This window comes from Nocardia sp. 348MFTsu5.1 (assembly GCF_000383535.1).
Lineage (GTDB): Bacteria > Actinomycetota > Actinomycetes > Mycobacteriales > Mycobacteriaceae > Williamsia > Williamsia faeni.
Genome location: NZ_KB911519.1, coordinates 114,722 through 172,392, shown reverse-complemented (window position 1 = coordinate 172,392; position 57,671 = coordinate 114,722). Strand labels below are relative to the sequence as shown.

At 62.6% G+C, this 57,671-nt stretch carries 52 protein-coding genes, 2 pseudogenes and 3 riboswitches (2 of these 57 running past the window's edge); of the genes and pseudogenes, 34 read left to right on the top strand and 20 right to left on the bottom strand.

Going from position 1 to position 57,671, the window contains the following annotated elements:
- The 3 genes in view from dpdJ to dpdD are tightly spaced (each overlapping or abutting the next) and all read left to right on the top strand, a layout consistent with a single transcriptional unit that may run on beyond the window.
- Positions 1-2,101, top strand: the final stretch of a protein-coding gene (gene dpdJ / locus H290_RS31990; protein WP_304412407.1) for a protein DpdJ. The gene continues 2,231 nt to the left of window position 1, outside the view; 2,101 of the gene's 4,332 nt are visible here — the last part of the coding sequence; the start codon falls outside the window, past its left edge; its stop codon occupies positions 2,099-2,101.
- On the top strand, positions 2,098-2,628 hold the full coding sequence (dpdK, locus tag H290_RS32075; protein ID WP_020108644.1) for a phospholipase D-like domain-containing protein DpdK: 531 nt from the start codon (positions 2,098-2,100) through the stop codon (positions 2,626-2,628). The genes dpdJ and dpdK overlap by 4 nt, the downstream gene beginning before the upstream one ends.
- Positions 2,613-4,757, top strand: coding sequence for a protein DpdD (gene dpdD / locus H290_RS31985; RefSeq protein ID WP_369758836.1), 2,145 nt, complete (start codon positions 2,613-2,615; stop codon positions 4,755-4,757). Before dpdK ends, dpdD begins: the two co-directional genes overlap by 16 nt.
- Positions 4,758-4,769: 12 nt before the next feature.
- Here the strand turns inward: dpdD and H290_RS31800 are convergent.
- From H290_RS31800 to H290_RS0120140, 4 genes and pseudogenes are all read right to left on the bottom strand, one after another.
- Positions 4,770-4,940 (bottom strand): annotated as a pseudogene (locus H290_RS31800) (IS256 family transposase); the annotation flags it as partial.
- 580 nt (positions 4,941-5,520) lie between these two features.
- Entirely contained in the window at positions 5,521-7,314 is a 1,794-nt protein-coding gene (locus tag H290_RS29325) for an alpha/beta hydrolase (RefSeq protein ID WP_155976951.1), read from the bottom strand.
- A 750-nt stretch (positions 7,315-8,064) separates the two neighbouring features.
- Positions 8,065-8,850: a hypothetical protein gene (locus H290_RS30340; RefSeq protein ID WP_020108640.1), complete on the bottom strand. Its 786-nt coding sequence runs from the start codon at positions 8,848-8,850 to the stop codon at positions 8,065-8,067.
- Positions 8,851-8,854: 4 nt separating this feature from the next.
- Positions 8,855-10,015 (bottom strand): hypothetical protein, encoded by a 1,161-nt coding sequence (locus tag H290_RS0120140; protein ID WP_020108639.1) that lies wholly within the window; start codon positions 10,013-10,015, stop codon positions 8,855-8,857.
- 139 nt (positions 10,016-10,154) lie between these two features.
- Here H290_RS0120140 and H290_RS0120135 point away from each other — a divergent pair, with 139 nt between their 5' ends.
- Together H290_RS0120135 and H290_RS0120130 are read left to right on the top strand one after the other, a co-directional pair.
- Complete coding sequence (locus H290_RS0120135; protein ID WP_020108638.1) at positions 10,155-10,496, top strand: response regulator transcription factor; 342 nt, start codon at positions 10,155-10,157, stop codon at positions 10,494-10,496.
- Between the two features lie 2 nt (positions 10,497-10,498).
- Positions 10,499-11,371, top strand: coding sequence for a hypothetical protein (locus H290_RS0120130; protein ID WP_020108637.1), 873 nt, complete (start codon positions 10,499-10,501; stop codon positions 11,369-11,371).
- Positions 11,372-11,389: 18 nt separating this feature from the next.
- Here H290_RS0120130 and H290_RS0120125 read toward each other — a convergent pair whose 3' ends face one another.
- Positions 11,390-11,893 (bottom strand): hypothetical protein, encoded by a 504-nt coding sequence (locus tag H290_RS0120125; RefSeq protein WP_020108636.1) that lies wholly within the window; start codon positions 11,891-11,893, stop codon positions 11,390-11,392.
- A gap of 129 nt (positions 11,894-12,022) precedes the next feature.
- Positions 12,023-12,868, bottom strand: coding sequence for a class I SAM-dependent methyltransferase (locus tag H290_RS0120120; protein ID WP_020108635.1), 846 nt, complete (start codon positions 12,866-12,868; stop codon positions 12,023-12,025).
- 270 nt (positions 12,869-13,138) lie between these two features.
- Here H290_RS0120120 and H290_RS0120115 point away from each other — a divergent pair, with 270 nt between their 5' ends.
- The 4 genes from H290_RS0120115 to H290_RS0120100 all read left to right on the top strand — a co-directional run bounded on the left by H290_RS0120115 (position 13,139) and on the right by H290_RS0120100 (position 16,453).
- A complete protein-coding gene (locus H290_RS0120115) occupies positions 13,139-13,819 on the top strand; it encodes a response regulator transcription factor (protein WP_231373779.1) in 681 nt (226 codons plus the stop codon).
- Complete coding sequence (locus H290_RS0120110; RefSeq protein WP_020108633.1) at positions 13,786-14,997, top strand: sensor histidine kinase; 1,212 nt, start codon at positions 13,786-13,788, stop codon at positions 14,995-14,997. Before H290_RS0120115 ends, H290_RS0120110 begins: the two co-directional genes overlap by 34 nt.
- Complete coding sequence (locus H290_RS0120105; RefSeq protein ID WP_028463437.1) at positions 14,997-16,034, top strand: hypothetical protein; 1,038 nt, start codon at positions 14,997-14,999, stop codon at positions 16,032-16,034. The genes H290_RS0120110 and H290_RS0120105 overlap by 1 nt, the downstream gene beginning before the upstream one ends.
- Positions 16,035-16,204: 170 nt before the next feature.
- Positions 16,205-16,453, top strand: a complete 249-nt coding sequence (locus H290_RS0120100) for a LuxR C-terminal-related transcriptional regulator (protein WP_020108631.1) — start codon at positions 16,205-16,207, stop codon at positions 16,451-16,453.
- Between the two features lie 6 nt (positions 16,454-16,459).
- Here the strand turns inward: H290_RS0120100 and H290_RS0120095 are convergent, their stop codons facing one another.
- From H290_RS0120095 to H290_RS0120085, 3 genes are all read right to left on the bottom strand, one after another.
- On the bottom strand, positions 16,460-18,469 hold the full coding sequence (locus H290_RS0120095) for an OPT family oligopeptide transporter (RefSeq protein ID WP_020108630.1): 2,010 nt from the start codon (positions 18,467-18,469) through the stop codon (positions 16,460-16,462).
- Between the two features lie 175 nt (positions 18,470-18,644).
- Positions 18,645-19,787 carry a DUF1524 domain-containing protein gene (locus H290_RS0120090; RefSeq protein ID WP_020108629.1) on the bottom strand — a complete coding sequence of 381 codons (1,143 nt, stop codon included), beginning with the start codon at positions 19,785-19,787 and terminating at the stop codon, positions 18,645-18,647.
- Positions 19,788-20,043: 256 nt separating this feature from the next.
- Positions 20,044-21,147, bottom strand: a complete 1,104-nt coding sequence (locus H290_RS0120085) for an HNH endonuclease (RefSeq protein WP_020108628.1) — start codon at positions 21,145-21,147, stop codon at positions 20,044-20,046.
- A 92-nt stretch (positions 21,148-21,239) separates the two neighbouring features.
- Here H290_RS0120085 and H290_RS0120080 point away from each other — a divergent pair, with 92 nt between their 5' ends.
- From H290_RS0120080 to H290_RS31960, 3 genes and pseudogenes are all read left to right on the top strand, one after another.
- Entirely contained in the window at positions 21,240-21,965 is a 726-nt protein-coding gene (locus H290_RS0120080; protein ID WP_036519656.1) for a hypothetical protein, read from the top strand.
- Positions 21,966-22,539: 574 nt separating this feature from the next.
- Positions 22,540-22,674 (top strand): annotated as a pseudogene (locus tag H290_RS31795) (LuxR family transcriptional regulator); the annotation flags it as partial.
- A 6-nt stretch (positions 22,675-22,680) separates the two neighbouring features.
- Positions 22,681-22,803: a hypothetical protein gene (locus H290_RS31960; RefSeq protein WP_255327770.1), complete on the top strand. Its 123-nt coding sequence runs from the start codon at positions 22,681-22,683 to the stop codon at positions 22,801-22,803.
- 110 nt (positions 22,804-22,913) lie between these two features.
- Here the strand turns inward: H290_RS31960 and H290_RS0120070 are convergent, their stop codons facing one another.
- The 4 genes from H290_RS0120070 to nhaA all read right to left on the bottom strand — a co-directional run bounded on the left by H290_RS0120070 (position 22,914) and on the right by nhaA (position 28,064).
- Positions 22,914-23,672 carry a hypothetical protein gene (locus H290_RS0120070; protein ID WP_020108625.1) on the bottom strand — a complete coding sequence of 253 codons (759 nt, stop codon included), beginning with the start codon at positions 23,670-23,672 and terminating at the stop codon, positions 22,914-22,916.
- 127 nt (positions 23,673-23,799) lie between these two features.
- On the bottom strand, positions 23,800-25,617 hold the full coding sequence (locus H290_RS0120065) for a hypothetical protein (RefSeq protein WP_155976949.1): 1,818 nt from the start codon (positions 25,615-25,617) through the stop codon (positions 23,800-23,802).
- A gap of 560 nt (positions 25,618-26,177) precedes the next feature.
- On the bottom strand, positions 26,178-26,495 hold the full coding sequence (locus H290_RS0120060) for a hypothetical protein (protein WP_020108623.1): 318 nt from the start codon (positions 26,493-26,495) through the stop codon (positions 26,178-26,180).
- Between the two features lie 219 nt (positions 26,496-26,714).
- Positions 26,715-28,064: a Na+/H+ antiporter NhaA gene (gene nhaA, locus H290_RS0120055; protein ID WP_020108622.1), complete on the bottom strand. Its 1,350-nt coding sequence runs from the start codon at positions 28,062-28,064 to the stop codon at positions 26,715-26,717.
- A gap of 169 nt (positions 28,065-28,233) precedes the next feature.
- Between nhaA and H290_RS0120050 the strand changes: the two genes are divergently transcribed.
- From H290_RS0120050 to H290_RS0120010, 9 genes are all read left to right on the top strand, one after another.
- Positions 28,234-29,523 carry a uracil-xanthine permease family protein gene (locus tag H290_RS0120050; protein ID WP_020108621.1) on the top strand — a complete coding sequence of 430 codons (1,290 nt, stop codon included), beginning with the start codon at positions 28,234-28,236 and terminating at the stop codon, positions 29,521-29,523.
- A gap of 144 nt (positions 29,524-29,667) precedes the next feature.
- Positions 29,668-29,760, top strand: a riboswitch (SAM riboswitch).
- 157 nt (positions 29,761-29,917) lie between these two features.
- On the top strand, positions 29,918-30,883 hold the full coding sequence (locus tag H290_RS0120045; RefSeq protein ID WP_081631659.1) for an amino acid ABC transporter permease: 966 nt from the start codon (positions 29,918-29,920) through the stop codon (positions 30,881-30,883).
- Entirely contained in the window at positions 30,880-31,662 is a 783-nt protein-coding gene (locus H290_RS0120040; RefSeq protein ID WP_020108619.1) for an amino acid ABC transporter ATP-binding protein, read from the top strand. The genes H290_RS0120045 and H290_RS0120040 overlap by 4 nt, the downstream gene beginning before the upstream one ends.
- 32 nt (positions 31,663-31,694) lie before the next feature.
- A complete protein-coding gene (locus H290_RS0120035; protein ID WP_020108618.1) occupies positions 31,695-32,669 on the top strand; it encodes an ABC transporter substrate-binding protein in 975 nt (324 codons plus the stop codon).
- A 107-nt stretch (positions 32,670-32,776) separates the two neighbouring features.
- Positions 32,777-33,307, top strand: coding sequence for a GNAT family N-acetyltransferase (locus H290_RS0120030; RefSeq protein ID WP_020108617.1), 531 nt, complete (start codon positions 32,777-32,779; stop codon positions 33,305-33,307).
- Between the two features lie 6 nt (positions 33,308-33,313).
- A complete protein-coding gene (locus tag H290_RS0120025; protein WP_020108616.1) occupies positions 33,314-34,768 on the top strand; it encodes an MFS transporter in 1,455 nt (484 codons plus the stop codon).
- Between the two features lie 8 nt (positions 34,769-34,776).
- The gene (locus H290_RS0120020; RefSeq protein WP_020108615.1) at positions 34,777-35,718 is read left to right on the top strand and encodes an NADP-dependent oxidoreductase; all 942 of its coding nucleotides are present in this window, start codon (positions 34,777-34,779) and stop codon (positions 35,716-35,718) included.
- Complete coding sequence (locus H290_RS29315; protein ID WP_020108614.1) at positions 35,715-36,152, top strand: nuclear transport factor 2 family protein; 438 nt, start codon at positions 35,715-35,717, stop codon at positions 36,150-36,152. Before H290_RS0120020 ends, H290_RS29315 begins: the two co-directional genes overlap by 4 nt.
- Positions 36,149-36,610 carry a nuclear transport factor 2 family protein gene (locus H290_RS0120010; RefSeq protein WP_028463431.1) on the top strand — a complete coding sequence of 154 codons (462 nt, stop codon included), beginning with the start codon at positions 36,149-36,151 and terminating at the stop codon, positions 36,608-36,610. The genes H290_RS29315 and H290_RS0120010 overlap by 4 nt, the downstream gene beginning before the upstream one ends.
- A 4-nt stretch (positions 36,611-36,614) precedes the next feature.
- Here H290_RS0120010 and H290_RS0120005 read toward each other — a convergent pair whose 3' ends face one another.
- Positions 36,615-38,480 carry an FAD/NAD(P)-binding domain-containing protein gene (locus tag H290_RS0120005; protein ID WP_020108612.1) on the bottom strand — a complete coding sequence of 622 codons (1,866 nt, stop codon included), beginning with the start codon at positions 38,478-38,480 and terminating at the stop codon, positions 36,615-36,617.
- Positions 38,481-38,654: 174 nt separating this feature from the next.
- On the opposite strand from H290_RS0120005, the gene H290_RS0120000 reads away from it, so the two are divergent.
- Positions 38,655-39,356, top strand: a complete 702-nt coding sequence (locus tag H290_RS0120000; RefSeq protein ID WP_020108611.1) for an alpha/beta fold hydrolase — start codon at positions 38,655-38,657, stop codon at positions 39,354-39,356.
- A gap of 44 nt (positions 39,357-39,400) precedes the next feature.
- Positions 39,401-40,213: a TauD/TfdA family dioxygenase gene (locus tag H290_RS0119995; RefSeq protein ID WP_028463430.1), complete on the top strand. Its 813-nt coding sequence runs from the start codon at positions 39,401-39,403 to the stop codon at positions 40,211-40,213.
- Here H290_RS0119995 and H290_RS0119990 read toward each other — a convergent pair.
- Positions 40,162-41,370, bottom strand: coding sequence for a hypothetical protein (locus tag H290_RS0119990; protein ID WP_020108609.1), 1,209 nt, complete (start codon positions 41,368-41,370; stop codon positions 40,162-40,164). The two genes, H290_RS0119995 and H290_RS0119990, sit on opposite strands and share 52 nt — an antisense overlap.
- A 107-nt stretch (positions 41,371-41,477) precedes the next feature.
- A complete protein-coding gene (locus tag H290_RS0119985; RefSeq protein WP_231373775.1) occupies positions 41,478-43,091 on the bottom strand; it encodes a SulP family inorganic anion transporter in 1,614 nt (537 codons plus the stop codon).
- A gap of 248 nt (positions 43,092-43,339) precedes the next feature.
- Between H290_RS0119985 and H290_RS29310 the strand changes: the two genes are divergently transcribed.
- From H290_RS29310 to H290_RS0119965, 4 genes are all read left to right on the top strand, one after another.
- Entirely contained in the window at positions 43,340-44,041 is a 702-nt protein-coding gene (locus H290_RS29310) for a GNAT family N-acetyltransferase (RefSeq protein ID WP_020108607.1), read from the top strand.
- A 90-nt stretch (positions 44,042-44,131) separates the two neighbouring features.
- The gene (locus H290_RS0119975) at positions 44,132-45,256 is read left to right on the top strand and encodes an FO synthase (protein ID WP_028463428.1); all 1,125 of its coding nucleotides are present in this window, start codon (positions 44,132-44,134) and stop codon (positions 45,254-45,256) included.
- Entirely contained in the window at positions 45,253-46,749 is a 1,497-nt protein-coding gene (locus tag H290_RS0119970; RefSeq protein ID WP_020108605.1) for an NAD(P)/FAD-dependent oxidoreductase, read from the top strand. The genes H290_RS0119975 and H290_RS0119970 overlap by 4 nt, the downstream gene beginning before the upstream one ends.
- A gap of 83 nt (positions 46,750-46,832) precedes the next feature.
- Positions 46,833-47,426, top strand: a complete 594-nt coding sequence (locus tag H290_RS0119965) for a carboxymuconolactone decarboxylase family protein (protein ID WP_020108604.1) — start codon at positions 46,833-46,835, stop codon at positions 47,424-47,426.
- On the opposite strand, the gene sigJ is transcribed toward H290_RS0119965, so the two are convergent.
- Genes sigJ through H290_RS0119945 form a run of 4 tightly spaced genes read right to left on the bottom strand, consistent with a single transcriptional unit; the run spans position 47,354 to position 50,773 of the window.
- Positions 47,354-48,328: an RNA polymerase sigma factor SigJ gene (sigJ, locus tag H290_RS0119960; RefSeq protein ID WP_020108603.1), complete on the bottom strand. Its 975-nt coding sequence runs from the start codon at positions 48,326-48,328 to the stop codon at positions 47,354-47,356. The genes H290_RS0119965 and sigJ overlap by 73 nt on opposite strands.
- A 23-nt stretch (positions 48,329-48,351) precedes the next feature.
- Entirely contained in the window at positions 48,352-49,419 is a 1,068-nt protein-coding gene (locus tag H290_RS0119955; protein WP_020108602.1) for a maleylacetate reductase, read from the bottom strand.
- Positions 49,420-49,446: 27 nt separating this feature from the next.
- On the bottom strand, positions 49,447-50,235 hold the full coding sequence (locus H290_RS0119950; RefSeq protein ID WP_020108601.1) for a pirin-like bicupin family protein: 789 nt from the start codon (positions 50,233-50,235) through the stop codon (positions 49,447-49,449).
- A gap of 28 nt (positions 50,236-50,263) precedes the next feature.
- Positions 50,264-50,773, bottom strand: a complete 510-nt coding sequence (locus H290_RS0119945) for a VOC family protein (protein WP_020108600.1) — start codon at positions 50,771-50,773, stop codon at positions 50,264-50,266.
- A gap of 136 nt (positions 50,774-50,909) precedes the next feature.
- Here H290_RS0119945 and H290_RS0119940 point away from each other — a divergent pair, with 136 nt between their 5' ends.
- The 7 genes from H290_RS0119940 to H290_RS0119910 form a co-directional block, all read left to right on the top strand.
- Complete coding sequence (locus H290_RS0119940; RefSeq protein ID WP_020108599.1) at positions 50,910-51,380, top strand: MarR family winged helix-turn-helix transcriptional regulator; 471 nt, start codon at positions 50,910-50,912, stop codon at positions 51,378-51,380.
- A 116-nt stretch (positions 51,381-51,496) separates the two neighbouring features.
- A riboswitch (SAM riboswitch) is annotated at positions 51,497-51,591 on the top strand.
- A gap of 32 nt (positions 51,592-51,623) precedes the next feature.
- Positions 51,624-52,691 (top strand): LLM class flavin-dependent oxidoreductase, encoded by a 1,068-nt coding sequence (locus H290_RS0119935; RefSeq protein ID WP_036519702.1) that lies wholly within the window; start codon positions 51,624-51,626, stop codon positions 52,689-52,691.
- Complete coding sequence (locus H290_RS0119930; protein WP_036519654.1) at positions 52,688-53,830, top strand: LLM class flavin-dependent oxidoreductase; 1,143 nt, start codon at positions 52,688-52,690, stop codon at positions 53,828-53,830. Before H290_RS0119935 ends, H290_RS0119930 begins: the two co-directional genes overlap by 4 nt.
- A 42-nt stretch (positions 53,831-53,872) precedes the next feature.
- Complete coding sequence (locus H290_RS0119925; protein WP_020108596.1) at positions 53,873-54,979, top strand: LLM class flavin-dependent oxidoreductase; 1,107 nt, start codon at positions 53,873-53,875, stop codon at positions 54,977-54,979.
- Positions 54,976-56,058: an LLM class flavin-dependent oxidoreductase gene (locus H290_RS0119920; protein WP_020108595.1), complete on the top strand. Its 1,083-nt coding sequence runs from the start codon at positions 54,976-54,978 to the stop codon at positions 56,056-56,058. Before H290_RS0119925 ends, H290_RS0119920 begins: the two co-directional genes overlap by 4 nt.
- Complete coding sequence (locus tag H290_RS0119915; protein ID WP_020108594.1) at positions 56,055-57,458, top strand: NtaA/DmoA family FMN-dependent monooxygenase; 1,404 nt, start codon at positions 56,055-56,057, stop codon at positions 57,456-57,458. Before H290_RS0119920 ends, H290_RS0119915 begins: the two co-directional genes overlap by 4 nt.
- A 95-nt stretch (positions 57,459-57,553) precedes the next feature.
- Positions 57,554-57,642, top strand: a riboswitch (SAM riboswitch).
- Between the two features lie 18 nt (positions 57,643-57,660).
- Positions 57,661-57,671, top strand: the 5' end (the start) of a protein-coding gene (locus H290_RS0119910) for an ABC transporter substrate-binding protein (RefSeq protein ID WP_020108593.1). 1,603 nt of this gene lie beyond the right edge of the window; the window shows 11 of its 1,614 coding nt (coding positions 1-11); the start codon lies at positions 57,661-57,663; its stop codon lies off the right edge, out of view.

Here is a 57,671-nt window from a genome sequence, read left to right as displayed (position 1 = left end):
CGCAGCTTCAGATCCTACGAGCGCTGGGGATGACTGGTCGAAGCCACTCAAGGATTTCCTCCCACCAACATTGTTCTCTCCGCTGCAGACCCCGGAGATAGAGGTGATCCTGCCTGGGCATGGCGCCGCAGCTGAGTCTGAACCGGTATCTCAGGGACTGCGGATGTTTGCGCCGGGTCGAGTTAGTTATCGGTACGCGCGAAACGGACGGCGTGACCGGCTATGGGTCGAGCCTCCGTTGCCTCATGAGTCGGATCTTGAACTGTCGAGTTTCTGCGGTGAGTTCGTAGAATTGCAGTCGCCGCCATCTCAACCGGCAGTCCGCCTTTTTCAGCCGGGGACGATGATTGCAACTACCCCAACAGACACGACATCCGATTCGTCCCACGCGGAATGGAACTGGACGGCTTCTTTCCAACACGATGGCGATCCTGTGGCTCTCGACATGCCGAAAGGAACTCCTTGGGGGGACGTCGTCGAGAGCCTTCAAGCATTCACGCATCGGCATCGTTGCGCTCAAACGGTATGGCGGTATGCCGATCGGTTCACAGTACGAAGGAATGATGATAGTGCCCCTCCCGTGACGCAACATACAGTGAGTTTCGATGGATCCACTGTCAGCGTTGGATTTGTCATCGACGTCGACGGACTGGCTTTGACAGTTCGACTTCCAGACGCGCCCCCCGCAGACCGATCTTTGCTGCAGTCGCTAAGGGTGGCGCGGATGGAATATCTCATTCGCAATGGCGACAGGCTGAGCGGGTTGGTTCCATCCGCGTTCACGCGAGATTGGTTACATCAGATTCTGCTCTCGGTGCTTGTCATCCAGAGCGAGGCCGGGACAATTGAGGACACACTCGCTTCCTTGTCTGACGACCGACTGATAGCGATGGTGGTCGACGCGGCGCGTGAGGTGTTCGGTGTACTTGACGTCGGGACTCCTCCAGGTGCTGGAAGTGGCAGACCCGATTCAGGTCTCGTCGTAGACCTCGGTGTGGCCCTGCGGATTCCCGGTGTGACCGCTGAGTTGCGTGATGCAGCTGAGGCACTCTCTGGTGGCCCGACGGAGGATTGGAGGGAATGGCTCGATGAGCGTTATTCGACGACGCTCGCCACCGCACTGGTCGAGGCAATTCAACTTACATGTCCCGAGGTAGACGCTAGCGATCTTCGAATCGATCTTGCATTGGATGAATCATCCGATCTGCGATCGGCAGTGATCTACCTCAATGAGGACGAGCCTGGCGGGCTTGGTGTCATCGAAAGTTTTATTGACAACTATGGCGAAGACCCTAGGCGATTCTGGTCGCTGGTCGACTCGGGACTTGGTCCATGCGACGGTGAGCGAGTAGATGAGAATGTCCGGAGTCTGCTGAGGCAGGCCACGTCGAATCCAATCGCCGGACTAATAGCTGAAATTCGTTCCGCGCACGATCTCGCAACGCTCACAGTTGGTTGGCAGAAACTGCGGACATGCCTTTTCGAGATTGGTTTGGCATGCGATCATGCGATCGTGTCGGCGTTGTCGACTCGTATACTACGTCCGGGAAGCGGTCCTGGTCTGGACGCTCTGACTGCGGATCTGATAGCCCGTTGGGATGCCATCGAATCGAGAGTCGGCTTCGATGTCGAACTGAGGGTCTTTGCGTATGTCGCGGCATCGGACTCTGAAATCAGGCGACGACTACAAAGCCTGACACAAGGCCATTCGGGGGAGGCGGGTTGGGAGGTCGGTCAGATAGTAGCGCTACTGTGGCCGCGGGGCTACCGACTCAGGTCTTCGTCCCTGCAGACTTATTCGCCGTTCAGGAGTTTCGAACCCACCGATCGACTCCTGTTTTCGAACATCGTTCAGCCGCCCGAGTCGGTGGTAGATGGGACCACCCTGGACTGGCGAGATGCTGTTGACATGCGTCTTAGAGAAGCGGCGAATGCGATGGTGCGCGTCCCTACGGATGCGATCGCGGCCGACGTTGTCCGTGCCTTTCTCACCGAACCGACGGTCGTCGACGTCCTTGAATTTCATCCGAGAGTCACTGGCCTGTCGCGTTCAGTAGCGGGAGTCGACATCCGCGTCGAATTGCGTGAGGCACGCCAATGAGCTCGCGAAGCCTTCGTACATCAGCACTGTCTTCCCGCGAGGAACTTGCCGACGCTTTGCAAGCACTATTTATTGCTGAGTTACTGGAACCGAGTGCTCCGCTGTGGCTTATAACTCCGTGGATATCCGACATTGCTGTGCTTGACAACCGGTCGGGACTATTTACCGGCCTACTCCCGGACTTACCGCAAAGGCCTATCAGGTTGTCGGAGGTACTCCTCAATCAGATGCAACGCGGTGGGGGTGTCGTCATTGTATGTCGACCCGACGAACATAACAAAACCTTCGTTGAGCTTTTTCAGGCCAGGGCAGCGTCCGAGGGCGATCTCGCAAAGCGACTCAAATGCACGTACGCGAATGATTTGCACGAGAAGGGAATACTGTCCGGTTCTATCCTGCTTAGTGGGTCGATGAACCTTACGTATAATGGCATTCGCAGACTTGAAGAGTCGATTCAAATCACGAACGACGCTGATTCAGTCGCTCGCGCGCGGCACGCGTATGAAGATAGATGGGGTGTGGCATGACCGAGCCAACCTCCGTATTCTTCACTTCACCGAACGAAATAATTCCTTCGCGGTTGACGGGAGATATGGCGCAACTGCTCGATATGCTTCGACGCCGTTTGGATCGTTTGGAGTCCAGGACGATGCTTCCAGCGAGGGTGTCAGGGACTACGCGTTGGTATGGCGTGGCGCCGACCCAGCGCGACGGGAGAGTGTTTCGAGAAGAGATGCGTTGCTGGTTCGCTCGCCCCCTGACCGCGGGTCAAGCAATCGTTCCACACAATTCCTCTGACCCGATTGATCAATTGGCGCTCGGACTTGTCCCCGATGGTGCAGTACTGAGAGTTGATGTTGCGCATGGGTGGACAGAGCGAGTCCGGCAGAATGTGATCTCGCTGCACGACGTGTGGTCGTTGACTCCTGATCGAGGCGTCGACCAACCGCGCCCTGTAGGGCGGATTCTTCGCCAATTTTACGAGAGCTTGATCGGAGATGACCGCGCGGGCGGAGAAGCAGCACTCGACGAATTACGCGGACGAGCACTCCTCAGTGCCACAAATCTGAGATTCCTGCGTATCGAGTTGCTGAGTTCATTGGGGACTCCGCAAGAGTTACGGGATGAACCCTCACTGAAGGGCATTTCACTGCTAGTCCGCCCTCCCGCGGTTACAGAGAACTTGGCCAAGGCAGCTGATACGTTGCTCTTAGGTGCGACTGCGGACTTTTCGGACGACGAGATATTGCGCAGCGCGGCAACACGATTGGATCTCGTTTGGCCTTCTTTGGTCACAGATACCCATCAAGTAACGACCGCTGCAACAGCGCGCTGTTACGCACTCGGGCAGCTACTTGTGAGAAGTCCCCATGAGCGACATCTCGGGCAGATATTAGCGAGCTACCCGGACGATCCTGTCATCGCGGGGGTAGTAACTGCTACGAGGACTTCGGGGGCGCCCGTCCAGCAGGCTTTGACTCCATCCGGCCTATATTATGCCGGAGAATACGAGTCCGCGCTTGAACTCGCATACACAGAACTTCCCAATCGCTCGACTGCGGCGATTGCGCTCGCCGCGGCGGTAAACCTGCAGGACTCACCATCTGCAGCAAAGGCGTTGGCAGTAGTTGAACGGCTGGCGGACTCCGAGCGGGCAGGCCTTCTCGATAGCGTTGTCGAGCGACTTTTCTTCGAACAGCTTCAAGCCCTAACCTCCGATGACCGGGTTCCTAGCGATTGGCTAGATTGGCTGGCCAATGACTGGCCAGATCGGCCAGACCTGCTATTTGAGTGGTCGCGTCACTGGTCGCGAACTGCTGACGATCTAACGGCTACCTCCGATGAACTTGCCGGTATGTTGATCGACGCACTCAACGATGCGCGACGACCTCGCGTGCGTAATGGAGTTCCCGTTTTTGTGGAGTGGCTGATAGCGGGTGGTATTCCATCTTCTGGGGTGGCGCTCGCTGCCACAATCTTCGATATCATGCTCTCCAGTGAGCCAGGTCGGTCGGAACGTCAAGCAGCACTTTCCTTATTGGAGGGCGTGCTCGACGTCGGATGCAGTACTGAAGAGTATCGCGAAGTGCTGGATGCTATTTCGCGTGAACTTTCCGTGATCGGACCGAGGGATGGGCAGTGGTTGGCGCAGGTTGTCGACCTACTGCTCGCTTACGCCGCCCCGGATCCAGTCGAACGATCATCACTAATCGCACGTGCATCAGGTGTTGTGCACTCGTGGAACGACATGATCGATCACAAGGACGCGATTCTCCTGGGCTTGCTATTCCGGGGCGCTGGTATAGTGTCGAATTTCCCTGAGCCAGAAGTGGTGCCGGATTCCGACGTCAGGTCTTTCACATCTGTGGGAGTATATTCGCTGAAGGAGAACTCAATTCGGGTTGTTAGGTCATGGATTGAGGCGCGCTGGCCAGGAGTGACCGTTAAACACTCCTCGAGCGAGGTCAATAGCAAGTCGCTTGTTTCGTTGGTTCAGGGCGTCGATGTCATGCTCGTTCAAACGAGTCACGCAACGCACGCGGCTACTGGCGCCATCAACACGGCTGTGGTTGATTCGAGCCGACTCGTACTGGTTAATGGACGTGGAGCGACATCGCTGATGAGAGCGCTGCTTGACTGGGCCGGGGCGAATTGACTGCTCGGTCAATGTGTTGCGCTCTTCGGTGCGCTGGTAGCGGCAGGCGCCGATTTTCTCGGCGGCTTCGGCCTCGATCAACACTTGCAGGCCGGCGCGGATCAGGCCGCCAAACACGGAGGCTGAATCGGCACTGGCGAGTGCATCACGTTGGGCGAACAAGGCAGAATGGTCTTGGGTCATCGCGTAGTCGATTTCGCTGAGTCACTGTGAGAGGTACACATTGATCACCACGCGATGGTTTGTTCAGCCTGTCAAAGCTTTAGGGCCGCCCCGGGTTCAGTTGACTCGCGGAGATGTGTGAATTCCGGACCGTGGTTGCGACTGTTGAGCGAAGTAGTTCGAGATCATGACGGGTGCGCGGCTGAGGGCGCGTTGCGGGCGGCGTTTATGTTAGTGGCAGGTCCCCGAGGGTCGGGGACCTGCTAGAGACAGTGTGGCCTTAGTAGCCGCTGTGCCCTTGTAGAGGACGAAGACTCCGAGGCAGGCGCCGCATCCTCGGCACTGGCCACGTCGTGGTTGGAGCCGGAAACTACCCTCGATCGACTACTCACGCCGCTGGCTTCTGCTGAACGGCCCAAGTCACACGGTCGCGGGCACAACACCGGCGGCGAATGAATGGCTTGCAGCTCGAGCCGCTTCTTTGCTCGGCCTGGGAGCTGTTCAGAGGGGTCGTATCCGCCATAGCCGGCTTAACCCGAGCGTTCATAGAGGCACTGTTGTAGCGCCGATTAACGCCGAAGAGCCTTTTAGGCAGAGGACTTTACTCCAGAGCGAGCTGGGGGGTGGCGGCTGGCGTGAGGTTATTCGCTTCCATGAAAGTGATGAGGTTCTGTGCGAGGTCACGCTCCGAAATCAACGCTGAAAGCGACCTGGACTTACTGTCGCTGATCGCTTCCACTGTATTTATTTGGGCCGATAGCTCTGCGGCGGCCGCAGATGCTCTCAACCAGATCGCGTCGTCGAACTCGTGCCCAAGGCTCTTTTGCGCATAGGCGACTGCCGTCGCCAACAGCAGTTGCCCGGAGTTCAATTGGCCTCTTTCTCCTCGTCCGCCAACAGCGGCGGCGGTGGTGATGGCAGCGCCTGTGCTAGCGATACCGCCGATCGCAGCGAGTCCTCCGACCATTCCTCCTGGCCCGAGCGCCGCCAACCCGCCCGTCAACGCTGCGGCGCCTGCCGCGCCTGCTGGCGCTAGTGCGATGAGGCTGTACGGCGCTATCGCGATTACCGCGACTCCGGCGGCTGCAAATGCGATGCGTCCCCAGTTGGCCCCAGGTTTGGTCATCTTTGTGATCGATTCATTGAACACGCGAACGATCGATCGGAGTTCGAAGCCGAACGACGTCGATTGCCCCGCCTTTTCGGTGATTTGGGGCAGAGCTTTGAAAGCTGCATCGTCGATATCAATTTCGAACGGTGCGATCAAGTCGCTGAGAGCGAGAATGGTGAGCTGTTCGATCAGCCCACCGACCGTCCAGTGATCGGGGATCTTGGGCGTGTCGCCTTCAGCAAGCTGGTGGAGTTCACGCGGGAGCGGAATGCCGTTTGCGTCGGCGTCCCAGACTTGGGCTACTAGATCAGCCCGTTTAATGCGAATAGCCTCCGAGTATCGGGCGCTAACCTTCTTGTCGTTGATCGAGTCACGCACCGCATACCGGAAGTGCAACTCGAGGATCAGCGCAGCCACGTCGTCGGTCAGCGCTGTCGTGACTCGCGTTGTGCGGCGAGGGGTCCTGGACGATTGATGAAACGCCGTCCCGACAGCCCGTGCGACGGCTGTGTTTCGCAGGTAAGACTTCGAGCCGTGCCCAGCCGCGCCGATGTCGACGCGGAAGTCTTGAACGTCTGCAAACACCCCGGCGAGTCCACGCGCGCGCGTTACCGGGTCTCGTGGACTGAAAAAGTTCAGCCATGAGTTTGTTGACTTATAGGGAAAGTTCCCGATGAGTTCCCTTCGTGATGCCGCGAAGAGCGCCGTATTGGCTGGACTGCCGATGGTGACAACACGTCGAACGACGATGTCTTGCGGAAGTCGAGTAATGAGGTCGACTGTTACTACGCTCCCCAGGCTGTGGCCGACGATGACGACCTCCCCCCGCTCAGGGAGCTGAGACAGGACACGTTGCAGAACAGCGCCGCGCATGCCCTTCTGGTACACATAAGCTTCAATCTGATGGATCTCGTTCGCAAAAAGCTTGTTGGGTAGTGCTTTCGCCAATCCGCCTAGTGCTGCATGTGACGGGTCTAGGTCCAGTAGTGGAAACCCGATACTTTGCACAGAGGGGTCCGCGCCGACTGCCCTGGCGGCCTCGATCTGTCGATTCAAGAACTTTGCACGCTCAGACGAGACGTCAGCTTTCTCGCCTTGCGCGGTCGGTTTCGGAACCGCGGCGTTTGCATCCGGTGACGACAAGATGTCGGAATAGGATGGTGCGATAACGTCGACTTCGTCGACTGCGGTGAGCCCTTGGGCTACGAGGCCGTCATTCAGTGCACTGAGCCATCCGTAGTCGGCATCGCCATCACCGACTCCGTGTAAGTAGACGAGCTTCATCCAAATGCCTTTCCGTCTCTTGATATCTACCGCCGTCGGGGCGCCGCTCAGCTTAGCGACTTCGTCCGACACACCAGCGCGACCAGGGGCAGTCCCGCTCGCATCGGAGACCGCGCCAGATCAAACTCGCTGGTCCCAATTCATTAGTACGGTTGTATCGCAGATACTTAGAACGTGACATTGGTTCGCGAGATCGGCCCGGGTACGCGAAGACCGGCCCGCCCTGATTGTCGGACTGGTAGGGGGGACGATCGTCAACTGTGAGTAGTCCATCGGCGACCGATCTCGTCGCAGCGGTCTCCGCCTCGAAGGCTCGCGACCCCCTGCGGCACCGGCGTCAACGTTGTCGAAACTCTGGAAGCTCACTCTATTGCCGTCGGAACTGGCACCCTCGGGCGCTTTCAAGACGAACAGAACCTCGGCATTGATGCCACCGAAGGTCGGGTCGTTGTAGGCAAGGTGGTGTACGCCGACGTCGCGGCCGATTTCGTCGATCAGATCGTTGATGGGTCGCACGTGTGGGAGCCTGATCGCCGCTGCACGTTCGGAGCGTAGACGGTCGCTTTCAAGCGCCCGCGGACCTCTGGGAACGTCCATCAAATTGCCCCCGGTCGTCGCTGGAATCCTGGCTGCGTGATCGTATCGGGATCAGCATGCCCGCAACGACGACTTGGGGATCCGATCGATTCCCACCGTGCACTCGGCGGACCCACTTGTCCCTTGAACCGACTTCGGCACCATTTGCGCACATCACCACTCGAAGTTGCACGCCTGGCAAATGTAGGACGGGATGTCGGGCGCACTGATCGCGCACCCGCCGGAATGTGTCCCGTAGGGTGGTGGACCGGGTGGCATACCCATCAACAGCTTGAACGTCTGCTTAGCGTCACAGCGCGGACACGATGGACGATAGCTGAACATCAATTCATCGAACGTCGGTCCCAATGGCTGGTGCAGGATGTCGTGACATGACGGACAGACGGCCAATGCCCCAGAGAATTGCGGGTCGTTGCCTCTGGGTTCCCGATGAGCTTGTAGGCGTGGGCGATACCGCGATGCAGCGTAGGCGCCGCAGGCGTTGCAGCCCCAGAATTGATCATTCTGGACAAGTTTCGAGTCGTCGGCATCGAGACACCGATGCGGCAGGCTGCTCCACGGCGTCGGTGTTGCATCTTCGGAGGTGATTGCTGCGAGTACGTCCGCGGTAACGCCCACCGGAAGAGTGCGCGGCTCGGTCGAGAAGCGGGTTCCAAGTCGTCGCTCCAGTGCGGCGATCGCGATGCCGATTGGCACGTAAGGTTCAACGGTGTTCAGACCCCAACCTTCGTTGTCATCCAGCCACAGTTCGGCGACTTGGAGTATCGCCGGCACCCGGGCGTGGGCGACTGTGATCACGAGGTCGCCGTCGGCGACGCCATCCGGGAAACTCCACCAGGTCTCATCTGCCTCGATCGCCGAGGCTGACCACGGCTCGGCGAGAACGACGTGACACGGGACTTCAGCGGCATTTGCCGGCACCGTCGATCGCTTGGCCATCGCCTTACCTGACCTCATTCAAAGGGCTCGAGAGAACCACCAGTCGCAGTGCTGCGCGGAGACGCTTCGTTCTCCTCGACCACGACTGCTCCTCATGCTCGCAGGCTCGGGCTTCCTCCTCATCCTCGCATTCGCGCGCGTCGAAAACCGATCGGCGCCAGGTTCGTTCCATTTTCTGGCTGACTTGGAGGTAATGAAGAATTGCGTCGCGGTCGAACTCGCAAGCGGTCGCGATCTCGCGAGGTGACAACGGGCCCTCGTCATCGTCGTCGAGTTCCATCAGACATAACAGCCCCACCGGCAGAGCTTCGTCGGATTCCTGTGGTTCGGTGTCGACTTCAGCGATGGCCGAGGCGACCTCGCCGGCCCCGTCGGTCAGGAAGTCGAACCACTTGATAAGCGTCGAGCGGAGCACCGCATCGGTGAAGACGGTCGCGTCCATCCGGATCGACGCGCGAACGCACCCATTGATGAGAAGGAACCTGATGTCAGGCCAGTGGCGGGAGAACTCCATGAGGGCCTCGCTGGCAGCCGCTGAATCATGGACTTCGACAGCGAGATTGGTGAACATCTCGATGACTGGATCGCTCGGATCGACGCACAACCACGACATCACGCCATTGCCGGTGAAGGTTACGTCGCCGTCATCGTCCTTGTTCGGCGAGGAGCCGGTTATGCGTTCGAGGGCGTCATCGACGAGATCACGCAGTTGCGACTGGCCGGCAGCCTGAAACCCGATGTGCTGGATGGGTCCGGTACCCCACTCCTGAACTGTGAGAAGGAAGGTCGGGTGGACCACCTGCCAAAGTTCTTGGATCACAACGGTGGCCGCCAGAACCACATGCTCGACCTCGTCACGTCCGCGCTCGACAACGCACTCGTCCTGGCTGATCGAATCCCACTCCAGGTCCATCAGTAGCTGCACTTCGTCGTCATCAAGGTCGCGATCCAGCCCGAGGGGCGTGGGGCTGAGGTGACACCGAACTTCATCGTCGGCGGTGATCGTGAAAAAGGCAGACGGACCGGAGCCGTTCAAGGCGGCGTTCGGCGCGGTCACTCGCACCGAGCCGGATGCCTGCAGCTCGGTCAGCTGGGTTGTCAGCTCGTCACGGAATGCTGCCCATCCATCGGCAACGGAAGCGTCGAAGTCGAAAAGGTTGGACATCGGGCACCTCCCTCTCTGTCGTCTGTATGGCAAGGGTAGCGAGGGGGTCTGACAATTTGTGGTGACCAGCAGCCCGGCTCGATCATGTGTTCGAAACTACATCGATGGCATTAAAATGACAGTCTCGCAACGGATTTCAATGTCGTACCGTGCCGCTACCGTCACGCTTCACTGGCAGTCAACTTCCCGGCTGTCGACCAAGAAGATCGGATCCGTGATGCACACGATGGATGAGGCAGCTGCCGACAGGGCCACGCGGCCGACGCTGACCGATCGGGAGATTGAGGTCCTGCGGACCTGGCTGATCTGCGACACCAAGCAGGCGGCCGCGCGGACCTTGTTCATCACCGCGGCGACGGTGAACACCCACATCACTCGCATCCGCGACAAGTACGAGGCCGCCGGCCGAGCCGCGAACACTAAGGCAGCCTTGCTCGCGCGTGCTCTGCAGGACGGTCTGATCACGGTGGAGGAACTCTGACCATGAGCGACCCCTACGAGTACTACGCCGTCGGCGCGCCGCGTCCTCGGAGTCGACCGGTGCTCACGTTGGTCTCGAGTCGGACGGTCACCATGAACGTGGCGGCTGTCTGCGTCGCCATCGCGTTGGTTGCGGCATCGGTGGTGCACATCGGCTTCCTGCTTGCCGGTGCGTTCGTTGCGATGGTCGTCCTGGCATCCGGAGCTTGGGTGCGTGAGGGTCTGGAAAACGAAAGGGATTCGGACAAGGCTGCTTTGGTTGCGGCCGGCTATCTCGTCACGAATAGGGAAGTGGCGCAATGCCATAAGAAGGACCGCGGGTATGTCGAGAAGGCGCGGTCGGCGACGGCGCTGATCGCTGCGTCAAACGCGGCCACCGACGGCTGGCTCGGCGACATCGACTTCGCACCCGATCTGTTCTGGATCGCCACCACCGCAGTCCAGGCAAGTGCAATGAATGCGCTGATCAACAAGCTGAAGCCTTCTCGACGTCCGTCGGACAAACAGGCCGCCGCTGACGGCAAACAGTGGCTGGACGCTCAGCGTTCGAAACTCGATGAACGGGTGAAACTTCTGGAGGAAGCCGCCAAGCATGCGCGGTCGGTGGACGACAGGCTTGCGCGTCAGAAGCAGGTCACAGCACGTCTCGCCCTGCGCTCCGCTGAAGCCGAGCGCGTGGCCGCCCTTCGCGTCCGATTGATCGGAACGCAACACCGTGCTTCGGTGCCTGACCCGGGTCCCGATGCGGCGGAAGCAATTCGAGCGCGAGCGGAGGCGTTCTACGACGTCGACGACATCAACCGCAGGGTGGCCGACGAGCCCGTTGACAATGGGGGAGGCGTCATCGGGTGGTTTCGCAGACTCGTTCGTCTGTAGCGGTGAATGATCAGCGTCCTACAGGTCGAATGCGCTCCAAGCGATAAGCGCCTTGCCGGGCTCGCAGTCCGGGATCACATAGAGCGTCCGTGCGTCACCGCTCTCGCCGCCGCGGTCACCGGCCGTATATCCAGTGAGACCATCGGCGCCGACGTCATCGACGCAATCGTGCGGGATGGGCTCGCACCCCGATGATGGTCCGAACGTAGTCGGGGTCAATATTTCGATCATGTGGGCGCTGACATAGTTGCGCCACTGTGGCTTCGGCATCAGGAATGACAGTGTGGAACATCCACCTTGGATCCGGACCCGGTCGTAGGTCGCCGATACCTCCGTTGCGGTACCCGGAACTTCGACCTGGGATTCCTTCGCTGCATCGCGGACGGTCCGATCCAGGCTGTGGTGCTCCCATGTAGCGAAGAATCCGAGGGTGATCAAGGCTACGACCACGATCGCCGACGGGATGAGGACCAGCTTCCTCCTGATCATCGGCCGGTCGGCTGCCTCGAACTGTGATCCCATCAACCCAATTTTCCCTTCGCCGTACGCCACCCGTATGTCATTGGACGCACGGCGGTTCCATCCGGTTGCGTTGATCGTGGGAAGAGGCTGTGCGCTCGTTCGGTCAGCCAAGCAACACGCGCCGACCGATCACGCCTGAGCGCTGACTACCCAGCAAGCTGCCCTATATCGCACGTCCGGACCAACCTCGAACAGTGTGAATGCATCTGCCAACCGATCTATCACTTGACCATGGGTCGCTTTATCGACCGTCCCCAACTGACCGCCTACCGGGCCGAACGTCGTGACATATCGCAGCATGTCGGGTCGGGGCAGGCTCAGCTCGACATCGAGGGGCTCGACCGTTATGTCACGCCACCCGCTCGCCTCGAGGATGGGAGTGACGAGAGCGGGGTCCGCGAACGCAAACTGACCGGGTGTTTCCGGAGTACCGGGCTGGCGCGGCGGCACATCAGGCAGCAGCGATGCCGCGGCGCGTTCGGCGATCACCATGATGTCGTTGCTGTCCGGGTTCCGCCACACGATCATTCGCAGGTGTGAGCCTCCTTCGGCAGCTTCGTGGATGTTGCGGAACGCCGCCACTGGGTCGCTGAAGAACATCACCCCGAAACGGGAGATGACGGTGTCGAACTGTGCCTCCGAGAAGTTGCGACTCTGAACATCGCCGCACACGAACTCCGCTCCGACTCGCTCGGAGTGGGCCCGCTCACGGGCGACGGCGATCATCGGTTCGGAGATGTCGACGCCGACGGCCCTGCCACTGATTGCGCGCGCTGCCGCCAAAGTCGTGCTCCCCGTGCCACATCCGATATCGAGAACACGGTGACTCGATACGTCGCCGACAAAACGAACCAAGAGGTCCTCAAACGGTCGATACAGCCGGTCGAGCAAATCCTGATTCTCGATCCACGTCTGTGCGGACGGACCGTTCCATCGGGCAGCTTGTTCGGCGGCGATCTGCTCGTTCTCGGCCACGGCACCGAGTCTACGTGGCAGGGTTCGTCGACCGGTGGGATGATTCCATCTGTCCTGGCGCACGCTGGTTGGTAATTGAACCTGGTGTGGGTGGATTGGTTCTGATGACCACACGTTCGCATTACATAGTCGATGAACTATTCGTGAGACCGTTTTATGGATGGTGTTGTGACAGCGGCGATTCAGAAGCAGAGGTAGTTGCCTTAGGTAACTTCTCGGTGTAGTCGTGGCGCGCGCGAAATGTGAGCGCGTAGGTCAGAATGTGGAGATGTGTCTTCATGGCGGCCGGTGCAACCGGTGACCGCGCGCCGGGTCTTGCAGGTTGCCGTGATCGATGATCACGAGTCGGTGGTCGAGGGATTGCGGGCAATCATCGAGGAGGGCGATGAGATGGCCTTTGTAGGAGGTGCGGAGACGGTCGATGATTTGCTGTTGTTGACCACTGGTATCGATCTGGCGATCCTGGATCTCCGTTTGTCGGACGGATCGTCGCCGCATTCCAATGTGATGCGGTTGCGGGAGGCCAAGATCGAAGCGTTGGTCTACACCTCCGGCGATGAGCCGTTTCTCGTGCGGGAGGCAGCTGCAGCGGGAGTCCTCGGGGTCATCCGGAAGTCCGCGCGTAAGGCCGAGATCCAAGATGCGATCCGGACCGCCGGTGCGGGAAGACAAGTGGCGTCGGTGGATTGGGCAGCCGCATTGGATTCGGACCCGGGGTTTGTCGACCTGTCGCCGCGGTTGCGGCAGGTGCTCGAGCTGTATGCCTCGGGGGAGCCCACTGCGCGGGTGGCGAGTGAAACCGGTCTGTCGCCCGAAACTGTCAGCGATTACGTCGACCGGATCCGTCGGAAGTACCGCGATGCCGGAAGACCCGCACCAACCAAGACCGACCTGTACAAGCGAGCGATTGAGGATGGATGGCTACCGATTCCGCGACGATTCCGGCGGTAGCCGCCGCTGTCGAGGACGACGCGAGAACGGCCGGACAGCGAATCCTGCAACTGTTCTCACTGTTTGTCGGCGGCGGTTACCTGTTCTATCTGGTGCTGGTGATGCCCAATATCGCCCAGGCGATGGATGTGATGGACACGTGGTGGACCGTCACCGCGGTCGTTCTGATCTTCGGAACCGGGCTCTGCGTGGGCATTTTCGCTCTACGGAGCAGCATCGAAGTGCTCCGCCGAACCGCAGCCATCGCGGCGATCGGATTCTTGGTGGCCCTGGCGCTGTGGCCGTTGGGGTGGACCGGAGATCTGATCGACAGTGAGAGGGGCATGTGGTTCACGCAATTCAACGGGCTCGCGGCCATTGTCGCCGCGGCGGCGTGGCGAGGACGTTGGGCGTTTGTGTACCTGGTTGTCGTCACGGTTGTGTGCCAGCTGATCAATCATGAGATTCGGGTACCAGAGGCCAATGGACCGGTGTTGCCGGAAATGGCCTGGGGCTTCGCGTTCTGCCTGGTTCCGTTCTCCGCAGCGGTCATGGGTATTCGGACGGCGGGGATTTTGGATGCAACCCGGGAATCGGCGTATGCGGCTGCGGCCGAAGCCGCTGGGACCCAGGCGAGAGCGCTTGAACGAACCCGATTCGATGCGCTGACCCACGATGGTGTGATGTCGACTCTGCTCGGCGCCGCTCGGCAGGGCGCCTCCGAGCGCCTTGCCAGTCAGGCGAAACGAACCCTTGCCGACATGGACGGCTTTCAGGAACAAACCTCGGGAACCGATGTCGTCCCAGCCAATGCCGCTGTCGCGCAATTGCGAAGCGCTGTGGTCGATGTGGATCCGACGATGACGCTCGACGTCACCCGCAGCGACGAGGCGGGCTCGTATCCGGTTGACGTTGTCCTGACTGTCGCGGCTGCCACGTCAGAAGCCGTCCGCAACAGCGTGACTCATGCCGGGGCAGGAGCAAGCCGAACGGTCGCGGCATCCTTCGAGGTCGACTCGATTCGGGTGGATGTCGTCGACGACGGCGTCGGCTTCGATCCACGGAGCGTGCCGCCGCAACGACTGGGCCTCGCGGTGAGTATTCGGCGTCGACTCGCGGTACTCGACGGTGGTAGCGCCACAGTCGATTCACACCCCGGGCGTGGAACGCGGATCAGCATCATGTGGTCGCGGCCCTGATGGCCACACGTACCCGGCACGAGGCCCCACGGGACATCACCGCGATCCTGGGTATGCACACGCCGGCCGCCAAAGGTGTTGTCGCGGTGTATCTCGTCGCCATCACGTTCGTTGCCGTCCAAACCAGACAGGGGATCAGTGCCTTCTGGCCGGTAGCGCTGGGATTGGTGATCTTGGCGGCCGGCACCATTGGGCTCATCGCCGTGCCGGGCGATCCTCTGCCTGTGCCGGCGACCTGGTGTCTGGCCGCGGCCGGACCGATCGCAGCGGCGCTGATGTTGTGGGTGATGCCGGTTCCCTTCGAGGTGCCCCTGCAAGCGTGGACGCACGGCGCCGGCACAACCATCCTGTGTTTCATGGCCGTTCGCGGGCGGTGGATCAGTGCGTGGTGGGGTTTGCTTGGCATGGTGCTGGTGTACGCACTCTGGGCCGCGTTCACAAACCAGGGATTTCTGTTCGGTGCGAGCCTGGTGTTCATTGAGGCTGCTCCCTTGGCGATGGCGACGTTGCTGTCTTTTACACTGCGGCCCAGTGGAAAAGCGGTGTTCGAGCTGCGAGACGCCGCCACTGCCCGGATCGCTGCGCTCTCCGCCGCGAAGGCCGCGGCCGAGGAACGAGATGCCCGTCTCCACCAGCTCGATGAGGTGGCCCGGCCTCTCCTCGAACGCATCGCGACGGCCGAAGAGTTCACACCGGAGGAGTCGGCGACCTACGAACTCGTGGAGGCGAACCTGCGGGACCGGCTCCGGGCTCCCGCATTGACGACCCCGGAGATCGATGCGGCGGCGCGGGTGGCCCGCGGTCGAGGAGTCGAGGTGATCTTGATCGACGATCACGGGATGGACGCGACACCGACCGGCATCAGCGACCTGCTTCGCGAGCGGATCACCGAGACCCTCCGGGACGCCCGCGACGGCGACATCTGCGTGCGAATCCTGCCGCCCGACCGGCCGGCTTTGGCATCGATCTATGTTCATGACAGTGTGGGAACCCGACGAATAACATTCGATCACTCCGGCGCCGAGGTTCAGATCTAGCCCGGAGGCGGTGTCGCCAAGGTGTTTTCGATGCCCCGATTTCTGGTGCCCCCCGCATTGGGGCCCCCGAAAGATGCGTCTGGCGAACAGCAGGTCGCGGACCTAATTTTGGGATATCCGGCAGTCAATCCGCAGCTGCCGACCCCGAAGAACGGAACACCGTGTACACGATGGAAGCCGCCACACCAGTCACCCGGCCGTCCCTGAGCGATCGCGAGATCGAGGTCCTTCGGACCTGGCTCATCTCCGACACGAAGGACGCCGCTGCGCGCACGTTGTTCATCACCGAGGCGACGGTCAACACCCACATCACGCGGATCCGTGGCAAGTACGACCTGGTCGGCCGTCCCGCGGTCACCAAGTCACTACTGCTTGCGCGCGCCATCCAGGATGGTCACATCACCATCGACGAACTCTGAGCCGGCTCAGTCCTTGGAGACGGTGACGTCCTCCACCGGCTTCGACGCGATCTGCTGAGTCTTCTTGTACAGCCACGCCACAACGACGACAAACAGGATCACACCGAGGTATTCGGATGTGGTCTCGAAGTCGGCACCGGCGATGCCGATCGGATTGTCATCACCGGTGGCCGCGACGATGCCGGCGAACACAACACCGAACAGGCTCTCACCGACGATGAGACCGGTGGCCAGGAGCACGCCCATCCGCTTCTTGCGTTCGACGTCGCCGCCGGATTTGTCGGCCCACTTGTTGTAGAACGTGCCGAGGATGGCACCGATCGGGATGACCAGGGTCAGCGCGATCGGCAGGTACATACCCATGCCGACGGCCAGGGGCGGCAGGCTGAACTTCTTGGTCGTCCGGGTAAGGACTTCGTCGGCGATGATGACTCCGACGCCGATGGCCACGCCGACACCGATGAGCGTCCAATCCAGATCCCCACCGAACACGCCCTGCGCCAACGAGGAGATCAACGCGGCCTGCGGGGCGGCCAGCGCATCGTCGCCGGCACCGGGGGCCCCGACAAACCCGAACGCGGTCTGCATGAGCTCCAGGATCGGGGGAATGACCGCGGATCCGAAGAGCACACCGATGATCAAGGCGACCTGCTGTTTCCACGGTGTCGCGCCGACGAGCTGACCGGTCTTGAGGTCCTGCAGGTTGTCGTTGGAGATGGTCGCGACACCGAAGATCACGGCGGAGACGAACAACGTAAACGCAATCAGCGCAGTGTTTTCCGCGTCGGAGGCAGGGCCGTAGACCATCTTGATGAGCAGGGCCGCGATGATCACCACCAGGATGCCGACCCCGGAGATCGGGCTGTTCGACGAGCCGATGAGGCCGGCCATGTAGCCGCAGACCGCCGCGACGACGAGTCCGATCACGAACACCAGGATGATGCTGACGGCGATGATGCCGCCGGCCGTGCCATGCAGCGCGGTGTCGTGCACAAAGTCCCAGAGGAGCAACCCGATTGGGATGAGGGCGACGAGGATGACGATCGCGACGTAGTTGATGGGGATGTCCTGCTCGGTCAGGACAACCGAGTCACCTTCGCGGCGCTTGCGCGCGGACACCAGCGCGGTCTTTATGCCCTTGACGATGGGGCCGATGATCTTGAGCAGGGTCCAGATCGCCGCCACCGCGATCGCGCCGGCACCGACGAACCGGACATCGGAGGAGAAGATGCTGCTGACCCCGTCGAGCAGAGTCTCACCGGATGGAAGCTCTCCGTTGGTCTGGATGGGCAGGATGATGCCGAACGAGATGATCAGTCCGACGAGCATGGCGATACCGACCGTGAGTCCCACCAGATGTCCGACACCGATGAGAGCGAGGGACAGGCTCGCGCCCCACATGGTGCCGCCGGCACCGACCTTGATCGCCCCGGCCAGCGAGTTGCTGATCACCTTCAGTGCCGCGAGTAGCGAGAACGCCGCGGACACAATCGAGCCGATCAGGATGATCCGCAGGCCGCCCTTGTTCTCGTTGGCTCCCGCGGTGGTGTCGCCGACCCGCAACACCTCGGCGGCCGCCACCCCCTCGGGATAGGGCAGATCAGATCCGGTCACCAATGCCCGCCGCAGCGGGATCGAGTACATGACACCGAGGATGCCGCCGATGGCGCACACCGCCACCGTCGTCCAATACGGGAAGCCCGTCCACCAGCCGATCATGATCAGACCGGGCAACACGAAGATGATCGCCGACAGCGTTCCCGCCGCCGACGCGATGGTCTGGACGATGTTGTTCTCGATGATCGAGTGGTTCGAGAAGTAGCGCAGGATGCTCATCGAGATGACTGCCGCCGGGATGGCGGTGGCGAACGTCAGACCGACCTTCAAACCGAGATAGACGTTCGCGGCCGTGAACACCAGGGTGATCAGCCCACCGAGGATGATTCCTCGCAGCGTCAGTTCCCGCAGACCGGGTGTTGCCTTCTGCGTCGTGGTCGTCGCATCATCGGTCGCCATTGCGGTTACCCCTCAGACCATATGGGTGTGTGATCGATCTACCGTCCTGGGCTCGAACGCTAGTTGACCGTGCCACATACAGCCTGACGTTTCGACGACCGACCCGCATCAATTTCGCGACGGTTTCCAGCCGAAGCCGCGAATCGGGCATTCGTGATCTATCGGACGATAACTGCTACTCGCAGGCCACGCCGTCGCCGTCACGATCCAGCTTGGAACTGTAGCCGGGTTGACCCGCGTAGATGGGTGCCGCGCCGGCAGCTCGCACCGCGGTGCAGTTCTGGTAATAAGTCGACGACGGTGCATCGACGACCGGCGCTGGGGGCGGCGGCGTGTACTCAGGCGTTGGGGCCGGTGTGTACACGGGAGTAGCAGTCTGCGGAGCCACTGGAATCGGTGTCTGAGTTGTGGATTCGGGGACGTTTACGGTGGTCGACGGCGTTGACGGTGTCGACGAGACGGCGCCGCAGTCGGTGAGCACCCGTGTGATGGCGTCCTTTTCGGGCGGTGTCACCCACAAGTCGTAGGCGGCCTTCACGTCAACCTGCCTGGCGACGTACGTGCAGCGGTAGGACTTGTTGGGCGGCAACCAGGTTGCGGCATCACCGTCACTCTTCTGCTGGTTCGTCGGACCGTCGGTGGCCTGCAGGTTACGAGGATCGTTCGCCAGATCTGTGCGCTTCTCCAACGTCAGTTGCTGCGCGCCGGTCTGCCATGCATTCGACAGCGCGACAACGTGGTCGATCTGGGCGGCCGAAGACGTGGTCTCGCCTCGGAGGAAGTTGATGGACGTGCTGGTGTACGGATCGTTCAGGGTTCCGCTCGTCACCGTGCAGCCCTGGGAACCCGGCTTGATCGTGATCGAAACCAGGTCGCGGCGAAGGATGTCGTTGCGGGTATCGCAACCGTTATGGCCGCCCTCGACCGTCACGTCATCGGTCCAGGTCTGGCCGAATTGTCCACGGTCATAACCGGTTTTGGGTGCCCGACCCTTCACCGGCAAGGTGTCGAGTTTTTCCAGTGCAGCCGATGCGGCGACGGCCGTGGAGATCTGGGCCGCGGGCGTCGCAGTCGCCGCGGGCGCTTCTACGGTCGCCGAGGTGGACACGACCGTGGTGGTGGAAGTCGAAGTGGCGCTGCTTGATTGGGCAGGCTTGACGTTGGCGGTGTTTTCGGTGTCGTCCGTTGACGTCGATCCCAATGCCACGAGCGCTGCTATCAGCGCGACGCCGCCGCCGGCAAACCACGGCCAGCGCTTTTTCTTGGGCGGCTTCGGGTACGGGGATCCGGTCGGTGGTCGGTCCCAACTGGACGGCATGACAAATGGGTCGGGCACGGGGGTAGAGCCTTTCGATAACGATGATGCTGGCCGGCCGCCAACGGATTTACCCCCAAACCCGTGCGAAGCCAGACGTATGTATATCACCTACCGTCTGCGGTCTCGAAATCCTTCAGAATCTGTTTTCGCAGGTCCGGGACTGCGCGGCCCATTGGTTCGAATTACAGGCGTCGGATTCGCTGAATAAATACGGCCTGTCATTAACGGGCTTTGGATGAACCCGATTTCGGCCAGGTCAGGGTTTTGATGACCACATCGTGCGTGGAGTATCCCACTGAAAATCTGGCTGTAAGAGTTCGATGGATTTACGTCCGAGCCACATCGGCGTATTCGCGGGTTGCGTCGAATACAGGCCCCGCGCGGCCGCCGCAGTTCTCTCGTACTGGCTGGGCCAGTCGATGGATGCGGCCAATGCGTCGAGTCTCTCCTGGCCTCGGTCGAGTGCGCCCTGCACGTGTACCGGCGCCGGCAGGAGATTGGATTTGTCTCCGTTGCACTGAGGACACGCGAGGACGAGGTTGGCAAGACCGTCGATGCCGACGCGCGACCACGGGAGAACGTGGTCGACGTGCGCACCGGCGCCGACCGCTCCGTCGCAGTAGAAGCACTGGGAGCCGAACTCGCGAGACAACAGCAGCCGAGCCCGATTCAGCGAGACCCGGTCGATGCCGAAGAGGTGCCCGGCAAGATCTGGGGCGTCGTCTCGGAGGAAGGGGTTCAACCGTCGAACATCGTCGACCCAGGCAATCTGCAAAGCAGGCTTGAGCAGCGCAGACAACCGCGCCAATGCGTGGGCGACACCGGAAAACAGGCTGATGACGTTGCCCTGCTGGACAATGGCGGCGGCGGACACCTTGTCGTGCATCCAGCGGTCGTCGTAGAGGAAACAGGTATATTCCTGGTCCTTTGTGACCCGCTGCAACCGGTGGAGGGGCTGCTGCACCAGCGTGAGTTTGACGGCGGTGCGCGTCGACGCATACATCTCTGGCTCACGGCGGCGTGCGACGTCCACGGCGATCTCGAAGCGTGGTGGTGATGTCGAGGCCTTGAGCTTGCGCACCGCATCAGGAATGCGCGCGGTCGCGGTGGTGGACTGGCGCAGGTGGTGACCGTCGAGGTCGCGGACTTGGCGCCAGTAGAGCGCGATCACCCGGTCGGCGAGATCGTCGAGATCGACCTCGACCACAGCGTTCGGGTCGGAGGGGGTGTGCTCGACCGCATAGTCGAGCAACGCCAGGAGAGTAGCCAGCTTGTAGGTCGCGACGCGTCGGCCGCCCTCGAGGACGCTCATGAGTTGCTGTCCGAGCGCCAGCGGATCACGCGCGTCGAGGTTGTGCACAAGGCGACCATAACCGGATGTGTCGGTGGCCGGAGATACGGTCTGCGGACGAGTTGCCCATGGGGATGGGTGACGGTAGGTAGGGGGAGAACATGTCAGCAGGGGTGGATTTTCGTGTCAGTGCTCTGGTGAGTGCATGCGAACGCGATTTGGGGGATTCCGCAGAATGGATCACTCCACGTAGTTATCCGAATGCGTTGGCGTTGTGCATCATCGATGCCATCTATTCGACGGGGGCGCGTCATGCAACTGTTGAGAACATCTTCGAGCGGTACGGCATCTACCGCGCCGCGCAAGGCGGTGACATCGCGCAGGACGGAGCTCCGGAGTTGCTCCAGACCTTTCGTGAGTTGGGCGACGCGTCGGAGTGGGCGGCAACGATCGGCAATCGGAGGCCGACGTCATCGACGCCGGGTGCGCCGCTGAAGGCACAGGCGGTCAATGATGCCGCAAGTCGACTGGTCGACCTGGGGATTCACACAGCCGCCGACCTGCGCGAGGTGGCCGACTCGGATGCGCTCGACGCCGTCAAGAAATCGTGGCTCACCGTGCCGGGCCAACGATCGGGTGTGACGTGGACGTATGTGCTGATGCTCGCCGGCATCTCCAGCGTGAAGGCCGACCGCGCCATCGTCAGGTATGTCGCGCGGACCTTGGACGTTCCCGTTGACGAGGTGACTGCGGCGACCGCCAGTGAGCTCATTCGCGACGTTGCCCAATACAAGGGCTGGAACGCGGAGCACACCGAGCACGCAATCTGGCGGTTCGCGTCCAAACGCCCTGTGCGGCAGTCGGCCGTTCCGGTATCTGCCGACTAGCAATGCGTCTCGCACACCGGGCGGTTTTGCGATCGATCGCCCGGTGTGGCGCGAGGATTCGGGATCTCAAACACGATGTGCACCGTGCCTGTCGCTTGGGCGACGATGCCGGCCTGGGAGGTGGCCGAGTGAGCGGAGATCAGGGTGATTTCAACCCTGGTGTTGCGAAAGCCCAGACTTCAACGAACATGGGCCGGGTTCCTTTCGGTTCCATCGAAGGAACACGTCGTCCTTTTATTCGAAATATTTGGGGCCCACCTAACTAGGGCCAAAAGTCCCCGATTTCGCGCCGGATGGTGTTCCCTGCCCCCGGGTTGTGAGCGAATAAGTCGAAATTGAACGTGACGATCAATTCATTCAGTGGTCGCGAAAAGGTCACCGGGGGAGTGTGTTTGGCAATTCTGTTGCAAATAGGGGGCCTCGCGACGTTCGGAAAGACTCGTTTTGACCGTTAACGGTGCCCGTAATTCTAGGGTAAGGCCGCATTCGGCTAGCAGTTGTCGGACGGTGCCGGTATTTTCATTGAAGACAGGCAGTCAACCCTCCGGCTGTCGACCTACAGATCGGATCGCCAATGTTCACGATGAAAGAGGCAACCGCCGAGATCGTAGCCAGGCCGAGCTTGAGTGCGAGGGAAATTGAAGTCCTTCGTGCCTGGCTTGTGTGCGACTCGAAAGACGTCGCTGCACGCTCGCTGTTCATCTCTCCTGCGACCGTGAACACTCACGTCGCACGTATTCGTGACAAATATGACGCGGTCGGTCGGCCCGCAGCCTCCAAGTCGACCCTGTTGGCCAGGGCGTTGCAGGATGGCCTCATCACGGTCGAGGAACTCTGAACTGGCTGGGTTGGTTTTGTTGGTCCATAGCGCGGTCCGGGTTCACCACTACTTGCCCGGACGCGAATCGGACCTCGTCGAATGGGCATGAGCCGCCACGGTGAGCCCTGCTACATCGACGGGCCGTGTGTCCAGCCTGGGTAGGGCGGCAGTGTCGGCAGGTAGGAGGCGTCGATCGGATTGGTCGGGTAAACGAGGCCGAGGCCGTCAATGAGTGCCATGGGGTATTGCTCAACTGCCCAGTCGTTGCATGGCGGTTCTTGCATGCTTTCGTAGGAATACTGCTTGAGTGTCCAGCCTTCGAATATGTCCCTGTTGGGATAACGCTCTGGCTCGGAGAATTTTTCGCCTGTGACGGGCATCGTGGTCGTTGACGACGGGGCGGTCTGGGTGCGCTCTGGATCACGTTCGATGCGGACGCGCCACATCTCGGGGGTCGCGAGTATGTGACCCTCGGGGCTGAGCATTCTTGGATCGGTTACCGGCCGCAGGTCGGCGGGCTCATAGGGCTTGCGGGGATGTGTGGGGTGCGGTTGGTAGATGCCGAATGCGACTTCGCAAATCCTGGCATCGACCGTGGTTGCCGTTTCGACCACGTCGTACAACAGGTAGTGCTTGGTGCCAGACACTGCAATTGCAGGCTCCAACTGGGTTGGGAGTTCGACACTGATGTCGGCCTTCCCCTGGATGGTCTCGGTGCCCTCGTCGACGAATCGTCCATATCCGGGATAGCTGTTGTAGGGGCCAACCTTAAGCGCGACCGCAAAACCTTCAACTGCGGCTCTGATGACCGAGATCGGCTCGGATTGTAGGTCGATGGGCGAGTCGGTCGCCCATACGTTGGTGTAGGTCCCGACCTCCGGAGGCAATACGTACTCAGACGGGCTGCTCGCCGTTGCCGCGTTGGATGAACTAGATGGTTCGGTGTCCGGGCTTGGCGGCGAGCATCCGACAACGAGGATTCCAGCCGCCGCAGCAAGGAAGGTTCGAATCCGGTTACTCATTTAGCAACCGATTCTTGTACTCGTCATTGGACATAGTCTCGGTCGGATCTCCTTGCAGGGCAGCATATCTGCTGTCATATGAACCCATGTCGACGCCCGCGACCTCGAGCCGAGGCCGAAGGGCAGTGAGGATCTGATCTTCTCTATCAGGGCCATACAACACCGTTATTTCGCTGAGAGGACGAAGCCTCTCGCCATCAAAGAGCCGTTCGTCAATCTGCGGATTGGACCCGTCAGGGACCGGATTCGTGGATGCGTACATTTGGTAGTACTGCTGCAGTTGCGCATTCTCAACCGCATCTGGAATGTCTTCGGGGTATGGGCCCTGATCCGGTAGCTCGAGCTCCTTGTCCCATGTCGGAATGTACGGGGAAGCCAAATCCAGGCCGAACTCCGCGGTGTTGCCCACGACCGGGATCGCGCTCGCAACTTTCTTGATGGTGGTTTCTACGTTGGATGAGACGGCTGCGCGATCGTTGTTGCTCAGGCCGTCGGTTCCGGAACCGAGGTGATCGTCATGCCAGTTGTCGAGCTCAGCGGCTGTCAATCCATCCGTGAGCAGGTTCTGTAACGCTCCGTTCCGGGCGCCGATCTCGCCGGCGTTGGGTGTGTCTGGGTCGGTCGAATCCATCGTCACTAGATTGTGGGCATTGAGTGCCTGTTGAGTCTGGACGTCGTGGATGAGGCGTTCGCCGGCTTCCGGGTTGCCGGCGATCAACGCCATGACCCGTTGCGATTGATTTCGCAACGCATCGTTGTTTTCGCCGAAATCGAGGTCGTCGAATGTGCTCTCGTTGAACCCGAACGCCCCAGGAGATCCGCCGGCCATGACGTTCAGATAGGGACGAACCGCTTCTTCCATCGCACCGGCAAGGGCGGGATTGATGTCGCCCAGGCTTTGCTGTGAATCGCCGATGTTGACTAGATTGCCGAACTGCTCACCGGACCCTGACGTGCTGTCGAGAAGTCCGCGGAACGCGCGGGCAGACAAGTCGGACTTGGATGCGTTTGTTTGGTCCGCGGCATAATCGTCCACCCAGTTGGTCAGGTTTGCGGCGGTTCTGCCGTCGTCGCGCCACTCGTGGCTCAGCAGATTCTGAACAGTGCGATTTCGGTCGTAGTCACCGTCGAGTGCGGTTCCATCGGTGTAGTGGCCGGAAAGAATCGCAGCGGATGCTTCATGACTGCGGGTCCCGACGGACAGCAGGTCTTCCATTGTCTGCTGGTAGTTGTTCTTGAGATCGGATACTTCGGCCCCCGGGAAAGACGCCTCGACAGCTGGTGAATGTTGGCCCCACGCGATTTCGGTCTCGGCCTTTCGGATCAGCTCGGTTCCGAATCGTTCTCCCGGAGCTATCGCATTCCCTGTGTTGGACAACAACTTTGCGATCTTGTAATCCTGCCGGGCGATGTTGACAGGCTTGCCGTCGCGGCTCACGATCCATTCGTCGCGTGCCCGATGTGTCGCCCAATCACGGACCCACGGCGGCAGACTCTCGAAGCCGCCGTGGACATCACCTGTTCCGATCTTCTCGTTCGACAGGATCAACAATCCGGAACCAAGGGCCTTTGAATAGGCTTCGCCTTCTGCATCGCCTAGGCGGTCGAACTCGTCCTGCAGCTCGAGCGTCTGATCCTCCGTCAAGTTATTGAAGAACTGGTGGAGAAATTCTTGGGCGCCGACCGGGAGATCGTCAACGCGTTCGCCATTGAGGAGCCGCTGAGCCTGATCCGGTGTCAACCCTGCTGCCTCGAGGCTCTTGCCGACAATCCCCAATTCTTCTTTGGTCCAGCCGTCATCGGACATCATCGCGGCAGTACGTCCATCAGCCGCACTCAGGCCGAGTACAGCCGGTGTCAGGTCTGCCAGTGCCTGCAGGTTGCCAGTGACTGCGGTGGCGTACTGCTGGCACGTCAGCTCGGCCAGATCGGCCTTTCCTATGAGGTACGTGGCCCATTCGTGCCGGAGTTGAGCAACCGCTTCCTCGGAAGCGTCCTCGTCGTCGCTGAGGGGGACATACCTCACCTGCCACGCACTGTCGTCGTCACTGATCAGATGGAACCCATTGGAAGCGGCGTCAGTGATCGCGTTGTCGACTGTCGTCAGTGCGTTGTCGATTGCAGTCGCAGCATCACTGAGGTTTGTGCCGAGCGCTTCGTATTCCGCGGCAACCCGCGTACCCCACGTAACTTCTTCAGTTGAGCGATTCTCGGCGGCTATCCGCGCCTCGCCGTTCCAATCTGTTGTCGGCAGATCGAACTTCCGATCTGCCGTGTCGAGTTTGGTGCGCATAGTTGAGGCCATCGAGGACAACGCCGGCATCGTGAGTTGGTCCGGCATCCATGAGTCGAGTTGGCTCTTGGTGGGGGTCATTGCGGTGCGTCACCGCTGGGGAGGTACCCGAGCCCGCTGAATTTCGCAGCCGACAAATCGTCAACCCCGGTGAGGCCGTCACGGGTAGCGCGGACCACCGAAGCCATCGATTCCCACTGACCGGAGACGACTGCCAGCGACCCTTTGAGCGTTTCTGTGGCAGTTGCGGTGGCATCGGCCATTGGTGAGTCCGGCAGTGATGCGGCTACAACGGCCGAAATATCTGGGTGTGGGATCTCCGAGATCTCGGCTGCCACCACCTCGATATCGGCCGCCAGCTGATCCATCACGGCATTGTTGATGACAACGTCCATTTGATTCCCCCCGAAATGTCATGGTCGATTCGCTGCGGGAGCGTCGCCTCTATCCCTGGCTCCCCCCGGATCCGGTGCCGACAATATCGCATACTTGGGCCGGCCCGGCGCGGACCGCGCCAACTTCGGCCCACTCTGGGGTGACGGAGGGCTATCTACCCTTGGTGGGTCCTGGAGGGGACGATCATGGGGGACGCCTGCGGTCGCGGAAGCTCTTGCCTAGCTGTTGCTTTCGTCCTGGCCGAGATCTTGGTAGATATCGGGGATACCGTCGTGGTCGTCGTCGCGTTCTTCTTCTTCGCGGACCCGCCGGTAGTGCCTGTTTCGCGCTCGCAGCAGGATCGATGCGATCAGTGCCGCGAGCAATGACCCGGCCAGAACGCCGATCTTCACGTTCTCCTCGCGATCGGACCCCTCTCCGTACGCGAGATCGCCGATGAGCAGAGACACCGTGAAACCGATGCCGGCGAGTATCGAGATTCCGAGCACGTCGATCCAGCGAATGCTGGTATCGAGGGACGCCCGGGTGAATGCCGCCAGTAATCGTGTCGTCCCGAAGACGCCTACAGCTTTACCGACGACCAGACCGAAGACGATGCCCAGGGCGATGGGGTCGGACAGCGCATCGGTCAGTCCGCCGAGCCCGCCGATCGTGACGCCGGCGGCAAAGAACGCGAAGATCGGGATCGCGATGCCGGCAGAGATGGGCCTGATTCGATGTTCGAAATGTTCGGCCAGCCCGATTCCGGCTTCGGGTCCGCCGGCTTCCTTACTCCGAAGCACGGGAACCGTGAGGCCGAGAAGGACGCCGGCGACGGTGGCGTGGATCCCGGACTCGTGGACGAACACCCACGTCAGGACTGCGAGTGGGATGAGGAGCCACCAGGCCCGGATTCGGCGCTGAACGCAGATCGCAAACAGCACCAGCGGTACGGCGGCGAGCGCGAGGGCGCCGAGTTTGATGTCGTCGCTGTAGAAGAGTGCGATCACGGTGATGGCGAGGAGGTCGTCGACCACCGCAAGCGTGAGCAGGAACGTCCGCAGTGCCGCGGGCAGATGGGTGGAGATGACCGCCAGGACGGCAACGGCGAACGCGATGTCGGTGGCGGTGGGGATGGCCCAACCCTGGGTGGCGCCATCACCGACGTGTGCGGTGATTGCCACAAAGATCAATGCGGGCGCGATCATTCCGCCGACCGCCGCGGCTATCGGGAGAGCTGCGCGACTCGGATCGCGCAGGTCGCCGGCAACAAACTCGCGTTTGAGTTCGAGACCGACCACAAAGAAGAAGATCGCCAGCAATCCGTCGGCTGCCCAGGTGGCCAGCGACAAGTCCAGGTGCACACCCAATGCGTCGGTGCCGACATGGAACTCGCTGAGGGAAGTGTAGGAATCCGCCCACGCAGAGTTGGCCCAGATCAACGCAACGACGGTGGCAACCAGCAGTATCGCGCCGCCGATTGTCTCCTTCCGGAGAATGTCGGCGATGCGCGACGTCTCCGACCAGGATCCATGAGAGAACAGCGGCGTCCGAGGCTTCTGCTCTGGGTTTTGCTGATCGTGTGGCACTGTGTGGAGTCCTGACGTTGGCGTGAACAATACAAACACGCGCGCGCCCCGGTGATCGAGTTCAACGCACCGCCGACCAGCCTTTCCGGCGCGCCGAGATTTACCTTATCGCGGTGGATGTGTCGTGTACGTCGCGAGAATCGCCGCGCGATGACGCAGACTGGTGCGCATGTCGCAGGAAGATCTGAAACGTTCATCCCTGTTCAGCTGGACGACGGTCGGCAGCGGAGACGTTGTCTCGCCGCAGGAACGGTTGACGTGGCCCCGCACCGTCGGCATCGGTTTGCAACACGTCGTGGCGATGTTCGGTGCGACCTTCCTCGTTCCGGTGCTCACCGGATTCCCGCCGGCGACGACGCTGCTGTTCTCCGGCATCGGCACGATTCTGTTCTTGCTGATCACCCGCAACGAGTTGCCGAGCTACCTCGGTTCGAGTTTTGCGATCATCGCCCCGGTACTCGCCGCGACGGCCTCGGACGGGCACGCGTCGGCGCTGGGCGGCATCGTGATGGTCGGTGCGGTACTGATCGTCATCGGTGTGGTGGTGCACTTCGCCGGCACCGGCTGGATCCACGCGCTGATGCCGCCGATCGTGACCGGAACCATCGTCGCTCTGATCGGTTTGAACCTGGCTCCGACGGCGAAGACGAACTACGAGCAGGACGCGGTCACGGCCACGTTGGTGTTGGTGTTGCTGATCGCATCGTTGGTGTTGTTCAAGGGTTTGCTCGGACGTCTCGCGATCTTCACCAGCGTTGTCATCGGCTATCTGTTCGCACTGGTCCGCGACAAGGTTGATACCGACCCCATCGGTGCCGCCGATTGGATTGGCCTGCCCGACTTCCAGTCACCGTCGTTCAACCTCTCGGTGCTGCCGATGTTCTTGCCGGTGGTGCTGGTTCTGGTGGTCGAGAACATCGGGCACGTGAAGTCGATCAACACCATGACCGGCATCAACTACGACCACAAGATCGGCCGGGCATTGGCGGCCGACGGCATCGCCACGATGCTGGCCGGCAGCGGTGGTGGTTCTGCCACGACGACGTACGCCGAGAACATCGGTGTCATGGCGGCCACCAAGGTCTATTCGACCGCCGCCTACTGGGTGGCCGGTATCGCGGCTGTACTGCTGGGTCTGTCGCCGAAGGTGGGGGCGGTCATCGCATCGGTCCCGCCGGGAGTTCTCGGCGGTGTCACCACGGCGCTCTACGGCCTTGTGGGGATCCTGGGTGTGCATATCTGGGTGACCAACAAAGTGGACTTCTCCAAGCCCGTCAACCAATTCACCGCAGCCATCGCGCTGGTGATCGGTATCGCCGACTTCTCGTGGACCATCGGCGATTTGAGCTTCAGCGGAATCTCCCTCGGAGCAATCGCGGCACTGCTGATCTACCACGTCATGCGCGTGGTCGGCGGCTGGCGCGGGACTGTTGTGGTGGACACGGAGGACGTGGAGTAGTTGGCTCGCACCTCGCTGCGCCCATATGTACGGGGTGTCCTGCAAGGTCAAAATCACGGTGATTCCAAACGGAAAGCGTAGTGTCACAACACAAATCGTTTGCCGCTACTTGACGGCTGGTCTGTCGAGCGCATAGATTCCTCCTGACCATCCAGAGCGACCGAGAGACTTGGCTCTTCGACGTCGCAGCAACCCCGTCCCACGACGTGTGGGTGCTACCGCCAAGACCGATGGAGGAACGATTATGGATCGCGCTTTGTGGCGACGTTTGCACGTCGACCTGTGTCGAGCGGGCACCTGCGTCTGTACGCAGGTCTGACACACCACATCCACACACATTTTCTCTGCCCTATTGGAAGGCTTCTTCAGCGATGCTCGCTGCCCGCACACACCGGTGGTTACGGTGACCCAGATAGTTACCCGCCCCACTCCCGACGCCTCGGTCGAGGTGGATGACGTCGACCTCGTCATCGCACGTACGTGGCATCCGTGGCGTTGGATCATCGCGATTGCCGTGCTGGTCGTCGTCGCCCAGTTCTTGCACGGATTCGCGACCAACCCGGGCTGGGATTGGAGTACGTTCGCGCAGTACTTCACTGCGCCGTCCGTGATGCATGCACTGTGGCTGACCATCCAGCTGACCTTCTGGGGATCCCTGCTGGGATTCGCGATCGGCATCGCGCTGGCTGCGGCGAGACTGTCGAATAATCCAGTGCTGCAGGTGATTGCCTGGTTCTACATCTGGGCATTCCGGTCCATTCCGCTGATCGTCCAGTTGCTGTTCTGGTTCAACATCGCGTACCTCTATCAGACTCTTTCGGTAGGAGTTCCCTTCGGGCCGGGCTTCTTCGAGTTCAACGTCAACAATGCGATCAGTGGTTCGACTGCCGCCATCATCGGTCTGGCGTTGCATCAGGCAGCGTATTCGGCGGAGATCATCCGGGCCGGCATCATCTCGGTGGACCAGGGACAACTCGAAGCCGCTGCAGCGCTTGGTATTCCGAAGCGCCGCGAGTTCTTCAAGATCATCCTGCCGCAGGCGATGCGCGGCATCCTCCCGAACGCCGCGAACGAGGTCATCAGCTTGTTCAAGGGCACCTCGATCGTGTCGGTCATGGCGATCGCTGAGCTCTTCTACCAGGTGCAGGTCATTTACGGGCGCAGCGGACGCGTCGTGCCGCTGCTCATGGTCGCCACTGTCTGGTACATCGTCTTCACGTCGATCCTGTCGATTGTGCAGTTCTACGTGGAGCGGCATTATGCCAAGGGTGCGGTGCGCAACATTCCGTTGACTCCGATCCAGAAGGTCCGAAAGAGATTCTCGGACATCAACTTCGCGCCGCGCGGGGCGACCCGATGACCGAGCCGGTGGAGAAGTCGCAGTATGCGGTCGAGGTCAGGGGAGTTCGCAAGTCCTATGGTCCTCTCGAGGTCCTGAAGGGCATCGACCTGGTCGTGCGTCCGGGTGAGGTCACCGCGATCATCGGGCCTTCAGGATCAGGAAAGTCGACGCTCCTGCGCGTCCTCAACCATCTGGAAAAGGTCGACCACGGCATCGTCCGTGTCGACGGTGACCTGGTGGGGTACAAGCGTAAGGGCAACAAGCTGCACGAGCTGAGCAACAAGGAAATTCTGCAACAGCGCTCGCGGATCGGCTTTGTGTTCCAGAACTTCAACCTGTTTCCGCATCTGACCGTGCTGGAGAATGTCATCGAGGCACCGATTTCAGCGCAGCGGCGCAAGCGGTCGGACGTCGAGCCTGAGGTACGGGCATTGCTCGAACGCGTCGGCGTCGCAGACAAGGCGCACGACTACCCGCGCAGGCTCTCAGGTGGGCAGCAGCAGCGCGTTGCCATCGCCCGGGCACTTGCACTGCGGCCCAAAGTAATTCTGTTCGACGAGCCGACATCTGCGCTCGATCCTGAACTTGTCGGCGAAGTCCTCGAGGTCATTCGAGGGCTCGCACGTGACGGTGCAACGCTTGTCATCGTGACCCACGAAGTGGGTTTCGCACGCGAGATCGCCGACACGGTGGTGTTCATGGACGGCGGCGTCATCGTCGAACAGGGAACCCCGTCGGAGATCATCGATTCCCCGAGGGAAGAACGCACCAAAGCGTTTCTCGCACACGTCCTCTGATCCATCTCAATTTCAACAAGCAAGGAACAAACATGCCCAAAACAAGCCGGCGACTCGCGTTTGTCGCGTCCGCGTTGGTCGCGCTCGCACTGACAGCCACTGCGTGCAGTGACCCTGAGGCCGAGAACGAGGTCGTCACCTCCGACGGACAGAGCTTCGACCTGTCACCGGAGCAGTCCACCCGAGTTCGTGTCGACAAGGTCGACGACATCGCCGCGAAGGTGCCCCAGGCGATCCGCGACCGCGGCACGCTCATCGTCACCGGAGCCGGTGGTACCGCACCGCCACTGCGGTTCTACGCTTCGGACGACAAGACGATCGTCGGATCCGAGGTCGACTTCTCGTACCTGGTCGCGGACATTCTCGGTCTCAAGGTCGACCTGAAGGTCGCTGACTGGTCACAGAACTTCGTCAAGATCGACTCCGGCGAGAACGACGTGTTCATCTCCAACGTCACGGTGACCGAGGAGCGCAAGGACAAGTACGACTTCGCCACATACCGCCTCGACAACCTCGCCTTCGAGGCGAAGAAGGACAGTGGCTGGAAGGTCGACGGCCGAAAGGACGTTGCAGGCAAGAAGATCGGCGTCGGTTCGGGAACCAATCAGGAGCAGTTGCTGGTCGACTGGAACGAACAGAATGTCGCAGAAGGCCTCGCGCCGGCAGAGATCGTGTACTACCAGAACGCCGCCGACTACTACCTGGCACTCGGTTCGGGTCGCATCGACGGATACTTCGGCCCCAACCCGTCGTCGGTGTACCACGCTGCAACGTCGGGCGAAACAGAGATTGTCGGCACGTTCTCCGGTGCAGGTGATGCACTGCAGGGTGAGATCGGGGTCCTGACGAAGAAGGACAACGGTCTCATCGAAGCCGTCAACGAGGCAATCAACCACGCGATCGAGGACGGTAGCTACCAGAAGGTCATCGACCGCTGGGGTCTGCAGACCGAGGCCGTCACCACTTCGGAGGTCAACCCGGCCGGACTTCCCCGTACCGACGCATAAGAATTAGTTCGTTGAAAGTAGTGGTCGTCGGCGGGCACGTTGCGCCGGCGACCACTATTTTCGCCCGTGAAATGGGCAGGCCCCCGGACCGATGGAGGGAAATACGAATGAGTGCACTAGGCAGTGGCGCCTCCGGAACGACCACGGACACTGTCGATTCCGCCCAGTTGCAGATCGCCACCGTCTATCAGGACGATCCACTGGCAGCCCCGCTCATCGAGGAGTTGGCGCTCGAGTACAGCTCTCGCTACGGACGCAGCCCGGGGGAGCAGTACAGCGCGCTACGGGCATATCCTGCAGAAGAGTTTGCGCCGCCGGGCGGTGTGCTGATCGTCGCGTTGGCCGACGGCGTCCCGGTCGCCGGTGGTGCGTTCCGTCAGTACGACGCCACCACTGCCGAACTCAAGCGAATCTGGACGTCGTCGGCGTTCCGTGGCCGCGGTTACGGCAAGACGATCGTGGCAGAACTCGAAAAGATCGCGATCGACCGTGGCTATCGCCGAATCTTTCTCACGACCGGATGGAACCAGCCCGAGGCGGTGGCGTTGTATCTCGCTGCCGGCTACACCCCGCTGTACGACACGACACTTCCCTCCGATGAGGTCGGCGTGCATCCGTTCGAGAAGAGCCTGGCATGAAATCGGGTGATATCGATATCAACGCTGCGGGTTGACCCACAGACCTCCGCCGGATCACGCGCAGAGGTATTCGTCTGCGCTGCAGCGGGATTCACCACCCTGCTCGATTCTGCGGTTCTCGGTATCGGCATTCCGGCAATTCGTACATCGCTCCATGCCGGAACCGCCGAGGTGCAGTGGATTCTGGCCAGTTATTCATTGATGTTCGGGCTGGCACTGGTTCCGGCAGGCAGGCTCGGCGATGTGATCGGCCGACGGAGACTGTTCCTCGTCGGCCTGTCACTGTTCACGGCAACGGGCATCGTCGGCGCGCTGGCGTCGGGTCCGTGGATGGTCGTGGCCGCTCGCCTGGGTCAGGGTGCCGGCGCCGGGATCGTGAGTTCCCAGGTCTTGGGGATCATCACCGACCGGTTCACCGGTCGGCAGCGCGCGAAAGCGCTGGGTGCCTACAGCACCGCAGGGGGCCTGGCGGGACTGATCGGGCCGATCATCGGTGGTGTGCTGCTCGGGATGGCCGACGAGGACCTGGGTTGGCGATTGCTCCTGATGCTCAATGTCCCGTTTGCCATCGCCACACTGGTGATGGCGGTGATCTACTTGCAGCCCGATCGCACGTCGAGTGTGGGCGCGAGTATCGATACCGTGGGGTTGATCGCCCTCGCCGTTGCGACGCTCGCCTTGTTGCTGCCGTTGGTGTCGTCGTTCGGGGCTGTGTTCTCCGTCCTGTCCGTCGCGGTATCGGTGGCCGCGCTGATCGGATTCTGGTTCTGGGAACGCAGATTCGCCGCGCGCGGTGGTACTCCGGTCTTGTTGCCTGCGTTGATTGCGGCGCGAGGTTACACACTCGGAACGACGGTGGCACTGTTCTGGTTCGGTGCCGTCTTGGCGCTGAACGCGGTCCTGAGCCTGTACCTCATCGAAGGGCTCGGCTATTCGGCTTTGCAGGCGGCACTGGTGATGTCGGGCAGCGCGGTGACGATGGCCGTGACGTCGGCCTTCGGCTGGCGTCTTGTGTCGAGATTCGGACGTGGCGCTGTGGTGTGCGCTGTCGCCACCGAAGTCGTCGTCGTCGCGGGGTACATCGCCGCCGTCAACGTGGTGCCACGCGAGCACATCATCCCGGTGTTCGTCCTGCTGGCGGTGGTATCCGGAATCGCGAGCGGGCTGGTCGACGCGCCGAACCGTGCATTGACGCTCGAGTACGCGCCCGCCGGGGCCAGTGGCGTGGCTGCTGCATTCCTTCAGCTGTCGCAACGGCTTTCGGCAACGATATCCTTGGCGGCTGTTTCGGGTCTGTACCTTGGAATACTGGCGAGCACGGGTGATTTCGGGCCGGCGATTGCTGCCGGCCTCGGTGTGAGTCTCGTGATGCTGCTGGCCTCCTTGCTGTGCGCGGTGGCCGACCTGAGACGACGGCAAGAAACTCGGCCCCGGGAACAATCGAATGCATTTGAGAGTTGAGGTGCGGTATGACACGTGTAGCAGTAGCAACAGCTTTCGGCGGGCCCGAAGTCATCGCCATTGTTGATGAGCAACTCGCTGAACCTGCGGCGGGACAGGTGCTCGTCGAGGTCAAGGCGATTGGCGTCAATCCCATCGACTACAAGCTCTACAGCGGTGCGTTCGGGAGCGACGTTTCCACTCTCCCCTTACATTTGGGCAACGAGGCCAGCGGAGTCGTGGTCGCGGTGGGTGGTGCGGCGCAGGGTCGCGGCGGCCCGGTCTCGGTGGGCGACGAGGTCATCGTGAAAGGTGTCGGTGGGGTATACGCGGAGAAGGTGCTCGTACCCGCAGAGGCTGTGTTGCCGAAGCCGGCTGAACTCGACTGGGAGAGCGCTGCCGGCCTCCTCGGCGTTGCCGGCACGGCATTCGACACCCTTGAGACCGTAGGCATCGCCGCCGGCGACACACTTCTGGTGCACGGCGCCGCCGGGGGAGTGGGTTCGATCGTCGTGCAGCTGGCCAGGGCCCGCGGTGCACGGGTGATCGGGACAGCCAGAGCGATCAATCACGACGCGCTGCGCGAATACGGCGCCGAACCTGTCGAATACGGTCCGGGACTGATCGAGCGCATTCGTGAGGTGGCACCCGATGGAATCGATGCGGCGATCGACGCTGTCGGCACCGACGAGGCGATCGACGTGTCACTCGAATTGTTGTCGGATACTTCGCGTTTGGTGACGATTGCGGCATTCGGGCGTGCTGCGACGGAGGGGTTCCCTTCGGTCGGTGGCGCCAACCCGCAGAGCGTGGAACGGCGTTCGAATGCAGCGTTGTCCCTCATCGCACAGGCGGCTGCAGGCGAGTTCACCGTCACCATCGCAAAGACGTTTCCGCTCAGTGATGCGGCGCAGGCTCATGCGGAGTTGCAGTCGGAGCACCCGCGCGGCAAGTTTGTGCTGATTCCATGAGCGGCGAACAGGTGACCGGGCTCGACCGATGGGCAGTGACGGAACTGCTGTCCCGGTACGCGCACGTCGTTGACAATCAGGCGTGGGAAGAGTTGCCGTCGGTATTCACCGATGACGCGCACCTGACCGAGGCCAGCACTGCTGTCGTCGGACTGGACGGTATTCGCGGGTATCTCGAATCCTTCGACCCCAAGCGGTCGCACCACACGTTGAACACGATCACCACGATTTCTGACGAGGGAACGAGTGCTCGCGCATGGAGTCGATTCGTCATCATCGAGTTCGATGCGACCTCACTGACGGGTGACTACCTGGACGAGATCGTGCTTTCTGCCGCTGGGCCACGGATCACACAGCGGTCCATCAGTGTCCGAAACCGTCCCGATATTGCCGCGGAACCGGTTTCGTTCGCGACGTGGGCCGGCACGGCATGACCGCGGCCACCGAGTTACGTGTCGATGCGCAGGTCGCCGCCGACATTCTCGACGTGCTGGCTCGATATGCGCAGGTGATAGACAATCGCGACTGGGATCACGCGCATACGGTGTTCACCGACGACGTTGTGTTCGGTGTCGGTGAGTGGGCACAGACCGGTACCGCGGCCATTCGTCAGATGGTCGAGAACATACAGCCCTACCATCCCCACCACACGTCGAACACCGTGTTGACAGCGCTGCCCGACGGGTCGGTGCGGGGCTGGAGCAAGTTCTTCATCGTGCGGACGGACGGTACCGCCGGAAGCGGTGACTACCAGGACACGTTCGTGGAAACACCCGCCGGCTGGCGGATCGCACACCGCGTCGCGAGTCGCGGGAACCGTCGTCCCGACGACCCGGGTGGACCGTCGAGCAGGACCTTCACCTTCGACAGCTGGCGACAACCGAACCACTGAGCCCTTACCGGGCCACCGCCACGCTCGACTGTTCGATTTCTGCGGCCACCTCTGCGCTGAGCAGTTCGGACGCGAGTGAATCGTTGTGACGGAAGAAGCCTGCGTTGGTTCGGGGCCGGGGGAATGCGCTCGACCAGGTGTGGCCGGCGACCCAGGGACCGATCGCGTATCGAAGCGGGTGAACGACACCCTCGGCGTCCAGGATCCGTGATCGGCCGTCGACGGCGATCTTTGCCGCGCTGTCGGCAGTCGCTCGCACTTCAGTGATCTCGCCGCGGGCGAACAACGTGCGCAGCAGGGCGTCGCCGCTTGCCGAGATCGAGGCGACGGGAAGCCGGGCATCGATGAGCGTGTCGGCATGAACGGTGTCCGGGTGAGCGGTACTGCTCGCCCGGAATGTGCCGGTTGCGGCATCAGCGGTGAACGACACCTCGGGTCCCAGGAACCGAACCACGCCCGCGCGGGAAAGCGCGAGCAACTGCTCCAGGCGCAGCGGAGGGGGACCGCTGGCGTAGAAGCTGAAGAACGAATGCAGCCACCCTTCGATGTCCGTCGCAATCGACTGGGCCGGGATTCTGCCGCGGCGCAGCAACTCCCCGACGGTCATGTAGACCGACAGGAGTGCCGAGAACACCGCTGCGTCGTAGCTGAAGTACGGATTCGAACGTCGGTGCAGATCGTCCTCGATGTACGCGTTCAGGCGCTGCGTCACCTCATCGAGCCCCGTGAACGTCTCACCGGTCAGCGGTCGGTCCAGCCGATCGAGGTCGATGCGATCCTCCTCGCCGGGAACGAAGGTGCCGACGAGCTGGTCGAGTGTCGCAGACCCCCACTCGAGCGCGTCGAACTGAGACTCGAAATCGGCCCACGTCCCGCTGGTGCGGTCAGGATGGGCCGCGAAAAGTCGGTGATAGTGCGCCCACGCGATTTCCTTCGACGCGACCGGCCAGATGTCGTCCCGGAAGCTCAGCGGGCCGTTGCCGGTGAAGGCGTCGGCAGTGAAGTACTTGGGTAGCGGCGGGCGGGCCGCAGCGATGTCGTATGAGATTTTCGCGTGGTAGGGCACGCCCCGGCGCGATCCGGCGTACATGAGCGGTTCGCGGCCCGATGGCGAATAGATAAGGGCGCCTTCGGTGTTGCGGGCGAACGTGCCGCCACGACTCTCGGCGAGCAGCACCATCCAGTCGATGAATGCCAGACCCAGGCCCGCGACGAGGATCGGTTCGTCTGCGGGTACGACGTCGGGGTCCAGGTCGGCGGTGTATCCGGGGCCGACGTACGTCAACCCGTTGCCGGCCGCAAAGTCGTGGAGTGCGCGCTCGCGTTCCGAAGGGAGTGAGTCCGGGTGACCTTGCGCCAGCACGACGATGTCCGCGCCGATGACCGAGCCATCGTCGAGCGAGATCTCCTGCGGGCCTTGGCCGGTGATGTCGACGACGGTGCCCTGGTGGTACGTGACCCGCGCCGAGTCGTCCGCGGTCGCCTGCTCGAAAAACCAACTCAGATAACGACTCTGCAGAGTGCGGGAGGCAAAAGACCCCGGGGTGAACTCCCGTAGCTCGTCGCGTAGTTCGGGATCCCTGCCGAGTTCTTCTGCGTTCGCCTGCACCCATTCGGCCAAAGTGGGGCCAGGGCGTACGGGGCCTTCGACCGCGGTTGTGTCGTCGGTGAACATCGTCACGTCGTCCGCGACGGAGTTCATCCACAGCAACGAAGGTTGGCTTTCGCGCCAGATACGACCGGCTCCGGGAGGGAACGGATCGATGACGTGGATGTGAACGTCAGGGTCGGTGGCACGTGCCAGCAGCCGCTCGAGAACGCCGGTTCCGCGTGGGCCGGCGCCGACGATCGCAATGGTCAACGGGCTCATCTCGTCCCTTCGTGGGTGTGTGTGGCGCGCGGACGAATTCGCCGCATTTGCCACAGTATGCACGGGCTGAAAATACGGGCGAATTCCGCAAAATCACGCTGAGCAAAACCCTTTCCGCCGGTTGTAGGCAGCCGTAGTGTCTGGTGCACGTGTGGTCTACGGCGGAGGTGCGAGATGGTTCGGGTGAATGTCCGACGGTGGGGGAACGGGGATCGACACGCGGTTCTCATCCATGGTCTCGGCAACTCGTCGGAGTCGTGGTGGGAGGTCGGGCCTGAGCTCGCCAGTCGTGGCTTCAACGTGCATGCCGTTGATCTGCCGGGACACGGGGCCAGTGAGCATCTCGACGAATACTCGGTGGAGGCACTGGTCGACGCTGTCGTGGGCGCAGTGCCGGGAGAACCGGCTCTTGCGATCGGGCATTCACTCGGTGGTCTGGTCTTGGCGCACGCCGCGCCGGCGTTGCGTCCCGGCCTGGCCGTATACGAGGACCCCGCCTGGACCATCACCGCCGATCCGGCGGTCGTGGAGGCGTTCCGTGCTCAGAAGAACTGGACCACAGCGGATATCGATGCTGCATACCCGAAATGGAGTGAGGGGAGCAAGGCTCGCAAACTCGTTGCACTCGGGCAGTGGGACGAGCGAATCCTCGATGGTCTGAGTTCGTTCACGCCGGCGAGTGTGACTGCGCCGGTTGTTCGATCCCTCGTGGTGCTCGCCGATCCCAGTTATCTGATCCCCGCGGCACGTGCCACCGAATTGCGTGCCGCCGGATTCGAGGTGCGCTCCGTGCGTGACGCCGGACATGTCGTTCATTTCGACGACCTGGCAGGCTTTCTGGAAGCGTTGGATCTCGCCCCCGTACATCCAGGCTGATCCTAAATCTCGATCGCACGGCACAGTCGGCTTAGCGTCGAATCATGACAGCCACACTTTCTTACCGAATCCGTCGAGCCGGACCATTGTTCGGTGCCGAAGTCTCTGACATCGACCTCACCGCGCCGATCGACGACAGCACTCGTGCAGCACTCCGGCGTGAGTTCGACGAACACAAGGTTCTCGTGTTCCGGGGCGCGAATCTGACTCCGGCGCAACAGGACGAAGCCATGCGCATCTTCGACGAACCATTCGATCACCCCACCGCGATCCGGCACGATGAGCATCCCCTGGTGTATCCGTACGACGTCCGGAGTACCGGCAAGGCCAGCTCCTGGCACGTCGGGGGAGTGTGGCGGACTCCACCGTTCTCGATCGAATCACTCGTCTTCGAGGAAGTCTCGGACCTCGGTGGCCATACGTTGTGGGCGGATCTCCAGGCCGCCTACGACGACCTGTCCGATCCCTTCAAGGCACTACTCGAAGGTGTGAGTGCCGTATATGACTCCAACGCAGTGCATTACGCCCAAGGTGCGGAACGCGGGGACGTGAAGACGACTGTTTCGCACCCGGTGGTCCGCGTGGACAAGAACGGTCGGAAGGGTCTGTTCATCAGTACCGGCGCTCTGCGGTTGGAAGGATTGTCCGACTCCGAGGGCCGGGCGGTGCTTTCCTATCTGCTGGAACACGCGTCGTCGCCGAACTACACCATTCGATTCGGTTGGAATGCAGGAGATTTCGTTCTCTGGAATAACCTCGCGACCTGGCACTACGCGATCGACGACTATGGCACTCAGCCCCGCCGCTACCGCAAGGTGCTCGCGGCATCGCCGTCGGAGGACGTCCGCCCGGTGTGACGCGGAGCCTGATCGTCGGGAAGCACCACCGCGCGTAGTCCGGCGCGCAGGGTTTCCTTGGTCTGCATCCAACCGTCGGCCTCGTGGAGGCACGCGCGGGCCTCGTTCTGGTCGCCACGATCGGCGGCGACGTCTGCGGCGCGACGCCATCCGATCGCCTCATCGGTGCTGATTTGCAGGTAGTGCAGGATCGCGTCGCGGTCGTGGTCGCAGATCTCGGCCACCTCGTGGGGGGCGAGGAGGCCGGCGCCGTCGGGATCGAGATGCAACAGCACCATCAGCGCGGGCGGTAGACCTCTGGTGTCGTCGGGAGGTGTGGATTCCGGTTCGATCACATCGCCGGTGGCGCCGGCACAGACAATTTCACGAGCGATTGCGCCGGCGCCGACACGCATGAACTTGAACCAGGCATGCAGCGCTTGTTCGAAGGCAGCGGCTATGAAAACTGTTGCGTCAAAGCTGATCTGGGCGATTGCGTGGTTGTGGGAGACGCCGAAATCGACCGCTGGCCACTGCGGGTCGTGGAGATCGAAAACAGCTGTCACATGGGGGTTGGTGTCGACGTCGCGTGCGAGCATCGTGAACAGGTCGACGTACGACTCGTTGGGCCGCACGCGCAGCCATGAAGTGAGGCCACCGAGTGTGAAGGTGATGTCGCCGTCGTGGTCTTTGGTGATGGGGTCGCAGGTCACCTGGGCGAGAACGCCCTCGACCAGCGCCTGTAGATGGCCCGGACCGCTGGGACGTACCGACACCGTCGCGAGTGACGTCCCGGGGGAATCGTCGAGGGCGGGCCGGGCGAAGAACGCGGGATGCACGACCTGCCAGTGCTCACGGATCACGGCGGTGACGTCGGCGGCCATCTTGTCGACGTGACGTCGGCCGACGGACAGGGTGAGTTCACCAGAGGTGAGTTCACGCCAACCGCGCCCGAGCAGCGCTGCTGCCCACTGACTGTTGACCAGCCCACAACGCACCCGGCCGCCGCGGGTCACGGTGAAGGTGAGGGTCTGCGCGTCTTCATCGAAGGGCGAATCGGGCCTTTCGATGACATGGCGGGCACCGTATTCCAGGGCTGCCAGGCTATCGGCGAGGTGTAGCCGGAACTGTGCCCAGGCATCGTCCATCGACCTGTCGAAGTCGAGAGGTTCGGGCATGGTTGCTCCTGACTCTTGCCGGCCGGGGTACACACCCGTGGCCCGATAGCGGATCTGATTTGACGGCTTTTGACCGCAAATTGCACGCTATCGGAGGGGTCCGACAGTCAGTCTTCGTCGTGTGAGTGAAGCCAGACACGAGCCTCGGCGTAGGCGGCCAAGGTTGATTCACCGAGTACCGCGGTGGCCGGGAAGAACTCCAGTTTGATGCCCTGATGGGCCAGCAGCTTGTCGGTCCATTGGTCGCGAACGTGTGGGTCGACGCCGCTCAGGTAGAGGCGACCGCCGACCTGCTCGAGGCGGTCGGCGTAGTCGGCGATGACCGCGAAGAAGGTGGCACTGACGGAGGTCCGGCCACGTAAGCGCAAAACCACGACGGGGGAGCGGGCTGTGGCGGGGTCGGGCAACTTGGCTTGCAGGGTTCGGGCACCCGCGTAGAACAAGCTGCCGTAGATGTCGAGAATCACGACACCGTGGTCGCGCAGATGATCGGGAGCTTTCGTTTCGACGAGATGCTCGCCATCGACAGCGAGTCCGATCACTCTCAGATCCATCGCTTCTTGATTGAGTTGCAACAACAACGACAGGGCTACGCCGACGGCGACCGCGATGGTCACCGGGAAAAACAGCGTTGCCACGAATGTCACCAATAGCGCTGTACGCGAGATGAATCCGCTGCTCCAGATGGCATGGACGCGAGTGAAGTTGACAGCTCCGGCAGCCGAGACGATCAACACCGCAGCGAGGGTCGGCATCAGGACCTTACCCACCAGACCGGACAACGCCACCAGGATCACCAGCAACCACAAGCCGGAGAAGATTGCGGCCCACCGTGTTCGCGCCCCGACGGTTTGATTGAGGGCGGTCTGCCCGACCGAGGCCCCGACCGGCATGCCATTGAGCAGTCCGGCTCCGATATTGCCCAAACCCTGCGCCGCGAAGTCCTGGTTGGCCCCGGCACGTGAGCCGTCGGGATTGGGTGTGGTTTCGGCAACCCCGGCACCCTGCACGAGCACGATCACCATGACGGCCAGAGCGCCGGCGACGAGATTGGGCGTAAGGACGGTGAAATCCGGTAGCCCGGGGACGGGTAGGCCCGAGGGGATCGCTCCTTCATCGGACACGGTGGGTACCGAGTTCCAGCTGCAGACCCAGGCCAGCAACCACGGCAGCGTCAACGCTGTCACCGCGGCGAACAGTTTCAGCCTGGTGCCTCCGAGAACGACCATGAGGACCAGCGCCATGACGCCCACGATCAGCGACGGAATGTCGATGTCGCCGGGATTGGTGACGACGTCGAACGCCTTTTCCACCGCGCGCCCGGCGTCGACGTCCATGCCGGTCAACGCGGGCAGCTGACCGCAGATGATATTCGCCGATACGCCTACCAGAAATCCCGTCATCACAGAATGGGAGACGAACCGGGTGTATCGGCCCAACCTCAATATCCCGGCCACGACCATCATCACGCCGGCGATCAACGTGAGTACCACCAGCGCCGCAGACCGATCCTGCGCCGGCATATCCGCCAGTGCTGACCCCGCTGCAAGGGCCGACGCGCTCGTCGTGGTCACCACCATCAACCGGCTGCTGGTGCTGAATCCGCCGAAGACACGCCCGGCCACGCTGGCATACAGGCCCTGCACCGGACCCACGCCGGCGAGAACACCCGCTGCCATTCCGTCGGGAACGCTGCCGATGGCGCCCGGAACCCCGGCCATGACATCGACCTTCGACATAGGCTGGCTCGAGATCAGGCGGCGCGTCCGGTGCCACATCGCAGCGATCATGCTGTTCGACAAATTATCCGGCCAACCCCGTCACGTTGATGTTCGTTGGATTTCTACCCTAGGCGTCGCATAGCCGAAACTCGACGATCTTTCGACCGAGCAATTCTGTTGCGAGTTCGGCGGAGTTTCAGATGTACTCGACTGACAAGGAACTTGATGGTGGAGGCGGAGCGACAAATATGACGGCAGCACCTGCGCGCCTACCCGACGAGCATGTCCTCGATGACCCGATTGGTGCTTCGCTCAACGGTTTTCATGCCGGGTTCGCTCGGGTACGAGGGCGGGTTCGGCGATTTGAGCCGGACGTATCGAAGTTCATGTCGATTCCCCCGGACCCCACTGATGACGACTGGGCATCGGCGGCGTCGCTGGCGGTGTCGGCGCCGGCGATCCTGTTCAGTGCCGAGCGGTACACGGTCCCCGAATATTGGCCGGCGGTCAACACACTTGATCTGGTTCAGATGGTGGCGCAGCACGTCAGCGGTGTCGGTGATCCGGACGCCGTGGACCTGGGCGACGCCGATGTTCCCGAGGTGCTGGCCCTGACCTCGGCGACCAAGCCCGGACCATTCGAGATCCGCACCATCGAGCTCGGCACCTACGTGGGTATTCGGGACCGAGGCGAACTGGTGGCGATGGCAGGGGAGCGGATGCACGTCCCGGGCTGGACCGAGATCAGTGCGATCTGCACGGCACACAGCCATCGCGGACGTGGGCTGGCGGTCCGGCTCATCCACACACTGGTCGGTCAGATCGAAGCTCGCGGGGAAGAGGCTTTCCTGCATGCGGCGATCACGAACACGTCGGCGATCGACCTGTACGACCGCCTCGGTTTTCGGGAGCGCCGCCGCCTGGTGGCGACGGGTTTGAGTGCGATCTGAGGTCGGTGGAACCGCCCGGAGCCCGCGCGGCAGGCCGCCCAGGTGCACCTGCAACGAATGCATGTGCCGACCCGGTTCTAGAGTCGAAGGATGACGTTGCGAAGGTCCTGGGCCGAAGACACTCGGCTCCCCGGGTCCACGGTGCGTCCTGCGCTGCGCCGAATCGCTGATGGTTCGGCACCGCTCGCCGATGCCGACTGGATACTGCTGCTGCAGGCGCAGGGCGATGAGCTGGACGAACTGTGCGATCTGGCCGATGTCGCCCGTCGAAACGCAGTGGGCGACGAACTTACATTCGTCGCCAATCGGAACTTCGACACCGGTACCGTGCTCGACCTGATCGGGACACCGCGGCTCGAGGATCTCGTGGCCGAGGCGTGGACGCTGGGTGCCACCGAGATCTGCCTGCAAGGTCCGGTCCCGCCGTCGCGGCCGGCCAGTGACTACCTGACCGTGGTCGAACGCATCAGGGCGGTCGCGCCGGAGATGCATGTGCACGCCTACCGGGTGCCCGAGGTAATCGACGCCGCGCAGCGCCTCGACATCACCGTCCGAGAGTTCCTGTTGGCGGCACGGGCGGCCGGGGTGGGCACTGTGCCCGGTACGGCCGCGCAGGTCCTCGACGACACCGTTCGCGCAGCGCTCGCGCCGAACGGCGAGGCGCTGTCGGTGGCCACCTGGGTGGAGACGATCACCACCGCCCACGACGTCGGCCTCAAGTCGACCGCAACGATGCTCTACGGCCACCTCGAGCGGCCCGACCATCAGGTCGCGCATCTGCGGCTGCTGGGCGCCATCCAGGCACGCACGGGCGGGTTCACCGAACTCATCCTGATGCCGATGCTCCCGGAACTCGCGCCGCCACATCTGCGGGAGGTGGCAACCCACGGTCCGTCCGCGCGCGAGACCCGGGCGGTGCACGCGGTCGCGCGGCTGATGCTGCGGGAATCTTTCGATCACCTCCAGGCCGCGTGGACGAAACTCGATGCCGACGCGCTGACAGCGGTCCTGCGCGGTGGCGCCGACGATGTGGGAGGCGTTCTCATCGACGGGACACTGATGCCAGGTGCCGGGCCGGAAAGTGGCCGGCAGCTGGTTCCGGCCGATGTGGAGCGCCTGGCCGCCGACTTGGGGCGGACCGTCCGCCAACGCACCACCCCGTACGGTTCGGCCCCGGCCGAACGCTGCGACGTCCTGCGCCGGGTCTTTGCATGACGCGGCCGCATCTTCCCGACTACGTTGATGTCGCGATCGTCGGGGCGGGGTTCGCCGGCATCGGGATGGCGATCCGCACTGCCCGGCGAGGCAACGAGAGCTTCGTGATCCTTGAACGGGAGAACGCGGTCGGTGGCACCTGGCGCGACAACAAGTATCCGGGGGTGGCCTGCGACGTACCCGCACACGTGTACTCGTTCTCTTTCCGGCCGCCGGGCGACTGGGAGTCGCTGTTCGCCGCCGGCGATCAGATCCACAGCTATCTCGAGCAGGCGGCCGTTGATGAAGGGCTGATGCCGCATCTGCACCTCGGTGTTGACGTGACGCAGACCCGGTGGTTGCCCGACGAATTGTGCTGGGCGGTCTCGACGAGCGCCGGTGAACTCCGGGCACGAGTTCTGGTGGTCGCGGTGGGGCGCCTCGCCGACCCACTGGTACCCCCGATTCCGGGCCGGAGCGCGTACCCGGGCAGCGTTTTTCACACTGCGCGCTGGGATGACACCGCACCGATCGATGGTGCTCGCGTCGGTGTGGTCGGCACCGGTGCCTCGGCGATCCAGCTGGTTCCGCAACTGGCGCAGCGGGCCGAGGAGTTGGTGGTCTTCTCCCGCAGCGCGCCGTACGTGGTTCCACGCGGCAACCGGCAGTACAGTCCGGTCGAACGCGAAGAACTACGCGTGAAGGAGAACGCCGATCGCCTTCGTGAAGAGCTGTTCACGGAGGCGGACAAGGCATTTGGGCAGCGTCGTGGTCTGCACCCCGACATCGACCAGATTCGTGACCGGGCGCTGGGTCATCTCCATTCCCAGGTTGCCGATCCGGGTCTGCGAGCCGATCTCACGCCGCATTACGAGATCGGTTGCAAGCGAATCCTGTTGAGCGACGACTTCTTTCCGACGATGACCCGGCCGAACGTCACGCTGGAACCATCCGCGCTGGCGCAGTTCGACGGATCACGCGCGGTTGCGGCCAGCGGGAAATCGTTTGAGCTCGACACCGTGGTGATGGCGACGGGGTTCTCGGCTGCGCGCCCGGAGTTCGCCACGCGGATCGTCGGAGTCGACGGGGAACGGTTGTCGGAGCACTGGCGGGCCGGGATGGTGTCGTACGCCTCCACCGCAATCAGCGGCTACCCCAACATGTTTGTGCTCGACGGGCCGAACGCGGCACTGGGACACAATTCGGCGATCTACATGATCGAGACCCAGATCGACTACGTGCTGGGTGCCCTGGATCACCTGAACGACAGCGGAACCCGGGCCGTCGAGGTGACGGCGGCCGCGGAGCAGGCGTACACGCGTGAGATCGACGAGCGCAGCGCGTCGACGGTGTGGCTCAGCGGGTGCAGCAGCTGGTACCTCGATCCGACCAGTCGCCGCTTGACCCTGCTCTGGCCCGGAACCGGCAGGTCCTTTCGCGAACGCAATGGAACCTTCGACCCGTATCACTACGAGCGGCTGTGGGCGCCGGACTCGGTGGACCTGCCGGTCTGAGATCGGCCCCTGTCACGTTTCGCCGGGCTGTCTCGTCTACCTGTCAGAGGCGCACATCGCGCCGAAGATTGGGAGGAACAGACATGGCACGGATACCAGCAGTGGCCCCTCAAGACGCCGGCTTGCTCGTCAAGGGTGCGTATCGATACGCCGAGCGCAGGTTCGGGTCGGTGCCCGAACCTTTTGCTGTCCTGGCTCACCATCGGGGTTTGTTCATGGCATCGGCGCTGCACGAGAGTGTGGTGGAACGCGCATCGAAGGTCTTGCCGCCGAACATCCGTGAGATCGCGGTGTACCGGACGGCCTGGGTGGTCGGATGCTCGTGGTGCATCGATTTCGGCACGATGCTGCAAAAGCACGACGACCTCGACATCGACCGGCTGGAGCACATCGCCGACTACGCGACGTCACCTCTTTACAGCGACGACGAGCGGGCCGCGATCGCCTATGCGGACGCGATGACCGCCACGCCGATAACGGTCACCGATGAACAGGTCGACGACCTTCGCGACCGATTCGGGATCGACGGACTCATTGAACTGACTTACCAGATCTCGCTGGAGAACCAGCGATCACGGATGAACGCGGCGCTGGGCCTGACCGATCAGGGATTCTCGACCGATTCGTGCCGGGTGCCCTGGGCCGCTGATGCGGCGTCGGACACCGGACCGAGCTGAGCGACGTCGATGGCGGTCAGCTTGGCGGGATCGGCGATGTCGTAGACGGCCGCCACCCGGCCGTCGCGGACGACAAAACTGAGGACCCGCGGTGGTGAGGCCCGACGATCTCCCTCCTCGTCCCAGCCGGCGGAATAGGTTCCGAGTTCACCGTTGACCCGGACCGGAATCTGCAGGCTGAGCATGTCCGGCCCGTAGCGCCGCAGGAGCCCGAACAGGAATCGGGCAACACCGACCGCACCGCGAATCGGTTTGACCGCCGTGGGAGCGGTGCGGTTGGCGTCGCCGACGATCATCGCGTCCGGATCCAGCGCGGCCAGGACCGCGTCCATGTCGCCGGACGCCATCGCCGCGACGAGCCGTCCGACCGCTTCAGCCTGCGCGGTGTCGCCGGCGGGGGCCGGGACGTCGGCGACGGTCCGGCGGGCCCGGGAGGCAAGTTGTCGTGCAGATGCAGTCGAGGTGCCGAGGATGTCGGCGACATCGGCGAACGGGACACCGAAGCCGTCGTGGAGGACAAAGGCAACACGCATGGCCGGAGTCAGGGTTTCGAATAGGACCATGGCGGCGTAGCGACTGTCCTCGGCCGCGATGACAGCCTGCAGCGGATCGGCGTATTCGGGTGCGGGGGCTATCGGCGTCACGATCGGTTCCGGAAGCCATTGCCCCACATAGCTTTCGCGCTTGACGGCCGCTGATTTGAGGCGGTCGAGGCAGATTCGGCCGACGACGGTGGTCAGCCAGGCGCCGAGGTCGTCGATCGAGTCGCTGTCGGCTGCGTCGAGGCGCAACCAGGACTCCTGAACGGCGTCTTCGGCATCGTTGATGCTGCCGGTGATCCGGTATGCCACCGACAGCAGCCGACTGCGCTGATCTTCGAATCGTTCACCGAGAGACCCCATGACTGCATGGTAGATCCCGAGGATCAGGAGTTGGCAGTCGGACGGATTCCGGAGGTGGCATCGGTGAGGAGCTTGCCGATGCCGGTCCGGGTGACCGGGCGAGGGTTCGGATATGGCTTGGCGTTGGCCAATTCGCATGCGCGAGGGATGGATTCGGTATCGAATCCCAATTCGGCCAGCGACACCGGTCCGCCGAGCGAGGCCACGAGGTCGTAGACACCGGCAGCCGCGTCGGGCACGCCCATGGCATCGGAGATACGCTCGATCGCGCTCGCAGCGGCGGGCGCGTTGTAGGCCATGGCATGGGGCAGCACGACGGTATGTGTCGGAGCATGTGGCAGGCCGAAGCTGCCGCCCAGAGTGTGGCAGAGCTTGTGGTGCAGACCCATTCCAACGGTTCCGAGGCAACTGCCGGCCAGCCATGCCGCACGCAGGAGGTCGGCTCGGGCATCGGTATTGTGGAGGTCCGCCATCACGCGGGGGAGTGCGCGGCTGATACTCGCGACGGCTTCGAGCGCCATCAGGTCGGTGACCGGATTGCGCTCTGCCGAATACAGCGCCTCGACCGCATGCGCCAGGGCATTGATCGAGCTGGTGAGTGTGATCGCGGCCGGTAGATCGAGGGTCAGATCGACGTCATAGATGACGGTCTCGGGCAGGATGTCTGCCGAACTGCGGGTGGTCTTGACCCCGTCGACGGTTTCTCCGAGGACGGGTGTGACCTCGGACCCGGCATACGTTGTCGGAACGATGATCTGGTCGTATCCGCCGCGAACCGCCAGCGCCTTCGACAACCCGGTGGCCGAACCGCCTCCGATCGCGACCACGCAATCGACAGCACTGGCTTCGGCCAGTTCCATCGCGCGGGTGGTGACCTCCAACGGTGTGTGCATGGCGGCGCCGTCGAAGCGGGCCACGACCCGAGTGCCCAACTGGGCGGTCAGGTCGGCGGCCAGGGTTTCGAGCCGTGGTCCGGCGAGGAGCAGAACCCGATTGCCACCGAGTCTGCTGACTTCGTCGCCGACAGCCCCGAGTGTGCCGCTCCCGAATACGATCCGCGACGGCAGCCCGGTGTAGGTGAAGTTTGTCATCAGGTCTGAGCCTATGGCCCGTGGGTGTCAGGCCGCTATCGCTGCATGCATTTCCCACACGATGACCTCGGCGTCGGTGCCGGCGGTCAGTTGCTGCCCGCCACCACCGTTGACGCGAACCGCGTCACCTTCGCGGAGTTCACCGACCCCCTCCATGAACACCTCGCCGCGCGGAACGAAGACGTGGAGCATGGGAGCGTCCGGCAACGTCACCGGAACCTGTCCCGGTTGCATGCGCGCGACGTGCATCGCCGCGTACTTGTTCTTGATCCGGATGGCGGAATGGTCGATGTACTCCGGCATCCCGGTGGCAACCGGAACCAGCCCACCGGAGAGCAGTTCGTTGTCGATCTCGAGTTGCTCGTAGCCGGGCGTGATGCCGGACTCGTCGGGGACAACCCACATCTGGATGAAGTGGACCGGTTCGTCATGCTTTTCGGCAGCGGTGCCCGAGACGGTGTCGAGGCGCCACGAGTCGTTCTTCTCCGAATGCCTGATCCCGGTGCCGGCGCTCATCCGCTGCGCCAGGCCCGGGTAGATGACGCCGTTGTGGCCCATGGAGTCCTGATGCACCAGGGAGCCCTGCAGAACCCAGGTGATGATCTCCATGTCCCGGTGCGGGTGGGTGTCGAAACCCTCGCCCGGGAGGACGATGTCGTCGTTGTTGACCATCAGGACACCGTGGTGGGTGTTGGCCTGGTCGTAGTGATGGCCGAAGGAGAAGGAGTGTTTGGAGTCGAGCCAGCCGGCGTTGGTCTTGAACCGGCCCTCGGCCCGGCGGACGTCGAACTGTGCGGACGTGGTCGCTGAAGTCATCGCGAAGGGCCTTTCGGGGACTGAAGAATCAGAGGACGTGATTGCCGTACATCTCACCGAGTGGATCGGCGATCAATTCGATGCGTGCGCCGTCGGGGTCGCGGAAGTAGAGCGACACCTCGCTGTGTTCGGCGAGTTCCACGCCGGCGTCGATCAGCTTGGTGCGCAGTGCTTCCCATCGCGTGGGCTCGACACTGATGGCGACATGATGGAGACCGCCGAGGACTTCCTGGTACGGCCCGACGTCGAGACCGGGGAAGTCGAAGAACGCCAGCAGGTTTCCGTTGCCGATGTCGAAGAAGAAGTGCGATGAACCGGGGTAGTCGCGGTTCTCGATGAGCTCGGTAAGGGGGAACTCCAGGATGCCCTGATAAAACCGCACGGTCTGCTCGACGTCGCTGCTGACAAGAGCTGTGTGGTGCAGGCCCCTGGCGGAGGAGGCAGGCCGTGTCGATGCCGGCTTGAGGTGCTCGGAACGGATGCGGTCGCGTTGCTGTGCGAAATCCTGCGAACGCTGTTCTTCGGCTGCAGTGGTCATGGTCTGCCTTCCTGCTAATTGGTCGAGTTCCGCTTCGCTGCGTCTCCCGGGTCCCGATCAAACTAGTTGCTTTGTCAACGACTTGAATCTAAACCCAGGTAGTTGTTTTGTCAACCACTTTGGATATGCTCGTCAGGTGGACGACACCCGATGGCTCAGCGACGCCGAACATCACGCCTGGCGCGCCTACCTCGACGCCACGCGCCTGCTGCTGCGGACGCTCGACCAGCAGCTCACCCGCGACGCCGACATGTCCTTCACGGACTTCGAGATTCTGGTGATCCTGTCCGAGGCGCCCGGCGGACGTCTGCGGATGCGCGAGCTGGCCGACGCCATGACGACCACGCGCGGAGGCGCGACCCGGGCGATCGGGCGGCTGGTCACGGCCGGATGGGTGCGGCGGGTGGAATGTGAGGACGACAAGCGCGGGATGATGGCCGAGCTGACCGAAGACGGCACCGACAAGCTGGCAGCCGTCAGTCCCGGTCACGTGGCCGAGGTGCGGAAGACGATGTTCGACCTGCTCAGCCCGCGAGACGTCTCGGTGATCGGCCGGGTGTTCGAAGAGATGCGGGAACGCATGCTCGACGGTCAAGGCGCCGATTAAAATTCCGCCTGATTGAAACCTTGTTGTGTACGTCGACCACGGAGTCCGTCACAGAGTCTGCACTGCAGGCGAATTCGCTGTTTGACCGTTTTCGGGAGTGCGCTTAATGTCGAGAAGCATCATCAGGAGCGATTGAGAGACCCGGCTCGCTGACATCGCAGCAACCCCCCGCTTCGGCGGGTGAGGGTGCTACCGCCGGGACCGATGAAGGTTGTGTGCTGTGTTCTCAGTTCAGGAGTTTGGGTGAAATTCTTATTGATCAGTCTGATCACCCACACCCCCCATCCCGTAACCGGCGTGACGATCAGTCCGTCGGAACGGCTGCGGGAAGTGGTTGACAATGCTGTCCTCGCCGAGGAACTCGGCTTCGACGGCTTCGGTGTCGGCGAGCGGCACGAGCGGCCGTTCATCTCGTCGTCGCCGCCGGTGGTGCTGAGCAACATCGCGGCGCGCACGTCGTCGATAGCTCTGTTCACTGCCGTGACGACCTTGAGCCTGCTCGATCCGGTCCGGGCGTTCGAGGACTACTCGACGCTGGACAACCTCTCGGGTGGGCGCCTGCAGCTGATGATCGGCAAAGGTAACGGCGCCGCGCAGGCCAAGCTGTTCCATGTCACCGAGGCCGATCAGTGGGATCGGAATCGTGAGGGATACGAGCTCTTCCGGCAGTTGTGGGAGAACGACACCGTCACGTGGGAGGGGAAGTACCGCCCATCGCTGACCGAGGCCGAGGCATTGCCCCGGCCGCTGCAGAAGCAGATCCGGATCTGGCACGGCAGCGCGACCAGTCGCGAATCAGTAGATCTCGCAGCGTCTTACGGTGATCCGCTGTTCTCGGCCAACGTCACCAACCCGATCGAGCCCTACGCGGAGCTGATCGATTATTACCGGGAGCGCTGGGCGGCCTATGGCCACGATCCGGCGGCGGCCCTCGTCGGCGCCGGCTCGGCCGGTTTCTATGCGACCAAGAACTCGCAGGACGCGATCAACACCTACCGTCCGCTTTTCGACGCCACGGTCGCGCGAATCGGGTCTTTCGGGCTGCCACTTGTCTTCCCGACTCTCGAGGACGCGATCGAACGGAGTTCGTTGTTGCTGGGCAGTCCGCAACAGGTGATCGACAAGGTGCTGCGCTATCACGAGAAGTTCGGGCACGAAGTGATGCACCTGCACGCCGACGCCAGCGGGCTCACCGACGCACAACACCGCGATTCGCTCGAGTTATTCCAGAGTGAGATCGCACCGGTTCTGCGGCGGGAGATCCCGAGCCGGCCCATCAATGCGCCCGCCCGGGTAGCGGTCCCGACATGACCACGTCGACTTCCGCGTCCTCACGAGTGCCGCTGTCGATACTCGACCTCTCGCCGATCAGCGAAGGATCGGATGCGGCGACGGCGTTGAAGAACTCGGTGGACCTCGCCCAGCACGCCGAGTTGTGGGGTTACTCCAGATACTGGCTGGCCGAGCACCACTTTGTGGCGGTCGCGAGTTCGTCACCGACCGTGGTCGTCGGGCAGATCGCTGCCGCGACCTCCACCATTCGAGTGGGGTCTGCGGCCGTTCAGGTCGGTCAGCGGACCGCGGTGTCGGTCGTGGAGGAGTGGGGCATTCTCGACGCGTTTCACCCTGGCCGGCTCGACCTCGGGCTCGGACGGTCGGGTCAACGCCGGTCCGAAGCGCAGAAGGCGGGTTCGGCACCATCACCGACCGCCCCGGACCGTCAGCGTGAGGTGATCGACGGTGTGATCGTGCCTGCGCCGTTCGACCTGTCCGTGTTGCTGAAGGCGTCGCGGCTGGCCGCGATGGCCGAGGTGCTGACCCAACCCGGAGCGCAGCCCCCCGACTTCACCGACCAGGTCGCCGACATCGAAGCGCTCATCGCCGGGACGTACCGCACGCCGTCCGGCGTCGAATTGCATGCCAGCCCAGGGGAGAACGCCGGTCTGGAGTTGTGGATCTTCGGCACCAGCAAGGGCCAGAGCGCCCAGGTGGCCGGCTCGCGTGGTTTGCCCTTCGTGGCCAACTATCACGTGACCCCGTCGACCACTCTCGAAGCGGTGCAGGCCTATCGGGAGGCTTTTGTTCCGTCCGCCACGCTCGCCGAACCGCACGTGGTGGTGTCTGCCGACGTGGTGGTCGCCGACGATGACGCGACCGCGAAAGAACTCGCGTCGTCATTTCCGCAGTGGGTGTACAGCATTCGCAGTGGGCACGGCGCCATCGCCTATCCGGACCCCGCGACGGTGGCCCCACTGTCGGACGAACAATTCGCTCTCGTCGCCGATCGTGTCGAGACGCAGTTCGTCGGTGGCCCGGAGACCGTGGTCGCGCGACTCGAAGCGCTGCAAAAGCTCACTGCCGCAGACGGACTGGTGATCACCTCGGTCACCCATCGTCATGAGGACCGACTCCGATCGCATGAACTGCTCGCCAAGGCGTGGGGCCTGTAATCGCTCCTCGTTCCACTTTCATCTGAAGACAGGACCAACGACATGCCAGTAGAATTCCTGGGCATCGCGGGCACGAACGACGCCACCGAGATCCGGCCACGCACCACCGCCAGCTCCTTCGACAAGGAGTACACGCTCAAACTTGCTCGCGCACACGAAGATTTCGGCTGGGACCGGATCCTTTTCGCCTACGGCTCCGGGGCCCCCGAACCGGCAGCTGCCGCGTCGTACATCGTCAGCCACCTCGATCGCATCCAGATCCTGCTGGCGCATCGCCCGAATGTCTCGTATCCGACGTTTGCCGCCAAGACCTTCGCCACGCTCGACCAGATCTCGGGCGGAAGGGTCACGGTGCACTTCATCACCGGCGGCAACGACGCCGAGCAGCAGCGCGAGGGCGACTTCCTGACGAAGGACGAACGGTACGACCGGACCAGGGAGTACATCCAGATCGTCAAGAAGGCCTGGACCAGCCGGGAACCGTTCTCTCACAACGGCACCCATTACCAGTTCAACGACTTCGTCTCCGACATCTTCCCGGTCGCACAGCCCCGGCCCAACATCTCCTTCGGTGGTTCGTCTGAGGCGGCCTATGCCGTCGGTGGCGCCGAAGCCGACATCTATGCGCTGTGGGGTGAGCCGCTCGAGAACACCGCGGAGCAGATCGCCTCGATCACCGCCGCGGCGAAGGCTGCCGGTAAGCCGCGACCGCGTCTGCAGGTCGCCTTCCGGCCCATCATCGCCCCCACCGACGAATTGGCCTGGCGCAAAGCAGAATCCATCGTCGAACAGATCAAGGGCCGCGTTGCAGGCAATCCCGTCTTCTCGCGCATGCTGTCGCTGACGGCACCGCAGAACGCCGGTTCGCAGCGTCTGCTGGCCATCGCAGATTCGGTGGATCGCTTCGGCAAGGCGGGCTGGACGGCCACGTCCAAGGCGACGGGTGGAGGCGGCAATTCCAACGCACTCGTGGGGTCACCCGAGACCGTCGCCGAGGCCCTCCTCGAGTACTACGACCTCGGAATCGACATCCTGTCGGCCCGCGGCTACGACCTGCTCGACGACGCCATCGATTTCGGCCGGTATGTCATCCCGATCGTTCGTGAGGAAGTCGCCAAGCGCGACAAGAAGATCCAGGGTGTGGCATGAGCGGGTTTGTCCTCGGTATCGAGGTAGACGGCGACGGCTACCACCCGGCAGCATGGCGCCGGGCGCACCACACACAGGCTCAGTTGCTCACCGGAGCCCGCAGCCGGACCGTGGTCGCGGCGGCGGAGAACGCCAGCTTCACCTTTGCCTCCTTCGATGATTCACCCATCGGACCGGCGGATGGTCCGGACATCGCCGGCCGGATCGACGCGGTCAACCGCGCCGCGTTCGTGGCCGGCACCACGAGCACAATCGGTCTCGTGCCGGTGATCTCGACAACCTTCGCCGAACCGTTCCACACCTCCTCGCAGCTCGCGACGCTCGATTACGCGTCGCGTGGTCGCGCCGGCTGGATCACGGCGAGAAGTCCGGAACCCGAGGCTGCCGCCGCCTTCGGTGTGCCGGTGCCGTCAGAGTCGAAATATGCAGCAGATCAGCGTGATTCGGTCCGGGTGGCGCAGGCTCTGTGGGACTCCTGGGACGACGACGCCGTGATACGTGATCATGCGACCGGACGGTTCCTCGACCGCACCAAACTCCACTACGTCGACTTCGAAGGGGAGAACTTCTCGGTCAAGGGCCCATCGATTGTTCCCCGGCCACCACAGGGCCGGGTTGTGGTCTTCGGTCGCCCCGGTGAGGTGCCTGCCGACCTGATCGACGTGGCCATCGTCTCGGGCACGTCGCCGGCCGAGATCCGGGCCGCCGTCGAAGATGCCCGAACAGCCGGCGCCGCGAGGGTGATCGTCGACGTGTACGTCGCGATCGACCTCGACACCGCGACCGCCGCACAGCGGATCGCCGACCTCGATGCCCACACGCCGCACGACCTCCCCGCCGGAAGCTTCGGTTTCAGCGGAACGCCGACGGAACTGGTCGCTGCGCTGACCTCGCTCGCCGATGTCGCCGACGGAGCCCGGATCCATCCGCTGGTCCTCGACGAGGACCTGCGTACCCTTACGCGCTCGGTGCTGCCGCCCCTCATCGAGAGCGGCGTCGTGTCGCGCCCTCTGATCGGGGCCACCCTGCGCGATCACCTCGGACTCGACCGTCCGGCAAACCTGTTGGGAGCGCAATGACCAGGAGTTCTTCGAACGATTACGCCCGCCCGGACGCCAACGTCCACTTCGGGGTGTTCTTCCAGGGCGTGAACCACAACACGATCTGGTCCGATCCGGCGAGCGCATCGCAGATCGATTTCGAGACCTTCCGACGCGTGGCGCTGACAGCCGAACGTGGACTGTTCGACGCGTTCTTCCTCGGTGAAGGCCTGCGATTGCGTGAGCAGCAGGGCAAGATCCTCGATCTCGACATCGCCGGACGTCCCGACGCGATCACGCAACTTGCTGCGCTCGCCGGCATCACCAGCAAGATCGGTCTGGTTGCCACCCAGAACTCGACATACAACGAACCCGCCGACCTTGCGCGTCGTCTCTCGGGTCTGGACCTGTTGTCCGGTGGACGGGCCGGCTGGAACGTCGTCACCACCGACAACGCCTGGACCGGTGAGAACTTCCGGCGCGGCGGTTTCCTCGACCACGCGCTGCGCTACCAGCGCGCCGGCGAGTTCATCGACACGGCCCGGGCGATCTGGGACGGATGGTCCGACGACGCGATCGCCGATGCCGACTCGGCGCGATGGTCACGTGAGGGCGCGATCAACCATGTCTCCCAGTCGAGTTCGCAGTTCGACATCTCCTTGAGGCCCACGCTTCCGCGGAGTCGGCAAGGCCACCCGGTGCTGTTCCAGGCCGGCGACTCCTCGCAGGGTCGTGACTTCGGTGCGAACTATGCCGACGTGATCTTCTCCGCGCACGGTAGCGATTTCGACGACGCGCTCGCCTTTGCCACCGACATGCGAAGCCGGCTGCGTGCAGCCGGCCGAGCGGCGGGGGAGCTGCGGATCCTTCCCGGCAGCGAGGTCGTGCTCGCGGAGAAGGAGTCGGAGGTCGAGGACAAGCTTCGCTGGGTCCGTGAGGGCCAGTACAGCGGCGCCACCGCTTTGTCCCTGGTGGAGCAGGTGTGGGGTCGTGATCTCTCGCACCTGGACCCCGACGGACCACTGCCGACGGACGACCCGGTGGCCGCGCCGATCTCGGTCACCCGCGGTGCTGCACGCGACGGCAAGGACCCGCACGCGATCGCTGCGCAGTGGCGGGCGCTCGCCGAGGCAAAGAACCTGTCGATCCGGCAACTGGCGATCGAGACCTCGGCCCGCAGTGGCTGGATCGGAACACCCGCCCAGGTGGCCGAACGACTCATCCATTTCGTGCGCAGCGGTGCCATCGACGGGCTCAACATCTCGCCGTACATCGTCCCGGGTGGTCTCGATGACATCGTCGATCTCCTGATCCCCGAGCTGCAGGAACGCGGGGCCTACCGGACCCGCTACACCGGCAGCACACTGCGCGAACACCTGGAGCTGCCGCCGGTGCGATCGAGACATCACAGCGTCGGCGCCGACGCTGAGGCGGGCTAGTTTTAACTCGTCTGATTTTTACCGAAGACGCTGGTACGCAACGGTTTATCGCTGTCGATGAATTGACAGTTGGTTGCGGGCCCGCCGTAGACTCACGACCATCCAGAGCGGCCGAGAGACCTGGCTTCAGGACGCCGCAGCAACCCGCCTCAGCGGCGGGTGCTACCGCCAGGATCAATGGAGGAAACGAATGAAGGCACGTATGTCCCGCCC

Excerpts from the sequence above, each read along its gene's own strand:
- H290_RS29310 (WP_020108607.1), top strand. The coding sequence starts at position 43,340 with ATGACGGCAGCACCTGCGCGCCTACCCGACGAGCATGTCCTCGATGAC.
- H290_RS0119945 (WP_020108600.1), bottom strand. The coding sequence starts at position 50,773 with ATGACCACTGCAGCCGAAGAACAGCGTTCGCAGGATTTCGCACAGCAA.
- H290_RS0119985 (WP_231373775.1), bottom strand. The coding sequence starts at position 43,091 with ATGGCCGGGGTTCCGGGCGCCATCGGCAGCGTTCCCGACGGAATGGCA.
- H290_RS0120060 (WP_020108623.1), bottom strand. The coding sequence starts at position 26,495 with ATGGACGTTGTCATCAACAATGCCGTGATGGATCAGCTGGCGGCCGAT.
- H290_RS0119950 (WP_020108601.1), bottom strand. The coding sequence starts at position 50,235 with ATGACTTCAGCGACCACGTCCGCACAGTTCGACGTCCGCCGGGCCGAG.
- H290_RS0120010 (WP_028463431.1), top strand. The coding sequence starts at position 36,149 with ATGACCGCGGCCACCGAGTTACGTGTCGATGCGCAGGTCGCCGCCGAC.
- H290_RS0120130 (WP_020108637.1), top strand. The coding sequence starts at position 10,499 with ATGAGCGACCCCTACGAGTACTACGCCGTCGGCGCGCCGCGTCCTCGG.
- H290_RS0119930 (WP_036519654.1), top strand. The coding sequence starts at position 52,688 with ATGACCACGTCGACTTCCGCGTCCTCACGAGTGCCGCTGTCGATACTC.
- H290_RS0120135 (WP_020108638.1), top strand. The coding sequence starts at position 10,155 with ATGTCGTACCGTGCCGCTACCGTCACGCTTCACTGGCAGTCAACTTCC.
- H290_RS0120050 (WP_020108621.1), top strand. The coding sequence starts at position 28,234 with ATGTCGCAGGAAGATCTGAAACGTTCATCCCTGTTCAGCTGGACGACG.
- H290_RS0119925 (WP_020108596.1), top strand. The coding sequence starts at position 53,873 with ATGCCAGTAGAATTCCTGGGCATCGCGGGCACGAACGACGCCACCGAG.
- H290_RS30340 (WP_020108640.1), bottom strand. The coding sequence starts at position 8,850 with ATGGCCAAGCGATCGACGGTGCCGGCAAATGCCGCTGAAGTCCCGTGT.
- H290_RS0119955 (WP_020108602.1), bottom strand. The coding sequence starts at position 49,419 with ATGACAAACTTCACCTACACCGGGCTGCCGTCGCGGATCGTATTCGGG.
- H290_RS0119995 (WP_028463430.1), top strand. The coding sequence starts at position 39,401 with ATGACAGCCACACTTTCTTACCGAATCCGTCGAGCCGGACCATTGTTC.
- H290_RS0119970 (WP_020108605.1), top strand. The coding sequence starts at position 45,253 with ATGACGCGGCCGCATCTTCCCGACTACGTTGATGTCGCGATCGTCGGG.
- H290_RS0119965 (WP_020108604.1), top strand. The coding sequence starts at position 46,833 with ATGGCACGGATACCAGCAGTGGCCCCTCAAGACGCCGGCTTGCTCGTC.
- H290_RS0120090 (WP_020108629.1), bottom strand. The coding sequence starts at position 19,787 with ATGCCGTCCAGTTGGGACCGACCACCGACCGGATCCCCGTACCCGAAG.
- H290_RS0120100 (WP_020108631.1), top strand. The coding sequence starts at position 16,205 with ATGGAAGCCGCCACACCAGTCACCCGGCCGTCCCTGAGCGATCGCGAG.
- H290_RS0120140 (WP_020108639.1), bottom strand. The coding sequence starts at position 10,015 with ATGTCCAACCTTTTCGACTTCGACGCTTCCGTTGCCGATGGATGGGCA.
- H290_RS0120080 (WP_036519656.1), top strand. The coding sequence starts at position 21,240 with ATGTCAGCAGGGGTGGATTTTCGTGTCAGTGCTCTGGTGAGTGCATGC.
- H290_RS0119915 (WP_020108594.1), top strand. The coding sequence starts at position 56,055 with ATGACCAGGAGTTCTTCGAACGATTACGCCCGCCCGGACGCCAACGTC.
- H290_RS29325 (WP_155976951.1), bottom strand. The coding sequence starts at position 7,314 with ATGAAGCTCGTCTACTTACACGGAGTCGGTGATGGCGATGCCGACTAC.
- sigJ (WP_020108603.1), bottom strand. The coding sequence starts at position 48,328 with ATGGGGTCTCTCGGTGAACGATTCGAAGATCAGCGCAGTCGGCTGCTG.
- H290_RS0120125 (WP_020108636.1), bottom strand. The coding sequence starts at position 11,893 with ATGGGATCACAGTTCGAGGCAGCCGACCGGCCGATGATCAGGAGGAAG.
- H290_RS0119990 (WP_020108609.1), bottom strand. The coding sequence starts at position 41,370 with ATGCCCGAACCTCTCGACTTCGACAGGTCGATGGACGATGCCTGGGCA.
- dpdK (WP_020108644.1), top strand. The coding sequence starts at position 2,098 with ATGAGCTCGCGAAGCCTTCGTACATCAGCACTGTCTTCCCGCGAGGAA.
- H290_RS0120035 (WP_020108618.1), top strand. The coding sequence starts at position 31,695 with ATGCCCAAAACAAGCCGGCGACTCGCGTTTGTCGCGTCCGCGTTGGTC.
- H290_RS29315 (WP_020108614.1), top strand. The coding sequence starts at position 35,715 with ATGAGCGGCGAACAGGTGACCGGGCTCGACCGATGGGCAGTGACGGAA.
- H290_RS0120020 (WP_020108615.1), top strand. The coding sequence starts at position 34,777 with ATGACACGTGTAGCAGTAGCAACAGCTTTCGGCGGGCCCGAAGTCATC.
- H290_RS0120105 (WP_028463437.1), top strand. The coding sequence starts at position 14,997 with ATGGCCACACGTACCCGGCACGAGGCCCCACGGGACATCACCGCGATC.
- H290_RS0119920 (WP_020108595.1), top strand. The coding sequence starts at position 54,976 with ATGAGCGGGTTTGTCCTCGGTATCGAGGTAGACGGCGACGGCTACCAC.
- H290_RS0120095 (WP_020108630.1), bottom strand. The coding sequence starts at position 18,469 with ATGGCGACCGATGATGCGACGACCACGACGCAGAAGGCAACACCCGGT.
- H290_RS0120110 (WP_020108633.1), top strand. The coding sequence starts at position 13,786 with ATGGCTACCGATTCCGCGACGATTCCGGCGGTAGCCGCCGCTGTCGAG.
- H290_RS0120040 (WP_020108619.1), top strand. The coding sequence starts at position 30,880 with ATGACCGAGCCGGTGGAGAAGTCGCAGTATGCGGTCGAGGTCAGGGGA.
- H290_RS0120030 (WP_020108617.1), top strand. The coding sequence starts at position 32,777 with ATGAGTGCACTAGGCAGTGGCGCCTCCGGAACGACCACGGACACTGTC.
- H290_RS0120065 (WP_155976949.1), bottom strand. The coding sequence starts at position 25,617 with ATGATGTCCGATGACGGCTGGACCAAAGAAGAATTGGGGATTGTCGGC.
- H290_RS0120005 (WP_020108612.1), bottom strand. The coding sequence starts at position 38,480 with ATGAGCCCGTTGACCATTGCGATCGTCGGCGCCGGCCCACGCGGAACC.
- H290_RS0119975 (WP_028463428.1), top strand. The coding sequence starts at position 44,132 with ATGACGTTGCGAAGGTCCTGGGCCGAAGACACTCGGCTCCCCGGGTCC.
- dpdD (WP_369758836.1), top strand. The coding sequence starts at position 2,613 with ATGGGGTGTGGCATGACCGAGCCAACCTCCGTATTCTTCACTTCACCG.
- H290_RS0120000 (WP_020108611.1), top strand. The coding sequence starts at position 38,655 with ATGGTTCGGGTGAATGTCCGACGGTGGGGGAACGGGGATCGACACGCG.